This is a genomic window from Achromobacter sp. 1014246743, assembly GCF_059760725.1.
Genome location: NZ_JCBANA010000017.1, coordinates 1 through 54,971, shown reverse-complemented (window position 1 = coordinate 54,971; position 54,971 = coordinate 1). Strand labels below are relative to the sequence as shown.

Sequence of the window (54,971 nt, the reverse complement as noted above, 5' to 3'; positions counted from 1 at the left end):
ACCGCGTTTTCGCTGCGCAGGAAGTGGCAGATGCTGGCCTGGGTGATGGGCACGCCCTTGGGCTTGCCGGTGGACCCCGAGGTGTAGATGACGTAGGCCGGATGCTCGGGCAGCAGCCCTTCGCGCCGGCGCAGCGGCACATCGACCGCTACCGACAACTGCCAGGGGGTCCAGGTGATCATGCCGTCCAGGCGCACGTCGCCGCCGGCGATCAGGCCGCGCGATCCTGCGTCCTGCAGGCAGACCAGCATGCGGTCGGCAGGGGTATCGGATTCGAACGGCAGCCAGGCAGCGCCCGCCTTGGCGATGGCCGCCTGCATCACCAGCAGCTCATCGCCGCGCGGCAGGCACAGGCCGACGATGTCGCCGGGCCGTACCCCCGCCTCGATCAGGTGGTGCGCGGCCAGGTCGGCGCGACGCCCCAGCGCCTCGTAAGTCAGTGATTGATCCAGCCATTGGATGGCGATGGCGGCGGGATGCCGCAGGATCGTGGCTTCCAGAATATCGGGCAACGTTTCCGCGGCAAGCAGATCCGGCCGATAAGGGCCTTGGAGAATCATAGGTACGGCAACAATCCGGTGAGTAGGATTTTTGCTTATTGACCCACAAGGCGCGGTTTCGTTCAAGCGGCGGCCAAAAAAAACCCCCTGGATTGTGCGAGAAGTGCACAAACCAGGGGGTGCCGGGCTGCCGGGCCCGGTAGTCCGCGCGTGGGCCTTGCCGGCAAGCCCGACCGCCGCCCGACCGATGGCGCGCGTCTCAGGCGGCGTTACGAAGCCGCGTGATCAAGCGGCACTGCGCAGCGTGCGCGCGGCTTGCACCATGCCGATCAGGGCGGCTTCAGTTTCCGGCCAGGCGCGCGTCTTCAGGCCGCAGTCCGGGTTGACCCACAGGCGTTCCCTGGGCAGGCGGGCTGCAGCCTTTTCCATCAGGCCGACCATCCAGTCCACCTCCGGCACGTTGGGCGAATGGATGTCGTAGACCCCGGGGCCGATATCGTTCGGATAGCGGAAGTCTTCGAACGCCTTGAGCAGTTCCATGTTGGAGCGCGACGTTTCGATCGTAATCACGTCGGCGTCCATGGCCGCGATGGACTCGATGATGTCGTTGAACTCCGAATAGCACATGTGGGTGTGGATCTGCGTTTCGTCGCGGACGCCGGCGGTCGACAGGCGGAAGCAATCCACCGCCCAGTCCAGGTACGCCTGCCAGTCGGCGCGGCGCAGCGGCAGGCCTTCGCGGATGGCCGGCTCGTCGATCTGGATGACGCTGATGCCGGCAGCTTCCAGGTCCACCACTTCGTCGCGCAGCGCCAGCGCCAGTTGGCGGCAGGTCTGTTCGCGCGGCTGGTCGTCACGCACGAACGACCACTGCAAGATGGTGACCGGCCCGGTCAGCATGCCCTTGACCGGCTTGTCGGTCAGCGACTGCGCATACGACGACCAGCCCACCGTCATCGGCGCGGGACGGGCGACGTCGCCGAAGATGATCGGCGGCTTGACGCAACGCGAACCGTAGCTCTGCACCCAGCCGTTCTTGGTGAAGGCAAAGCCGGCCAGCAGCTCGCCGAAGTACTCCACCATGTCGTTGCGCTCAGGTTCGCCGTGCACCAGCACATCCAGGCCGACCTTTTCCTGGAAGCGGATCACCTCTTCGATTTCCTTGCGGATGGCGGTCTCGTAGGCGGAATCCGTCAGCGCGCCCGACTTCCAGTCGCGGCGCAGCGCGCGGATTTCGGCGGTTTGCGGGAACGAACCGATGGTCGTGGTCGGGTAGGCGGGCAGGCCCAGTTCTTCCTGCTGGCGGGCAATGCGGCCGGCAAACGGGGCGCGGTCCCGCGACACGCTGGCCGAGGCGGCCATGCGCTGCGCCACCACCGGGTTGTGGATGCGGGCCGACGAACGGCGCGCGGCCAGGGCGGCGCGCTGCTTGGCCAGGCCGTCCTGCACCGACGGTTCCGTGGCGCTGTCCAGGGCGCGGCCCAACAGGCTCAGTTCTTCCAGCTTTTGCGCAGCGAACGACAGCCAGCTCTTGAGCTCGGCGTCCAGCTCGGTTTCGTTGGCCAGGTCCACCGGCACGTGCAGCAGCGAGCACGACGGCGCCAGCCACAGACGCTCGCCCAGCTGTTGCTTGACCGGCGCCAGCGTGGCGATGGCAGCGTCCAGGTCGGTGCGCCAGATGTTGCGGCCATTGATCACCCCGGCGGACAGCACCTTGTCGGCGCCCAGGCCGGCCACCACCTCGGCCAGTTGCTCCGGCGCGCGGACCAGGTCCACGCGCAGACCCGCGACCGGCAGGCCCAGCGTCGTTTCCAGATTGTCCTTCAGGCCGTCGAAGTACGTCGCGAGCAACAGTTTCACCGGGCTGGCCGACAGCGTGGCGTAGACCCGCGTGAAGGCATCGCGCCAGGCTTGCGGCAGATCCAGCGCCAGGATCGGTTCGTCGACCTGTACCCACTCCACGCCCAGCTTGGCAAAGCGGGCCAGCACTTCGACGTATACCGGCACCAGGTTGGTCAGCAGCTGCAACTTGGCGGGGTCGGCGGCCCCCGCGGCGAACGCGTCGCCCTTGCCCTGGAACAGCCAGGTCAGCGGGCCCGGGATCACCGGCTTGACCGCGTAGCCCTGCGCCTGGGCTTCCTGGACCTGCTCGAACAGCGATTCGCGAGCGATGCGGAAGGTCTGGCCGGGCACCAGTTCCGGCACGATGTAGTGGTAGTTGGTGTCGAACCACTTGGTCATTTCGCAGGCGGCGGCGGGCTTGCCCGACGGCGCGCGACCACGGCCCATGCGGAACAAGGTGTCCAGCGACACCGGCTCGTTGTCCTTCTGGCCGAACCGGGCGGGCACGGCGCCCAGCAACGTGGTCCATTCCAGGATCTGGTCGTACCAGGCGAAATCGCCCACGGGCACGAACTTCAGGCCGGCGGCGGCCTGCAGCTTCCAGTGCTGGGCGCGCAGGTCGCGGCCGGTTTGCGCCAGCGCTTCGCCGGTCTGCTTGCCAGCCCAATAGGCTTCGACAGCGTGCTTCAACTCGCGGTGGGCCCCAATGCGGGGGAATCCCAAATTATGAATCGTAGTCATGGATACCCCTATATTCGACAAAATTTGTTCATGTGAAGGCTATTCTGCCGCCAAATCAAAATGAATCAAAATCAATGTCTACATTCATAAGATGAGAGAATCTCATACAATATAAGCTCATGCCCGCCCTCTGGGGTTGGGTGCCCCGCCGCCTCGGCTCGCCCTGACCGTCACGCCGCCCGCATGCTGGAAATCCGCCACCTAGAAACGCTGACCGCCATCCGTGAAGGCGGCAGCCTGCAGGAAGCCGCAGAGCGCCTGCACCTGACCCAGTCCGCCCTGTCGCACCAATTGCGCGACCTGGAAACGCGGCTGGGCACGCCGCTGCTGAACCGCCGCACCCGCCCGGCCCGACTGACCACGGCAGGGCTGCGCGTGCTGGCCCTGGCCGACGAGGTGCTGCCGCGCATGCGCGCCACCGAACGCGAATTGCAGCGCCTGGCCGCCGGCCGCACCGGCCGACTGCACCTGGCCATCGACTGCCATTCCTGCTTTCAATGGCTGATGCCGGCGCTGGACGCCTTCCGTGTGCAATGGCCGGATGTGGCGCTGGACCTGTCTGCGGCGTTTTCCTTCGCCCCCCTGCCCGCGTTGGTGCGGGGCGACCTGGATCTGGTCATCACGTCCGACCCCCAGCCGCTGGACGCGGTGCAGTACCTGCCGCTGTTCAAGTACGAGCTGGTGCTGGCCGTGTCCGAATCCAATCCGCTGGCCGGCAGCAAGTTCGTCATGCCCGACCAACTGGCCGACCAGACGCTCATCACCTACCCGGTGGACAAGCAGCGCCTGGATATCTTCACGGCCTTCCTGGACCCGGCCGATGTCGAACCCGCCGCCATCCGCAAGGCCGAACTGACGCCGATCATCGCGCAACTGGTTGCCAGCAACCGAGGCGTGGCCGCCCTGCCCAACTGGGCGTTGACCGAATACATGAACCAGGGCTGGCTGCGCCAGTGCCGGCTGGGGCCGCAGGGCGTCTGGCGCACGCTGTACGCCACGGTGCGCAGCGAAGACACAGACGCGTCTTACATCGATGAATTCCTGACCCTGACTCGCGACGTCTGCTTCAAGACGCTCAGCGGGATCAAGTCGGCGAAGTAAACGGCCGCGGCGCAAAGCGGGCCGTCGCACGGCGAACCCGCGGCCCGCGCTGACGATGCGCCGGCCCGGCAGTCAGAAGATCGGCAATGACGCGATCCAGCGATACCCCGCGTTGCGCTGCCTACTCGTCGTCGCCTGCGCCCAGGATGCGCCGAATGACATCGTGCGCAAAACCACGGCTGGCCAGGAAGCGGGCCTGCCTGGCATACGCAGCGCGGTCTTCGGGCTTGGCGTCGAACTTTCTTTTCCAGACTTCCAGTGCTCGGTCGTATTCCGTGGCCCGCAGTTGCTCGCGCAGTTCGGCCACCTGGCTGTCGTCCACGCCGTGCTGCCGCAGTTCCTGGACGATGCGGGCCGCCCCCTGGCGCGAAGCGCGCCGGTGCACCAAGCTCTGTGCGAAGCGTTCGGTGGACAGCCAGCCTTCTTTTTCCAGCGCGTCGAGCACGGTGTCGACCTCGGCCGGATCGTCGGCGTGCGGGGCGAGCTTGCGAGCCAGTTCTTCGCGGGCATGTTCGCGCCGCGACAGATACCCCACGGCGCGCATCTTCAAGGACGGCCCCTTGGGCGGGGCCTTGGCCTCGCGGGCGCCGCCCGACGGATCGCCGCCCGACGGATCGCCGTCCGACGGATCGCCGTCCGAAACCTTTGCATCCCGGGCAGAACCTGCGCGCGAGCCGTATCGATTGGACGCGCCTTTGCGGCCGCTGGCTCGCATTTCGGAGCTGCGCTGCCATTGATCGGGCGGCGCGTCGTCGCCGCCCCGGCCATCCGCACCCGCCCCGCGCCGCGCGTCCGACGTGCGGCGCAGCCCATCGGGCTTGGCCACGGTTTCGAATTCGTCGTCCAGCTTGGCGCGTAGGCGGTCAGCGGACGCGGCGGAGGGTTTCCAGCTCATGCGCTTCCTGCTTGCTATGTGCCAGCGGCAGGTCTCTCATGCTGGCCCCGCAACGTGGGGGCCTGATGCATGGGAGCCTGCCGCTGGCAACCGGGCGGAAAGGCCCGGCGACGATGCCGGACCCCGGCATCGGGGCCTGGCGACGGATGCCGGACGATTTACTCGGCGTCGTCTTCCGCGGTGGGAACGAATTCAGCCGCGCGGCTGACGATGCCCTGGTTTTCGCGAACGCGGTTTTCGATTTCGATCGCGATTTCCTTGTGCTCTTTCAGGTATTCGCGGACGTTGTCCTTGCCCTGGCCGATGCGGTTGCCGTTGTAGCTGTACCACGCGCCAGACTTGTCCACCACGTTGGCGGCCACGCCCAGATCGATGATTTCGCCTTCGCGAGAGATGCCGGCGCCATACATGATGTCGAATTCGGCCTGCTTGAACGGCGGCGCCACCTTGTTCTTGACGACCTTGACGCGGGTTTCATTACCGACGACCTCGTCGCCCTTCTTGATGGAACCGATGCGGCGGATGTCCAGGCGGACCGAGGCGTAGAACTTGAGCGCGTTGCCGCCGGTGGTGGTTTCGGGGTTGCCGAACATGACGCCGATCTTCATGCGGATCTGGTTGATGAAGATGACCATGCAATTGGTGCGCTTGATGGTGGCGGTCAGCTTGCGCAGCGCCTGGCTCATCAGGCGGGCCTGCAGGCCCGGCAGCGAATCGCCCATTTCGCCTTCGATTTCGGCCTTGGGCACCAGGGCCGCGACCGAGTCGATGACGATCAGGTCGACAGACCCCGAACGCACCAGGGCGTCGGTGATTTCCAGGGCCTGCTCGCCCGTGTCCGGCTGCGAGATCAGCAGGTCGGTCAGGTTGACGCCCAGCTTGTTGGCGTACTGCACGTCCAGCGCGTGTTCGGCGTCGACGAAGGCGCAGGTGCCGCCGATTTTCTGCATTTCGGCAATGACCTGCAGGGTCAGCGTGGTTTTGCCCGAGGATTCCGGACCGTAGATTTCAACCACGCGGCCCCGCGGCAGGCCGCCGACGCCCAGTGCGATATCCAGCCCCAACGACCCCGTGGACACCACCTGGATGTCGTGCGAGACCTCGTTGTCGCCGTAGCGCATGATCGAGCCCTTGCCGAACTGCTTTTCGATCTGCGAAAGCGCGGCGGCAAGCGCCTTGGCTTTTTCCGAAGCGGCGGCCTTGGTGGTTTTGTCGTCCATGTAGAGTCCTGTCTGTAATGTATCGGGGCGCGGTACGGGGTTGTCGAGATACCGGGGTTGTCGAGATACCGGAGTTGTCGAGGGGGTATCGAGCTACCGGATTGTCCTGAGATTTCGGATAGCGCAGATTATGGCATCGGATTGTACTGTACAAAAAACCAGTGTGCCAGAGTTTTCCACGTATTCCCTGAGTGGGCAAGCGCCGTGGCCTATGCCAGAATCGCGGATACCCCCGGCGTTATGTCCCCATTGCCCGCCGGGCCGCCCGCCCTGGGTCACAAGCCCCGCGGCGGCCAGCGCGCGCCCGGTGCGCGTTGCCGGTTTCCCCTCTTTATTCAGCAGCCCATGCGCATCCTGATCGCCGAAGACGACAGCATCCTGGCCGACGGCCTGTCACGCTCGTTGCGCCATAACGGCTACGCGGTGGATGCCGTACGCGACGGGCTGGCCGCCGATTCCGCGCTGGCGGCCCAGGCCTTCGACCTGCTCATCCTCGACCTCGGCTTGCCGCAGTTGGCGGGGCTGGAGGTGCTGCGCCGGCTGCGCGCCCGCAATTCCGCCCTGCCCGTCCTCATCCTGACCGCCGCCGACAGCATCGAACAGCGCGTCAAAGGCCTGGACCTGGGCGCCGACGACTACATGGCCAAGCCTTTCGCGCTGTCCGAGCTCGAAGCGCGCGTGCGCGCCCTGACCCGTCGCGGCGCGGGCGGCGGCGCCACGCTGCTCAAGCACGGCCGGCTGGTGTTCGACCAGACCGGGCGTGTGGCCATGGTCGACGACCAGACGCTGGACCTGTCCGCCCGCGAAGTCAGCCTGCTGGAAATCCTGCTGACCCGCAGCGGCCGCATGGTCAGCAAGACCCAGTTGGTCGACCACCTGTGCGAATGGGGTGAAGAGGTCAGCACCAACGCCATCGAAGTCTATGTGCACCGCCTGCGCAAGAAGCTGGAACCCAGCGGGGTGAAGATCGTGACGGTGCGCGGCCTGGGCTACTGCCTTGAACGGGACCAGGGTGCGGCGTACCTCGCAAGCTGAGCCTGCCACGCCGGAGGCGCTCAACCAGGAAGCGCTGGATGTCATGCGGGCCGGCGCCCGCGGCCCCAGCTTCGCGCCGCCGCAGCGCTCGCTGCTGGGCGAGATCCTGGACTGGATGCTGGCGCCGCTGTTCCTGCTGTGGCCCATGAGCGTGGCCATCACCTATGTGGTGGCGCAGAACATCGCCAACGTGCCCTACGACCGCGCACTGGCCAACAACCTGCACGTACTGACCCGCCAGGTGCACGCCCAGGACGGCCGCGCGGTGCTGCGCATGACCGATCCGGCGCGCGAGGTGCTGCGCGCCGACGAGACCGACAGCGTCTTCTGGCTGGCCCTGGGCAGCCGCGGCGAGTACCTCGGCGGCGACCGCGCCCTGCCGCTGCCCGCCTCGGTGGGCCAGCCCCGCCCCGGCGAAGTGCAGTACGAAGACGACACCCTGCGCGGCTTCGGCATCCGCCTGGCCTACACCTGGGTCGACCTGAACCTGCCCAACACCCAGCCCGCGCTGCTGATCGTCGCCGAGACGGTCGAAAAACGCACCCAGCTTGCCAACGACATCATCAAGGGCGTGATCATTCCGCAATTCGTGGTGCTGCCGATCGCGGTGCTGCTGGTGTGGTTCGGGCTGTCGCGCGGCGTCGCGCCGCTGAACGCACTGCAGCAGCGCTTGCGGGCGCGCCGACCCGACGACCTGTCGCCCATCGATGAACGCGCCGCGCCGTCCGAGATCGCGCCGCTGGTGGCGGCCATGAACGATCTGCTGGATCGCCTGTCGGCCAACGTGCAGGCGCAGCGCCGCTTCGTCGCCGATGCCGCGCACCAGTTGAAGACGCCGCTGGCCGGCCTGCGCACACAGGCCGAATTGGCCCTGCGCGACGCCAGTCCCGAGGAAATGCAGTCCAGCCTGCGCCAGTTGGTGACCGGCTCAGAACGCGCGACCCGGCTGGTCAACCAGTTGCTGCTGCTGGCGCGCGCCGAGAACCCCAGCGCGATCGGCCTGGCTGCCACCGACCTGAACGCCATCGCCTACGAGCAGGCGATGCACTGGGTGCCGCAGGCGCTGTCGCTCAACACCGATCTGGGCTTCGAAGGCTCGGAAACGCCGGTCCTGATCAACGGCAACCCGCTGCTATTGGCCGAGCTGCTGAACAATCTGGTGGACAACGCGCTGCGCTACACGCCGCGCGGCGGCCACATCACGGTGCGGGTACAGGAGCAGGACGGCCAGGGCGTCCTGGAAGTCGAGGATTCCGGCCCCGGCATCGCCCCCGAGGAACGCGAACGCGTGTTCGACCGCTTCTACCGCGTGCTGGGCACGCTGTCCGACGGCAGCGGCCTGGGGCTGGCCATCGTCAGGGAAATCGCCCAGAAACATCAGGCCACCGTGCTGATCAGCGACCACCCCACCCCGCATTCGGATCTGCCCGGCACCCGTATCCGGGTCGTCTTCCCGCTCTATTCCGAACCCGCCGACGACCTCGACGCCTAGCGTCGCCCCGACTCAAGCGTCTAAGGACTATCCCTAGCCTCCCCAGGGATAGTTACTTTTAGTTTCAATTTTAAGATTCAGGTAAGGGTCCCGTCAGAACCTCGTCAGCCTCGCGTCCCAACCTTGCGCATAGCTCGATGTCGGTCTTGCCGGCGGAGGGTGACGCACGGCGGAAAACCGCCGGCCAGAAAAAATCGAGGAGACATCATGAGCACAACTACCATGGCAGGTCGCGGTCCATCCGCGGAACCGCGCCCGATGACCAAGGATGAACGCCGCGTCATCTTTGCCTCGTCGCTGGGCACGGTGTTCGAGTGGTACGACTTTTATCTTTACGGTTCGCTGGCCGCGATCATCGCCCAGCACTTTTTCTCGGGCGTGAACCCCACCGCAGGCTTCATCTTCGCGCTGCTGGCCTTTGCCGCCGGTTTCGCGGTGCGCCCCTTCGGCGCACTGGTGTTCGGCCGCCTGGGCGACCTGGTTGGCCGCAAATACACGTTCCTGGTCACCATCGTGCTGATGGGCCTGTCCACCTTCCTGGTGGGTGTGTTGCCCAGCTACGCCAGCATCGGCCTGGCTGCACCCGCCATCCTGATCGTCCTGCGCCTGTTGCAAGGCCTGGCGCTGGGCGGTGAATACGGCGGCGCCGCGACCTACGTCGCCGAGCACGCCCCGCACGGCCGCCGCGGCTTCTACACCTCGTGGATCCAGACCACTGCGACCCTGGGCCTGTTCCTGTCGCTGCTGGTGATCCTGGGCATCCGCACGTTCATGGGTGAAGACGACTTCAAGGCCTGGGGCTGGCGCATTCCGTTCCTGATCTCGGTCGTGCTGCTGGGCATTTCGGTGTGGATTCGCCTGCAGTTGAACGAATCGCCGACCTTCAAGCGCATGAAGGAAGAAGGCAAGGGTTCGAAGGCGCCGATCCAGGAATCGTTCGGCCAGTGGAAGAACCTGAAGGTCGTGATCCTGGCGCTGCTGGGCCTGACCGCCGGCCAGGCCGTGGTCTGGTACACCGGCCAGTTCTACGCGCTGTTCTTCCTGACGCAGACGCTGAAGGTCGACGCCAACACCGCCAACATCATGATCGCCCTGGCGCTCCTGATCGGCACCCCGTTCTTCGTGATCTTCGGTGCGCTCTCGGACAAGATCGGCCGCAAGCCCATCATCATGGCCGGCTGCCTGATCGCTGCGGCGACCTACTTCCCGATCTTCCAGGGCCTCACGCACTTCGCCAACCCGGCGCTCGAAAAGGCCCAGGCCACCGCGCCGGTCACGGTCATCGCCGACCCGAGCACCTGCTCGTTCCAGTTCAACCCCGTGGGCACCGCCTCGTTCACCAGCTCTTGCGACGTGGTCAAGTCGTTCATGGCCCGCAACTCGGTGAACTACAAGAACGAAGCTGCGCCCGCCGGCGCCATCGCCAAGGTCAAGATCGGCAGCGACGAGTTCGCCTCGTTCGACGGCAAGACCTTGGCGCCTGCCGACTTCAAGGCCAAGGCGGCCGAACTGGACAAGGCCCTGACCACCGCGATCCGCAGCCACGGCTACCCCGCCAAGGCCGACCCGGCGCAAAGCAACAACGTCATGGTCGTCGTGCTGCTGACCATCCTGGTGATCTACGTGACGATGGTGTACGGCCCCATCGCCGCCATGCTGGTGGAAATGTTCCCGACCCGCATCCGCTACACCTCGATGAGCTTGCCGTACCACATCGGCAACGGCTGGTTCGGCGGCTTCCTGCCCCCGGTCGCCTTCGCCGTCGTCGCCGCCACCGGCAATATCTACGACGGCCTGTGGTACCCGATCATCATCGCAGTCATGACCCTGGTCATCGGCACGCTGTTCGTGCGCGAATCCAAGGACAACGACATCAACACCTGAACGACCATCCCCCGCCGGGTGGGACTGCTGCGCCTGCCCGGCCTTTCAAAAGCTCCCCAGGGAGCTTTTTTTTTTCACGAAAAAAAAGCGAGAGAAGGACGCTGCCAACGCCACGCTAGGACAGCCACCCGGCCGCCCGGCCGCCCGAAGGCCGGGTCGCCCCCCCGGGGGGCAGCAAGCGCGAAGCGCGCGGCGTGGGGGCCCACTTCCCACCCGGCCGCCCGAAGGCCGGGCTGCCCCCCCGGGGGGCAGCAAGCGCGAAGCGCGCGGCGTGGGGGCCCACGTCCCACCCGGCCGCCCGAAGGCCGGACAGCCCCCCTGGGGGCAGCAAGCGCGAAGCGCGCAGCGTGGGGGCCAACCATTTTCAGGACGCTGTCAGACCCTCGCCGTTAGACTGGCGCCTCAGATTACGGCCTTGCGCCTGATCGCCTGGCGATTGATCCCCCTGTCAGGCGGTTGCAGGGCTAGTGTTCTGACACCGATACCGCGTTCCCCGCGAGCCTTTTATGACGCGGTATTGTGTGCTCCCGTACCGGCCCGGCCTCTATTGAGCCGGGCCGCTTTTTTTGTGCCCGCCATCGTGCAGACGCAAAAAAGCGGCCGACGAATCGGCCGCCCGGAATGACGCGGACAGGCGCGCCTTAACGGCGCATGCCGACGCCGATGACCAGTACGCCGGCCACGATGGCCGCGATGCCGGCCCACATGGGAATCGGCACGGACTTCTCGGTTTCGGCCGTGGCCTTGACCGACCCCACCTGCAACACGGTTTCTTCGGACTTGTAGCTGAAGCCCTTGTAGGCCAAAGCGGCAATGCCCAGCACGATCAGGATAGCGCCCACGATTTTCATGCTTTCTCTCCTCTTGCACACGGTTGCCGCGGACATTACCGCATGGCCGGGCATGTGTCAGTGACAGAACGTGTCGCCTCGCCCCATCGTATTGCACCGCTGCGGCAAAGCGGCCAGGGTCGTATAGAATCTACCCTTTTGGCCGACGCTCATGTGGTTCAAGAATCTCAAGATTTACCGCCTCTCCTCGCCGTGGACCCTGACCGGCGAGCAGCTTGAAGAAACGCTTGCGCGGCATGCCTACCAAGCCGGCAATAACCTCGAAATGCAAAGCCTGGGCTGGGTGCCTCCGCGCGAGAACGGGGGCCTGGCCCACGTCGTGGGCGGGCAGATCCTGCTCAACCTGCGCGCCGAAAAGAAACTGCTGCCCAGTACGGTCGTGAACCAGGTCGCCAAGGCCCGCGCCCAGGAAATCGAAGAGCAGCAAGGTTACAAGCCCGGCCGCAAGCAAATGAAGGAAATCAAGGAACGCGTCACCGACGAGCTCCTGCCGCGCGCCTTCAGCGTCTACCGCGACACCCGCGTCTGGATCGACCCGCAGAACCACTGGCTGGTCATCGACGCCGCCGCCTCGGCCAAGGCCGATGAAGTGATCGGCCTCTTGGCCAAGTGCGTGGACCCGTTCCCGCTCGAAAACCTGTACGTCGCGCAGTCGCCCGCCTCGGCCATGACGGGCTGGCTGGCCGAAGACGAAGCGCCGTCCAATTTCAGCATCGACCAGGACACCGAACTGCGTTCGTCCGGCGAAAGCGGCGCGGCCATCCGCTACGTCAAGCACTCGATCGACGCCGACGACGTGCGCCGCCACATCCAGTCGGGCAAGCAGTGCACGCGCCTGGCCATGACCTGGGCCGACCGCATCTCGTTCGTGCTGACCGAGGGCCTGGACGTCAAGCGCGTCGCCCCCCTGGACGTGCTCAAGGAAGGCAACGACAACATGGCCACCAACGACGACGAAAAGTTCGACTCCGACATGATGCTCATGACGGGCGAGCTGGCCAAGATGCTGGCCGAGCTGGTCGACGCCCTGGGAGGCGAAAAGAAGATCTGAAGCGCCTGGCCGACCCGGCCTTGCCCCATCAGGCCGCCCATTGCAGGGCGGCCTTTTTCATGGTGCGGCGGCATCCAGGTGCATCATGACGCCAACGCGCCAGGCCGCGCGTTGACACTACGCCGCCACGCTGCGGTCGCGGCCGCCCTGCTTGGCCTGGTACAGCGCCTTGTCGGCACGGTCGATCAGGTAAGCGTAGTCAGGGTGGCCATCAAACGTCGCCACGCCGATGCTGGTCGTGATGCGCAGGGTGCCCGCCTCGGGAATGCTGAACGCATGCCGGCGGATTTCCGCGCCCAGTTTCTCGGCTACGGCCAGCGCGGCATCACGTGCCGTATCCACCAGCACCACCAGGAATTCCTCGCCGCCGTAGCGGAAGACGAAATCACTGGACCGGCACGCCTGGTGCACCACCTCGGCGAACTGGCGCAACACCTGGTCGCCGCCGGAATGCCCGTACTGGTCGTTGATGGCCTTGAAGTGGTCGATATCCAGCAGCAGCACCGAAAACGCCGAGTGCTCGCGCGTGGCGATCAGGATCTCGCGCCCGATCACCGAAGGCAGAAAGCGCCGGTTCAGGACATTGGTCAGCGGATCGCTGCCGCTTTCGATCTCGGCCACCATGTCGAAAAGGCCATTGAGCAGGTGCTTGATGCGTGCCACCAGCTCTTGCAGCTCGCGCACCTGGTCGGGCAACGACGGCTGTCCCGCCTGCCCGCCCTGCAACAGGCGCGGCAGCACCACGTCGTCCAGCCGTGCCACGGCCTCGGTAATCTGTCCCAGCGCCGGCGCGCTCTCGAACAGCACGCCGCCCTTGTGCTGCAGCCACAAGCCGAATTCGGAGGCCGCCAATCGCGGCAAGACCTGTTCAGGCGCGCGGTAGTGCAGGCCGATCAGCACGGCCTGGCTCCATTCGAGCAGGGCCGCGCGCTGGCGTTCGCGTTCGGTCGAGATGTTCTGCCCCAGCGCGAACAGCCGGTAGGCCTCATCGTTGCGCGCGCCGCGATTGATGTCGCGCATGAAGGCGCGGCTCATCTGCTCGATTGCCAGGTCAAAGAGATTACAGACGTACTGGGTTGCGATCGATGCCGCGATGCCGTCCAGGTCGCTGGCACGCAGGCGTTGCGCGATCTCGTTCTTCAGGATGCGAGCGCCGGCCATCACCAGATGGATGGGAATGTGCACGCGCGCATGCACTTCGCCGACCTTTTTCTGGGTGGCCATCAGCGCGGCGATATCGCCTTGATCGCGCACGCACAGCAGGCCCTTGAGCCAGTGCTTCATGCCCTTGTGCAGGCGGCTGGAAACGATCTCGTGAGACAGGCGCGGGCCGGCTTCGGCGTCAGCCAGCAAGGTGGAATAGAACGCGTCGACCAGGGCGTCGGCGCTGTCGGACACCACCGCGGCGACCTGGCCGCGGGTATAGGCATCGACCGACGAATAGACCGCCTGCCAGGCCTGCGCATTGGACGCGCTGAGGTAACAGGCCTGACCGGCAGGGTCAGGAGACGACGGAACCGCGCGACTCATCGAAGACATAAAACCATCCGACCGAAGACTCCATGGCGTGTCTCGGAGCGACACGCGACAGGAAAAACCAGCGCGGATTATGCTTGAAATCGCAGACGCGCCGCCGCAGCGGCGCTGCCTTGAGCGGTTTATTCCAGGCCGTGGAACACCGAATCGTCAGGACCGACGTGCGACGGATGCTGCCACGTCACGTCGCGCAGCGAGTGCTGCACCAGCCCTTCCACGCCCAGCAGCACCGCGAAGATGGCCATGCGGATGGGAATGCCGTTGTCGGTCTGGCGGAAAATCGCCAGGCGCGGATCATGGTTCAGGTCCACGCTCAGGTCGTTGGCGCCCGGTCGGCTGTCGCGCGGCAGCGGGTGCATGACGATGGTTTCCGGGCTGCAGTACGCGTCGATGATGGCGCGGTTGATCTGGAAGTCTGGCGTGTAGCCTTCGTTTTCTTCGTTGGCAAAACGCTCTTTCTGCACGCGCGTCGCGTAGATGACGTCGGCGCCGGCCAGGCCTTCGGCCAGCGTGGTCTTCTGCTCGATGATGTTGCCGTTGCGGCTGGCCTGCTCGATGATGTAGGAGGGCATTTCCAGGCCCTTGGGCGACACCAGCGAGAATTTGACGTTCTTGTACAGGGCCATGAGCTTGATCAGCGAGTGCACGGTACGGCCGTACTTCAGGTCGCCGACCATGGCGATGTGCGCCCCGTCCAGCAGTTTGCCCAGGCGCGAGAACTCGGTCAGGATGGTGTACAGGTCCAGTAGCGCCTGGCTGGGGTGTTCGCCAGGGCCGTCGCCGCCGTTGACCACCGGGATGTTGGTGGCGCGCGCGAATTCCGCGACCGAGCCCTGCTCGGGATGACGGATCACCATGGCGTCCACGTAGCCGCTCATGACGCGGCTGGTGTCGTAGATGGATTCGCCCTTGGCCATGGACGAAAAGGTGAAACCCGTGGTATCGCAGACCGAACCGCCGAGGCGGCAGAAGGCCGAGCCGAAGCTGACGCGGGTACGGGTGCTGGCTTCGAAGAACAGGTTGCCCAGCACGGCGCCTTCCAGCACGCGCGACACTTTCTGGCGACGCGCGATGGGCTGCATCATGTCGGCCACGCGGAACAGGTCTTCGACCGATTCCCGCGTGAACTGATCCACCGACAGCAGTTGGTGCTTGCCTTCCACAGCAATGCGATCGCGCAACGGGCCATCTTGTACGCTTTGCGTATACTTTTCGAGCAGCACCCCGTTTTGCACGATTTCGCTGACGAAACGCTGCACCACTTCCGGCATGGCGCGGAATTCCTGCGAGCCCTCAGGCAACAGCCAGGTGTCCAGCGCGCGGCGCTTGACGCCGATCCGGGTCGCGAACACGTCGCGCGTCAGGTTCAGGCGGCGCATCGCGTCGCGCAGGAAAGCTTGCTGGGAAATGGTCATGACAGGTCCCGGATAAAGGGTTTATATACGCACTGCGCATATTATTCCCAACGCAAGTGCAAGTCCAACACTTTTGCGCACACGGGTTTACCCGTTGTTTTTATCGGCGAGCGTAGGTGGTCATGTGGGGCGAGGCATCTGCGGCGGCCTGCCCGGCCGCCAGCCAGCAGCCCGCGCAGAACGCCAGGGCGCTGGCCACATAGCACAGCAGGGCCAGTGTCTGCGCCGGCAGGTGACCGCGCGTGACCCGGCCGTTGTAGCCCTGGCGCAACAGGCTGACCTGCGCCAGATAGCCGAACATCGCCCCCAGGCAGGCGGTCAACAGGCCGGCCAGCAGCAGGAACAGCGGCAATTGCAGATCGGGGGCGGCGATATCGCCGCCCACCATGCCCAGCGAAAACGCCGCCAGGCCCAGCGCCGCGGCGCCGTTCAACCAGCCCAGGAAGCGAAAAGCGCCCGCCAGCAGCGCGAACGGCATGCCGGCGGCACGAATCTGCTGGGCGCGGGGGTCCATGGATCAGTCCTTGCGGCAGACCGGCGTGGCGCTCTGGATCGAGGCGCGGGCGGCGGCAATTTCCGCGGTGTCCCAGCGGCCTTGGCCCAGCACCGTGACGGTGACCTTGGACTTGGCCGGGCCGTCGGATTCGGCGGACACCAGTTCCAGCACCGTGGCGGGCTCGCCCACCTTGTAGACCTGGACCTCGTCAGGGGCGCCCTTTTCGCCGATGGTGTGGCGCCATGCATAGGCCACGTTATAGGGGTGCTGCACGTTGACGTGGCAGGTGCGCACATATTCGCCGGCACGTCGGAAGGCGGCCTGGTAATTGGTGTCCACGCTGAACGTTTCCTTCAGCACGGTATCGGACTCGTAAACGCCCTTGCTGGCACATCCGGCCAGCAATGCCATCAACGTGACGCCCACCCATACAGACTTGCGCATGATTCTTCCTGCCTTCAGATTCGGATTCCCGCGATTATGCCAGCGGCCGTAAAAAGGCCACGCCCGAAATGCCGGAACATTTCTGCGTGGCCGGTGCGGCGCCCACGGCGCGCGGACTGCCAGACACCGCTATTTGGTGGCGGCGCCCTCGATTTTCTCGCCGCCGCGCTGGATGTCCTTGCCGGCGCCTGCAACGGTATTGCACCCCGCCGTCAGGGCTGCAATCGAAAGCATCATGACAAGAATGACTTTGTTCTTCATGGGCATCTCCTATCGAGGCGTGGAAACCGAAGCCAGCATACCGCAAAGACCGCCGTTTGCGCAGGGTGGGCAGCCCGCCCCCGGGGCCGCGACCGGCATGCGACCGGCCGGTCACAGGGCCGGGCGTCCAGCGCCTGTCGCCTATTTGCCGGCAATGGATTAGGATTCGCAAATGACCAAGAAACACCTATCGGAAAACCACGACGGCGGCTCGCCGCAAGCGTGGGGCTGGGAACAGCCGCAGTGCCGCGGACAAGCCGCATTGGCGCTCTTCATCGACGATTTGCATCGCATCCTGCAGAACCATGCCGCGGGCCAGTTGGCCGCCAGCAGCACGCTGGCCGACGCCCAGGAACAGGTGGACGATCTGCTGGCTCGCTACAACGGCATTGCCGCCGCGCCCGAAATCTTCCTGGGCCAATCGGTCCAGCTCAAGGAAGGCGTCGACCGCAATGGCGTCTCGCATACGGTACCCATTTTTTCACCGCGCCTGAAACAATCGCTGGTCGCGATGCTTGGACAAGGACCCGGCTGACCACACTCCCGGCGCGTGCCGCCGGCGGTCAGCCAGAACAGCTCTAACGAGGGAGACCGCACAATGAATACAGACAATGTCGTAGAGTTCCTCCGCCTGCTGTCGCTCGACGTCTCGCTGGGCGCTGCCGCCCAGCACGCTGCGGGTCAGGCGGATGCACCGCTGGCATTGGCCAGGCTGGCCACCGCGCATGGCTTGCCCTGCAGCGCTTCGGACTGGTCTGTATTTGCCCGCAGCTGCCTGGATGCGTCGCAAGAAGCCGTCGACACCGACATGCCCTCGGGCGAAGCCAAGATCTGGCAACTGGTGCAAGACCCCGGCCAGGATGCCAGCATGCCCGCCAGCGCGATCACCCGCGTCATCGGCATCGTCAACCAGCCCGACGGCACCACCGTGGTGGGGCATGTCGTCAACGATCTGACACCCAACCCCGGCCGCGGGCTGCACCCCTACCCCAACAGCTCTTGAGCCCGCACGCCCGAGACCGCTGACGACAGCAGCGAATCGTCAGGCGCTGGCCTCTGCCAGAAAAGCGGCCACGCCCTGCGCCGCCACGCAGCCGCTGGCCATGCATGCGGTCAGCAGGTAACCGCCTGTGGGCGCCTCCCAATCCAGCATTTCTCCCGCGCAGAACACACCGGCCGCTGTTCGCAGCATCAGGCCGGGCGTCAGCGACTGGAAGCTGACGCCGCCTGCCGTGCTGATGGCTTCGTCCATCGGCCGCGCCCGTACCAGGGTCACAGGCAGCGCCTTGATCAGCACGCCCAGGCGCGCCGCATCCCGGAAATCGTCAGCCCCCGCGCACTCGCGCAGCAGCCCCGCCTTCACACCGGTCAGCCCCAGCCGGCTCTGCAGATGGCTGGACATGGATCGTGCGCCGCGCGGATGAGTCGCCGCGGCCATCACTTTATCGGCCGTCCAGTCCGGCGCCAGATCCAGCAGCGCGATGGCATGCCCCGCGGCGTCGATCTGATCGCGCAGCAAGGCCGAGAGGGCATAGACCAGGCTGCCTTCGATCCCGCTTTCGGTAACCACGAATTCGCCCTGGCGAGCCTGGCCGGGGGCCGTGACGCCGGCCGGGCGCATTGCCACGGACTTGACCGGCTGGCCCGCGTAGCGCGCGCAGAAGTGCGCCGACCAGGCCACATCGAAACCGCAATTGGCCGGTCGCAACGGCGCCACGGCGACGCCGTGCGCCGCCAACCCCGGCAGCCAGGTGCCATCGGAACCCAGCTTGGCCCAGCTGCCGCCGCCCAGCGCCAGCACCACGGCATCGGCGGCCTCGCTGCGCTCGCCATCGGGCGTCTCAAAACGCAGGTCCGCCGCGCTCGGCGTGGCCGACACCGGCCAGCCCAGCCAGCGATGGCGCATATGGAAACGCACGCCGCTGCCGCGCAGTCTGGCCAGCCAGGCGCGCAGCAGCGGCGCCGCCTTCATTTCGGCGGGAAACACGCGGCCGGATGAACCCACAAAGGTCTCGATTCCCAGTTGCCGGGCCCACTCGCGCAAGCCGCCGCCATCCAGCACGCGCAACCAGGGTTCCACCTGCGCGGCACGGTCGCCGTAGCGGGCCAGGAACGGCGCAGCGGCCTCGCTGTGGGTCAGGTTCAGGCCCCCACGGCCGGCCATCAGGAACTTGCGGCCGACGGATGGCATGGCGTCGTACACGTCGACTGCCAGGCCCTGCGCGGCCAGACCCTCGGCCGCCATCAAACCGGCCGGGCCACCACCGATGACGGCGACGCGCTTGCGGGAGGTATTCATGGCGTCGGCGCCTGGGCGCTGCCGGAAGACGGATGCGGGTACGGATGCATGGAAAAAGCCGTGACGGAAATGCCAGGGCGGCAGGCGCCGCCAGGGGAGCGATTGTCGCATGCGAGGCGCAGACCACCGCGCCGGCATCCGTGCAGGACAAAAAAATGCCCCGCATGGGGCATTTTTTCATCGCTGGCGGCAAGCCATTGATATTACAAAGATATTGGGACATGCACAGTGCCTATCCCAAGGCTTGTCCACAATCGCTGTGGGTAACTTGCGTCCGCTAGGCGTTGCCCGCGGCCTGCATCGGGCCCGACCAGGGCTCGGCGTCCAGCTGAAAGCGCAGCTCCTGGTATTCGCCGTCGACCGACACGGATCGCAGCAGCCCGGCGCCCAACGCCTGCCCCAGCGCACGGCGGCACAGCGTTTCGGGATCGTCGGGTAGCGACTGGAACACGCCATCGGGAATGCGCAGCCGCAGCAGCGCCTGGGGATCGCCCCGTTCAGCCGGTCGGCCGATATGGATATGGGCCGGATAGCCATGCGGGCACCAGATGCCCACGTGATACTTGCCTTCGGTGCCGGTATCGGCCACGTAGCCGGGATGATCGTATTTTGCTGTGCCCATGGACCCTCCTCGTGTGCGGCGAACTTGCGCGCGTAGCCCATGGTAGCGCAGCGTCCGGCGGCTGTGCGGCCACAAGACCCAGGGAAACTCCGGGCTGGAACGATGGCTTGATGCAGGGCAAGGAAGGAGCAAAAAAGGGACGAAAAAAAACCGCGACCTGTGTCGCGGTTTTTTCGGGGCGCCTGAGACGCGCTTGAAACTGGTTGCGGGGGCAGGATTTGAACCTACGACCTTCGGGTTATGAGCCCGACGAGCTGCCAGACTGCTCCACCCCGCGTCTGATGTGTGAATCATACATCATTTTGAAATCTTGTGCAGCGCACCCAGGCCATTTTGCCGATTATTTTTGCGGATCACGCCAAAAATGCTTCGCACGACGGCCCAGAAGCGCTGCCACGGGCCGGGCACGTCCAGGCAGATCGCCTGCGCGCGGCCAAGCGCCGTCAACACCAGCGGACCGCCTTGCGGCAGGGGATAGCTTTCGCCCGCGTTCAAGCGGACGGGCGGCGGCAAATGCCGGCCTGGCGGCACTTCCGCGCGGTACGGGGCCTCGACGATCAGCAGGCTGCCGCTGACACAGACCACCGTTGCACCGCTGCGCAGGTGCACTTGCCGGGTGGCGCCGGACAGGATGTCGAAACGTTGGGCAGGTAATTCGGGGGCGGGAAAAAGGGCCATGGTCATCTCCAATCTGACCCCTGTAGGCTACGAGCCTGCTGCTTTGCGCAACAGCCACACAATATGGCTTTCTGTACCGATGCAGCCTCTCGATTTCGGGGCTGTTCTGGTGTACTTTGCGGGAATCTGTGCCTACCCTCACACCAACCCCGGGGAGCATGATCGGCGCATGGAACCGCAACCGCTTTATCTACGCCTGGCCAACCACTATCGGCGCGCCATCCAGACGGGGGTCCTGGCCCCGGCCCAGCGCATGCCGTCCGTGCGGACCCTGGTACGGACCCATCACGTCAGCCTGTCCACCGCGTTGCAGGCCTGCCGCCTGCTCGAAGACGACGGCCTGATCGAGGCCCGCCCCCGTTCCGGCTATTTCGTCCTGAAGCCGCGCCGCAGCAGCATCCCGCCTGTGGACGAGCCGGACATCCGCCAGGCCCTGGGCGCCGCGCAATACGTCGGCATCCATGACCGCGTTTCCGACTTCGTGGCCAAGTGCGAGGCCCACCCCGTGAGCGCCAACTTCGCGCTGGCCGCCGCGACGCCCGATGCCTACCCGATGGAAGACCTGAAACAGGCCATGATCAGGACCTTGCGGCATTCGCCCCAGGTGTTGGTCAGCCCGGTGCCGCCGCAAGGCCACCCGGACCTGCGCACCGTGTTGGCCCGACGCGCGCTGGCCAACGGCATCAACGCCACGCCCGACGACGTCATCGTGACGCACGGCTGCATCGAGGCCCTGAACCTGGCGCTGCGCGCCGTGGCCCGCCCGGGCGACACGATCGCGGTCGAGTCGCCCACCTACTTCGGCCTGCTGCAGATTCTGGAAAGCCTGGGCATGCGCGCGCTGGAGATCCCGACCAGCCCCCAGCACGGCCTGTCCATCGAAGCGCTGGACCTGGCCTTCCAGACACACGGCAACATCCGCGCGGTGGTGGTGGTGCCCAACTTCCAGAATCCGCTGGGCTGCGTCATGCCCGACGCCGAGAAGGCCCGGCTGGTGGCGTTGTGCGAGCGCCAGCAGGTGCCGCTGATCGAAGACGACACCTACGGCGCGCTGACCGACGACGATACGCCCCTGGCCGCCGCCAAGTCCTGGGACCCGACGGGCAACGTCATCTATTGCTCGTCACTGCACAAGACGCTGGCGCCGGGCATGCGGCTGGGCTGGCTGCTGGGCGGCCGCTGGAAGGCCCGCATCGCGATGCTGAAATTCGCGCAAAGCCGGCCAAATGAACCGCTGGCGCAGATCGCGGTGGCCGACTACCTGGGCTCGCGCGCCTACGATCGGCACCTGGCGCGGCTGCGCCGGCAACTGAAGACCCAGCGCGACCAGACCGCCGAAATCATCGCGGCGCACTTTCCGCGCGGCACGCGCCTGAGCATGCCCAAGGGCGGCATGCTGCTGTGGGTGGAAATGCCCGAAGGACGCTCGGGGCTGGATGTATTCGAAGCCGCGCTGCGGCAAGGCATACGCGTGGCGCCGGGCGCGATGTTTTCCAACGGCACCCGCTACAACCACTTCCTGCGCATCAGTTGCGGCCAGCGCCACACGCCAGACATCGCGCAGGCGCTGGGCACCTTGGCGCGCATCGTCGGCGAGCGTCCCGCATGAATCCGCACCTGCACCAGTTCATCGTCGACTACGGCCTGTGGGCAGTGTTTGGCGGCACGCTGCTGGAAGGGGAAAGCGTGGTGGTGCTGGCCGGCTTCCTGTCGCACCAGCGGCTGCTGCACCTGCCGTACGTCATGCTGTGCGCGTTCGCCGGTTCGTTCCTGGCGGACCAGGTGCTGTTCTACGTGGGCCGCCGCTACCGGGACCACCGCTACGTGGCGCGGGTGCGCGCCCAGCCGGCATTCGGCAAGGCGCTGGCAGCCATTGACCGATATCCCCACGGATTCATCCTGGCCTTGCGATTTCTGTATGGCCTGCGCACCGTGGGTCCGGTGGCGCTGGGTGTATCGCGGGTCTCGCCGCTGCGATTTCTGGTGCTCAATGCGATGGCGGCTGCGATCTGGGCGGTGTGCTTCAGCCTGTTGGGCTATCTGTTCGGACAGACCATCGAGTCGATGCTGGGACGCTTGCACGGCGTGGAAACCAAGCTGGCGGTTGCGGCCGCGATCGGCGTGGCGGTGTGGCTGGCGTACTGGCTCTACGCAAGACGGCGGCGCAAGGGCTCACAGCAATGACCGACCGCACCTGGCCGGCCGCGCCTTGCCGGCCGCGCCTGACCGCCGCTCTCAGAACACCAGCTTGCCGCTAGCGCGCATGACATGGCGGCGGCGGGCCTTGCGATACATCGGACCGATGAACGGCAACACGGCCAATCGCCGCAGGATGGGGTGGCGCTGGTCAAAGTCGTGCCAGGCCTTGAAGCCATGGCCCAGGCGCTCCCAGCTTTCGCGCGCCTCGGGCGAGAGTTTGCCGGGGTCGAACGCCGCCAGTTTTGCCGCTTCCGAAACGCGCGCCGCGAGGGGCTTGTTCCGGTATTCCAATGGATACTGATTCCGCATGGGGCCGCATATTACCCGGCTTGGCGGGTGTCTGCCGGCCCCGCGAGGGTGCCGGTTACCGCGTTGTCTGGCGCGCACTTTGACCGCCGGTTGCAAACCCTTGTAATCAAAGGAAAAAGACTGTCTATGCCAGCACTATCCCAAGGCTTGTCCACAGAAGTTGTGGGTAACTTTGCCGGATGCGCCGGCCGGCGGCCTGGCGCCGTGGCTTACTTCAGTGCGGCGATGACCTGGTCGCGCACGCTCTCGAAGCCCGCCACGTACTGGGGGTTTTCCGATCGGGCCAGCAGGCTGGAGTAGTTCTGTTCCAGTTGCGCCTCGATGGCTTCGCGCAGGCCGGGTGAGCCCTTGGCCAGATGCAGCATCGTCAGCAACGCCGAATTGAGCGCATCGATGCGGCCGCCCTGGTGCGAAATGGTGTGCACGATGACTGCGATTTGTTCCTGGGTGTCCATGGGTATGCCTCCTGGTAAAGATATCGGCGCAAATCCTAGCATGGGCGCGCGCGGCCGCTGGGCAAGGCCGGCTGCCCGCGCTAGCATGAAGCGTCGCGCCCCGCCGTCGGCGCGGCGCCACCGGAGCCGTGCCCATGAAGACGATCCAGAACTACCTGCCCCCGGATGCCGCGTCCCTGCAGCGCCTGCAGGACCGACTGGGCTACAGCGACGCGCAAATGACCGAACTGGCGGGGCTGGACGACGCCGCGCCCTGGTCCAGCTATGTCGGTGGCCCCCAGCCGCGCACGCTGGGCCGGCAGCGGTTGATCGCCATGGCCGCCCGGCTGGCGCTGGACGATGCGGCCTGGCAGCGCGTGTTGGCCGCCATGCGCGATGCCGGTGCACGATTCGACTACGGCGCGCCCGCCGCCGCCCCGGCGCCCCCAGCCCCCACGCCCGGCCCCGCAGAAGAAAGCAAGTTCGGCATGCGCCTGGTGAGCGACCATGGCGCCTTTCACGAAATGGAGCAGTTGCGCGAGTTCGCGCACTTTGTCCACGAGTTCGGCGTCAGCGAACTGGTGCGTGCTGCCCGCTACGACAGTGGCGCCGACCTGTGCCGCTTCACGCTCGATAACGCGCAGGCACAGGACCCGGCACGGCGGGACCGCGTCTTCGATGCCGCCTTCAAGACCATCACCCGCTTCGAGTTCGACGGCCGCATCTACCAGGGCGGCATCCCGCCCGAATCCGACGGTTGAATCCGGACCTGCCCCGCCGCCGCAGGCAGCCCGCGCGGATGCATTGACTTGCGCCGCATCGCCCTTGTATGGTCGGGCGCATGAACGAACGCCTAGACGCCATCGACCGCCAGTTGCTCAGCCTGTTGCAGGCCAACGCCCGCGAACCTGCCGCCATCCTGGCGCGCAAGCTGGGGCTGGCCCGCACCACGGTCGTGGCGCGCATTGCCCGCCTGGAACGCGAGAGCATCGTGGCCGGCTACGGCGTGCGGCTGGGGCGCCTGCTGGAAGAGGCCGCGGTGCGCGCCTACTGCTTCATCAGCGTGCTGCCCAAGACGCCCGCCGCCGTGATCCGCGAGCTGGAGAAAATGCCCGAGGTCGAAGAGGTGTCGTCGGTCAGCGGACCCTACGACTACCTGATCTTCCTGCGCTGCGAAACGCACGAACAGCTGGACGCGCTGCTGGACCGCATCGGCCTGATCGATGGCGTCAAGCAGACCCAGACGTCCATCGTGCTCAGCCGCAAGGTCGACCGGCGCAGCGCGGTCGGCGCGCCCTGAGCCGCGCGACTGGCGCGACGCAACGCCGTCCACGCCCTACCCGGGGGACAGCGGGGGCGGCATAATGTTGTAATGTGGTTTATCACCAATTTCGGATCCCCCATGCGTGCACGCCTAGCCTTCTCTTCCGCCCTGCTCGTCCTGCTGGCCGCCTGCTCCAGCATGAGCGAAGTGACGTCCACCGGCAAGAACAGCTACAGCGTCACGTACAGTTCCGGCACGCAGCTGCTGACCTGGGTCGAGATCAAGAACCAGGCGCTGCAACGCGCCGACCAATACTGCCAGTCCATCGGCCGCAAGCTGCAGAAGCCCGCCGTCACGTCCAACCACGCGACGGGCCTGGGTTCCAAGCGCGCCACGGTCAACTTCGAATGCGGCGCCATCGATCCGCCCAAGACCGACAAGCAATAAGCCAGGAACCACCGTGAAGACTCCGCCGCCCGTGGGTATCACCATGGGGGATGCCGCCGGCATCGGCCCCGAAATCGTCGTCAAGGCGTGCGCCCAGGGCCTGAATGCGCCCTGTGTGGTGTACGGCGATGCGGGCGCCCTGCGGCGCGCCGCCGCGTTGCTGGGCGCACGGCTGGACATCGTCGAGATCGCCCATGCCGGCCTGGCCACGGGCGACGCCGGCCAGATCGAAGTCATTGCCTGCGGCCCCGCCCTGCCGCCCGACCTGCCTTACGGCCAGGTCAACGCGGCGGCCGGCCGCGCCGCCTACGATTACGTTTGCGCCGCCATCGATGACGCCCAGGCCGGCCGCATCCGCGCCATCGTGACCGCGCCGCTGAACAAGAAGTCCATGCACGAAGGCGGCGTCGACTACCCCGGGCACACCGAGATCCTGGCCGAGCGCTCGGCCACGCAGGATTTCGCGATGATGCTCGCCAACGATGAACTGCGCGTGCTGCTGGTGACCATCCATGTCGCGCTGGCCGATGTCATCGCCCGCATCACGCCGCAGGCGGAACTGACCGCCATGCGCCTGGCCGACCGCGCCTGCCGCCAGATGGGCATCGCGCAGCCGCGCGTGGCAGTGGCTGGCCTGAATCCGCACGCCGGCGAAGGCGGCAAGTTCGGCCGCGAAGACCTGGACATCATCGAACCGGCCATCCGCCAGGCCCGCGACGAAGGCATCGACGCCAGCGGCCCCTGGCCCGGCGACACGGTCTTCATGCGCGCGCGCCGCGGCGAATTCGACATCGTGGTGGCCCAGTACCACGACCAGGGCCTGATCCCGGTGAAATACCTGGGGCTGGACCACGGCGTCAACGTCACGGTGGGGCTGCCGTTCGTGCGCACCAGCGTCGACCACGGCACGGCTTTTGACATCGCCGGCAAGGGCGTCGCGGACCAGGCATCACTGGTAGCGGCCTTTGACCTGGCCTTGGCCATGACGCCCTGAGCCTGCCCGCGCGACCCGGGTCTACAATACGCCCCGATTCCGGCGCCTGCCGCGCGCCGCCGCTTTCCGTTCTATCCCTGCCTCCCATGTCACGCCTTGCTCGTCTCCTGCCCGACCGCTTCACCCTCTACCTGATCTGCACCGTCATCATCGCCAGCATCGTGCCCGCCCACGGCCAGGGCGTGGTGGTGTTCGGCTGGATCACCAACATCGCGGTCGGCCTGCTGTTCTTCCTGCACGGCGCGCGCCTGTCGCGCGAAGCCATCATCGCGGGCCTGACGCACTGGAAGCTGCACCTCACCATCTTCTCGGCCACCTTTTTGATGTTCCCGCTGCTGGGCCTGGCGCTCAAGCCGGTGCTCGAGCCGCTGGTGACGCCCGAACTCTACCTGGGCATCCTGTTCCTGTGCTGCCTGCCCGCCACGGTGCAGTCGGCCATCGCCTTCACCTCGATGGCGCGCGGCAACGTGCCCGCGGCCGTCTGCAGCGCCTCGGCCTCCAGCCTGCTGGGCATTTTCCTGACGCCGCTGCTGGTGGGCACGGTGGTGGCGAACGCCGGCAGCGCGCCGATCTCGTTCGACGCGGTCGGCAAGATCATGCTGCAGTTGCTGCTGCCCTTCGTGCTGGGCCAGTTCGCCCGCCGCTGGATCGGCGCCTGGGTGCACAAGCGCAAGGCGATGCTGAAGTTCGTGGACCAGGGGTCGATCCTGCTGGTGGTCTACACCGCGTTCTCGGAAGCCATCAACGAGGGCCTGTGGAGTTCGACGCCGATCCCCGCCCTCCTGGGCCTGGTGGTCTGCTGCGCCGTGATCCTGGCGCTGGCGCTGGGCCTGTCGGCGCTGGCGGGCAAGGTCCTGGGCTTCAATGTGGCCGACCGCATCACCCTGCTCTTTTGCGGTTCCAAGAAAAGCCTGGCCAGCGGCATCCCCATGGCGCAGGTGCTGTTTGCCGGCCATGCCGTGGGCGCCATCGTGCTGCCCCTGATGCTGTTCCACCAGATCCAGCTGATGGTCTGCGGCGTGCTGGCCGCGCGCTACGGCAAGCGGCCCGAATCGGAAGCGTGAATTTCCGGCTGCCCAATGAAAAACCGCGCCCAGGCGCGGTTTTTTTTATTGGCCGAAACGACGGCGATCAGTACATGTCCTTGGGCTGCGCGCCCGAGAAGTTCAGGAAGCGCGTGCTGGAGCCCTGGAAGGTCAGGCGCACCGTGCCGATCGGGCCGTTACGCTGCTTGCCGATGATGATCTCGGCCGTGCCCTTGTCCGGCGAATCGGGGTTGTAGACCTCGTCGCGGTAGATGAACAGGATCACGTCGGCGTCCTGTTCGATAGCGCCGGATTCGCGCAGGTCGCTCATCACGGGACGCTTGTTGGGACGCTGTTCCAGGCTTCGGTTCAGCTGCGACAGCGCGATCAGCGGGCAGTTCAGCTCTTTGGCCAGGCCCTTGAGCGAGCGGCTGATTTCCGACACTTCGGTAGCGCGGTTTTCGCCCGAACCGTTGCCCGACATCAGCTGCAGGTAGTCGATGATGATCAGGCCAAGCTGGCCGCACTGACGTGCCAGGCGGCGGGTGCGCGCGCGCACTTCCATCGGGCTGAGCGCGGGGGTCTCGTCGATATAGACTTGTGCATCCTGCATCAGTTGCACGGCGTGGGTCACGCGCGGCCAGTCTTCGGCGATCAGCTTGCCGGTCCGCATGCGGTGCTGGTCGAGCAGGCCGACCGAACCCAGCATACGCATGGCCAGCTGCACGGCGCCCATTTCCATGGAGAACACCGCCACCGGCAGCCCCTGCTCGATGGCCACGTGTTCGCCGATGTTCATCGAGAACGAGGTCTTGCCCATGGACGGGCGGCCGGCCACGATGATGAGGTCGCCGCCCTGCATGCCCGAGGTCATCTTGTCCAGGTCCGTGAAGCCCGTGGGCACGCCGGTGACGTCGGAGCTGCCCTCGCGATGGTAGAGCTCGTCGATGCGCTCGACCACCTGCGTGAGCAGCGGCTGGATTTCCTGGAAGCCAGCGGCGCCGCGCGCACCTTCCTGGGCGATCTGGAACACCTTGGACTCGGCCTCGTCCAGCAGCTGGCGCGCTTCCTTGCCCTGCGGGTTGAGCGCGGCCGAGGAGATTTCGTCGGCGATGGACACCAGCTTGCGCAGCATGGCGCGCTCGCGCACGATCTCGCCGTAGCGGCGGATGTTGGCGGCCGAGGGCGTGTTGTGGGCCAGCGCGTTCAGGTAGGCCAGCCCGCCGGCGTCTTCGGCCTTGCCAGCGCTGATCAGCGATTCGTTGACCGTGATGACGTCGGCCGGGCGCGCCAGCCCGATCAGGCGGGCGATGTGGTGCCAGATCAGCCGGTGGTCGTGACGGTAGAAGTCTTCTTCGACCAGCACGTCGGCGATGCGGTCCCAGGCCGAATTGTCGAGCAGCAGGCCGCCCAGGACCGACTGTTCCGCCTCGATGGAATGAGGGGGAACGCGCAGGTATTCGAGCTGGGGATCGGCGGGTGTATTCATGGCTTCAATAGTAACGGCTGCAGGATATCCGCGACGCGGAAAAATCCCTGTACATCGCGCGACGGCAGGCGGCCCAGCAGGGGGCGCAGGGGCGTGGCGATGAAAGTAAGCACCCGGGTCAGGCGGCGCAGACGGGCCTTGACCTCGGGGTCGGGGTTGCACTCGAAATAGACGTCGAGCGCCAGTTTACCCAGCGTGCGACCGACATCGTCGGGCAATTTACGCAAAGACACCAGCGAGGCCAGCATCTGGAACAGGTCATAGGCCTGGGCCAGCGGGCGCGACAGCGTCGAGCCGATGTTTTCCTCGAAATCGATGCGCCACAGTTCGCCGTCACGCAGGGTGATGTTGCGGATCTGGGCGCCGCCATGCCACAGCCCGCGGGCATGGAAGGCGGCCAGGTCGGCCGCGGCCGCGCGGGCCAGCCACAGCTGCGAGGTGGAGTCTTCGTTGCGGATGAGGTCGGCCAGGTCTTCACCCACGAATTCCAGGACGAGCAGGCCTTGTTCCTGCCACCACACTTCGGGCACGCGGCAGCCGGCCTGCAACAGTTGCTGCAGGCGCCGCGCCTCGTGCTCCAGGCCATTGCGCAGCAGCACGCCGGGACGGGGGAATTCACCCAGGAACAGCTTGCAGCCCACGCCCAGGAACAGCGCCCGCACATAGCGCAACGCATAGCTGACACCGCGCGCAAAACTGGGACGGCGGCGTTTGACGATGCAGCGCACGCCATCGATGGTTGCATCCCGCACCGACGGCTCGGTCTCGGCGTTCAGGCTGTCGAGCCAGGCGCGCAATCCGGGAGGCGCATTGTGGTGGACGGGCGGCTGGGTCAAAAGGTCCTCTGTACAAAACAGCTTGCGGCAGGCGTGCAGCCCGAAAGACTACACGCAAATGCCGGCGATCAAAGCCGGAAGAAGCACGGCAAAAAGAAAAAAAGCCGGCGCGCGGGCCGGCTTTTTTTACCGCGAAGTCCGGATTAGGACAGTTCGCCTTCGATCAGCACGGTGATGTCGACAACGACGTCGGCGTGCAGGGCGACCTGGATCGGGAATTCGCCAACGGCCTTGAGCTGGCCATTGGGCAGACGCACTTGCGCCTTCTCGATGCCTTCGAAACCGGCCTTCTTCAGACCTTCGGCGATGTCGGCGTTGGTGACCGAGCCGAACAGGCGACCGTCGACGCCGGCCTTCTGGGCGATCTTCAGCTGGAAGCCGTTGACGCGCTCGCCCAGGGCTTGGGCAGCGGCCAGCTTCTCGGCCTGGACCTTTTCCAGTTCAGCGCGGCGGGCTTCGAATTCCTTCAGGGCGGCGTCGGTTGCGCGACGGGCCTTCTTCTGGGGAATCAGGAAGTTGCGGGCGTAGCCATCACGCACGCGAACGACTTCGCCGAGGTTGCCCAGGTTGACGACTTTTTCGAGCAGAATAACTTGCATTTCAGTGCCCCGGATTAGTTGTGGTTGTCGGTGTAAGGCAACAGGGCCAGGAAGCGCGCGCGCTTGATGGCGGTGTCCAGCTGACGCTGGTAGATTGCCTTGGTGCCGGTCAGGCGAGCCGGGATGATCTTGCCGTTTTCTTGCACGAAGTCGCGCAGGGTGTCCAGATCCTTGTAGTCGATCTCTTCGACGCCGGCTGCGGTGAAGCGGCAGAACTTACGACGCTTGAAGAGCGGGTTCTGCTGCGTGAATTTGCGTTTTTCTTTGCGTTTTCCGAAGAAAGCCATGATATGTGCCTCTATGTTTGAGGGGACCGGATCAACCCTTTTCGGGCCCGATTCCCCATAACCTATCCGTATTCAGAAGGCGCCTTCGCGCCCGTTGCCCTTACCCGTCAAGCCACCAGCGGATCGCGTCCTGCGCTGCCGCTGATCTTGCGTGCCTGCTGCAGATGCAGCTTGAACTTCACGGAGTCTTTGCGGACGGGGGCCAGAAACCCCTGCACCTGCAATTCGGACCCCAGCGCCGTTCCTTTCAACAGCAACGCCAGATCGCCCAGTGCCACGGCCGAGATCGTCAGTTCCACACGGCGCGGATGGCCGGCTTCGATGACCTCGGATTCGTGCGCCAGCACCATTTCCAGTGCGGGCAGGCCGGCGGGAGTGTGGCGCAAAGGCTCGCATTCGAGAACGCGGGCGCTGAGTTCCAGCTTGTTCATCCTGCCAGGCACCAAGGGGACTTCATGGGTGGGCTCTGCGTGAGCCCTGCTTACTCGGCCTGAGCCGCGACAGCTTCCGCCGAAGCCTTGCGGGCTTCTTCACGCTCGACCGACTTCATCATGATCGAGGGAGTGGTCTGGGCCTTCTTGGTCTTGATGACCAGGTGGCGCAGGACGGCGTCGTTGTAGCGGAACGAGTGTTCCAGCTCATCCAGCGTGGCTTGGCCGCACTCGATGTTCAGGCAGACGTAGTGAGCCTTGACGAGCTTCTGGATCGGGTAGGCCAGTTGACGGCGACCCCAGTCTTCCAGGCGGTGAACCGAGCCGCCTTGGCCCGTGACCAGCGCTTGGTAACGCTCGACCATGGCGGGCACTTGCTCGCTTTGGTCGGGGTGAACGATAAACACTACTTCGTAGTGACGCATGAGTAAAACTCCTTGAGGATGTCTCGCAGGCCGTTTTCCAGTGCTTTCTCTATCACTGGTCTTTTGCTTCAGACTTGGCTTGCAAGGGGCAGCCCGCTACCCAAAAAGCATGGGTGGTCGAGCAAGAAAGCTCTCGATTATCACCGATCGGGCCTGTCGACGCAAGCCGCGGACGGATCAAGAAATGGGGGACGTGTTATTCGGCGCCCCCTGCCCGGCCGCTTGCGGCGCATCCGCAACGCCAATCGGCTGGGGACGGCTGACGAGGCTGACCATCACGTAGCTGATGATCATGAGCAGGAACCAAGAGCCCAGCTTGGCGATGGACACCATCTGCCAGACGTGGGCCTGGTTGGGATAGCGCCAGGCGTTGGCAAAGGTGCCGATGTTCTCGGCAAACCAGATGAACAGCGCCACCAGCACGAAGCCCAGCAACAGCGGCATGCGCCGGTAATCGCGCCAGATGCGGAAATACACCCAGGTGCGCGCGAACAGCACCGCCGTCAGCCCGAACAAGGCCAGGCGAAAATCGGGGATGAAATGGTGCGAGAAGAAATTCACGTAGATCAGCACCGACAGCACGACCGTCGCGGTCAACGGCGGATGCGCCCGGAAGCGGAAGTCGAACAGGCGCCAGACGCGCGCCAGGTAACTGCCGACCGCCGCGTACATGAATCCGGTGAACAGCGGCACCCCGCCGATGCGCAGCACGCTGGCCTCGGGGTAGATCCAGGACCCCGCCGCTGTCTTGAACAGCTCCATGCCGGTGCCGACCACATGGAACATGAGGATGACCTTGGCCTCGCTCCAGGTTTCCATGCGCAGCGCCAGCAGCGCGGCCTGGATGCCCAGCGCGGCAAGCGTCAGGAAATCGTAGCGGGCAAGCCAGGCGTCCTGCGGATACCACCAGTGCGTGGCCAGCAGCAAGGCGCACATCAGCCCGCCGAACAGACAGGCCCAGGCCTGCTTCACGCCGAAGCGGAAGAACTCATAAAGCGCCAGCCCGAAACGGCCGCGGCCGGCCAGGTGTCCGGCCAGCCGCGCTTCCCGATCCGCCAGTCTCGCGATGAGCGGCCAGTCGGTGGCCGCCGGATGACTCACGGAAGGCTCAGCCTTCCACCACGGCGTAAGCCGAGTGGTTGTGGATCGATTCGAAGTTCTCGGCTTCGACGCGGTAGCGCGCGATGCCGGGGTGGGCGTTCAGGCGAGCCGCCACGTCGCGCACCAGGTCTTCGACGAACTTGGGGTTGTCGTAGGCGCGTTCGGTGACGTATTTCTCGTCGGGGCGCTTGAGCAGGCCCCAGAGTTCACACGAGCCTTCGTCTTCGATCAGGCGGATGACGCCGTCCATGCTGATGTCGGATTCCAGGATGGCCGAAACCGTGACGTGCGAACGCTGGTTGTGCGCGCCGTACTCGGAAATGGCCTTGGAACACGGGCACAGGCTGGTCACGGGCACCTGCACCACCAGCTCGAACTCGACCTGGTCGCCCTGGGCGCGGGCGATCCACTGGACTTCGTAGTCCAGCAGGCTTTGCACGCCGGAGATCGGGGCGGACTTGTTGATGAAGTACGGGAAAGCGGCCGTGATGTCGCCGCGTTCGGCGTGCAGCAGCGGCAGCATGTCGGCGGCCATGGCGCGGAACAGCGTCGGCGTCATGGGGGTGCTGCGGTACTTTTCGAGCAGGGCCACGAAGCGGGACATATGCGTCCCTTTTTCTTCGGGGGGCAGCGCCACCGTCAGGGTCCAGTTGGCCACGGTGCCCTGGGGCGACCCGTCGGCGTTCTCGATGAGCATGGGGTGGCGCACGCCACGGATGCCCACGCGCTGGATCGGGATGTGCCGCGTATCCGCCGAGCTCTGGACGTCGGGCATCACGATGGCGGGGTCGATCGGAGAATTCATGTCGGCTTACCTGTCTGGGCGACGAGCGTGGCGTAAGCACGCAGACCCAGGAATCTTTAAGAGGGGGCCATTATCGCCCAAAGTCCAACGAGCGCCAGGGAAAACCCTTTCATTCGTAGGCCGACGGGGCCGGAACACACTGTTTCGCCAGGCGGGCCAAATACGACGCTGGCCCGCCCGCCAGCGGTCAGCCCAACAGCGCGGCGTAGCGGGTGCGGACCGATTGCTCGATGCCGGCGGCATCCAGGCCGATACCGGCCAGGAGCGCCAGCTGGTCGCCGTGGTCGATGAATTCGTCCGGAAAGCCCAGTTGCAGGACGGGAATCAGCACGCCTTCGGCGCTGAGCACTTCCAGCACGGCGCTGCCGGCCCCGCCCATGACGGAGGCGTCTTCGATCGTGACCAGCGCGTCGTGGCGGCTGGCCAGATCCAGGATCAGGGCGCGGTCGATGGGTTTGACAAAGCGCATGTCGGCCACGGTGGCGTCCAGTTTTTCGGCTGCGGCCAGCGCGGGTTGCACCAGGGTGCCGAAGCCCAGGATGGCGATCTTGCGGCCTTCGCGTCGCACCACGCCGCGGCCGATCTCGACCGTATCCAGGCCGGGCGCTTCGACGGCACCACACCCCGCGCCGCGCGGATAACGCACCGACGCCGGGCCCGGATACTGATAACAGGTGGACAGCAGCAGGCGGGTCTCGGCCTCGTCGGACGGGGTCGCGACCACCATGTTGGGCACGCAGCGCAGGAAGGCCGTGTCGTAGTTGCCCGCATGGGTGGCGCCGTCGGCGCCGACGATGCCGGCGCGATCAAGCGCGAAGGTGACGTCCAGGTTCTGCAAGGCCACGTCGTGGATGAACTGATCGTAGCCGCGCTGCATGAACGTGGAATAGATGGCCACCACCGGCTTTTGCGCTTCGCAGGCGATGCCGGCGGCGAAGGTCACGGCGTGCTGCTCGGCGATGCCGACATCGAAGTAGCGCAAGGGAAAGCGCTTTTCGAATTCGACCAGGCCGCTGCCCTCGCGCATGGCGGGGGTGACGGCGACCAGGCGGGAATCCTGCTCGGCCATGTCGCACAGCCAGGTGCCGAACACCTGGGTGAAAGTGCGCTTGCCCGGCGCCTTCGATTGCTGGATGCCCACGGCGGGGTCGAACTTGCCCGGGCCGTGATACAGCACCGGATCGGCTTCGGCCAGCTTGTAGCCCTGCCCTTTCTTGGTGACCACGTGCAGGAACTGCAGGCCTTGCAGCGCCTTCAGGTTCTGCAACGTGGGGACCAGCGCATCCAGGTCGTGGCCGTCGATGGGCCCGACGTAGTTGAAGCCGAATTCCTCGAACAGCGTGGCCGGCGTGACCATGCCCTTGGCGTGCTCTTCGAAGCGTCGCGCCAGCTCCAGCACCGGCGGCACGTGCTGCAGCACGGCGCGGCCGACGTTCTTGGCGGCGGCGTAGAAACGGCCGGACATCAGGCGGGCCAGGTAGCGGTTCAGCGCCCCCACCGGCGGCGAGATCGACATGTCGTTGTCGTTCAGGATCACCAGCAGGTTGATGTTGGGCGTGACGCCGGCGTTGTTCATGGCCTCGAAGGCCATGCCCGCCGACATCGCGCCATCGCCGATGACGGCGATGTGCTGGCGTTGCACGCCCGCGTTGCGCGAGGCCACCGCCATGCCCAGCGCGGCCGAGATCGAGGTGGACGAGTGCGCGGTGCCGAAGGCGTCGTACTCGGATTCGCTGCGCTTGGGAAAGCCCGAAATGCCGCCCTGCTGGCGCAGCTTGGCCATGCCGGCGCGGCGGCCGGTCAGGATCTTGTGCGGGTAGGACTGGTGGCCCACGTCCCAGACGATGCGATCATGCGGCGTATCGAAGACCTGGTGCAGCGCCAGCGTGAGTTCCACGGTGCCCAGGTTCGACGACAGATGGCCGCCGGTCTTGGAGACCGACTCCAGCACGAAGCCGCGCAACTCGTCGGCCAGCCGCTTGAGCTCGCGACGATCCAGGCGCTTGAGGTCTGCCGGGGATTGAATGCGGTCCAGTAAATCTGTCGTCATGCTTGTATGGGGTTCGTTTGCCCGGCCTGCAGTCAGCCCGGACGGGTCACGGTTCAGCGATCTCGAAGGACGATGAAATCTGCCAGCTGGGCCAGGCGCATGCCGGCGTCACCCAGCGGTTCAAGCGCGGCCAACGCGGTTTCGCGCAGTTCGCCGGCGAAAACACGGGCCTCGTCCAGGCCCAGCAGCGACACGTAGGTGGGCTTGTTTTCGGCGGCGTCCTTGCCCGGGGTCTTGCCCAGGCTGGCGGAATCGGCAGTGACGTCGAGAATGTCGTCCACCACCTGGAAGGCCAGGCCCATCGCTTGCGCGTAGACATCCAGCGCCTGACGCGAAGCCGAGCTGGCGCCCGCCACGATGCCGCCCAGCGCCACGCTGCACGCCAGCAAGGCGCCGGTCTTCATGCCGTGCATCATTTGCAGTTCGTCGCGCGACAGCGCCCGGCCGACACTGAACAGGTCGATGGCTTGCCCGCCGGCCATGCCCTGGCTGCCTGCCGCGCGCGCCAGCGACTGGGTCGCCTGCACGATCAGGGCAGGCGCGATCGGCATGGACGCCAGCAGGTCGAAGGCGAGCGGCTGCAGCGCATCGCCGGCCAGCATGGCGGTGGCTTCGTCGAATTGCACATGGGTGGTGGGGCGGCCGCGGCGCAGGACGTCGTCATCCATGCAGGGCAGGTCGTCGTGCACCAGGGAATAGGCGTGGATCAGTTCGACCGCGGCTGCGGCGCGATCCAGCGAGGCCTCGACGGCCAGCACGCTGCCGCTGACCGGGCAGGCCTGGCCTGCGGCGTAGACCAGCGCAGCACGCACCCGCTTGCCGCCACCGAGGACGGCGTAGCGCATGGCTTCATGCAGGCGGGCAGGCGTGGCGTCGACGGGCGGCAGCAGATCGTCGAGCACATCTTCGATGTGCCGCACACGGCCTTGCAACCACTCGGGGAAAGCGAGTTGAGTTTGCTTCATCCGATTCTTATTCGTCATCCAGCGCCGCCGGGTCCAGGGGGCGCAGCAAATCGCCTTCCAGGACCTTTACCTGCTGTTCGGCCTGGGCCAAGCGGTCCTGGCAGACCCGCGTCAGCTCAACGCCGCGCCGATAGGCGGCCAGCGATTGCTCAAGCGGCAACGAGCCGTCTTCCATGGCCGCGACCAGCGATTCCAGTTCGGCCAGCGCCGTTTCGAAATCCTGGGGCAAGGGACGGTCGCCGGTCTGCGGATCAGCTTGTGTGGGTTTGGCCAAACGGGTCTCCGAGGGCGCTAGGGGTGGATCAATCCGTGAATTGTACGAGATACCAGGACCACGCCCCGATGCGCCACTTTGCTCAGTCGGACGAGCCCGCGAGCCCCGCGATGGCGGCCCGCAGTGCCGGCGCCACCTGCGTGCGCAGGCCGGCTTCGGGCAACAGGCCCGCGGGGCCGCCACAGCTCATGACGAATACCCCTTCGCCCGTGACGGACGTGAACGGGACCGCCACCGCATTGATGCCGGACTGCCATTCGCCGATGGCGAAGCAGCAGCCGGTGTCGGCCAGCTCGGCGCGTGCGCGTTCGATCGCCGCCGCCGCGGGCGCAGCCGCGCCCAGACGGTCCAGCACCTCGGCGCAGGCGGCGGGTGGCAGGCTGGCCAGGTAGGCCCGGCCCATGGCGCTGTCCAGGCTGGCGCGGTAGCCCACCGGCAGGCGCAGGTACAGCGCGGACGAGCCGTGGATGGCCTCGACGTAGGTCATGGCGTCGCCGTCGAACGCGCCCAGCGCCACCGCGCCGCCGGTTTCCCGCGCCAGGTCGGTCATCGACGCCTTGGCCAGCTCGCGCACTTCCAGCCCGGCCAAGAGGCCAAAGCCCAGCGCCAGCACGCCATAGCCCGGCGAATACTTGCCGGTGTCCGGGTGGTAGCGCAGGTAGCCCAGCTCGGTGAGGGTGTAGGTGATGCGGCTGATGGTGGGCTTGGGCAGGCCGGTCAGGCGGGCCAGGTCCAGATTGCCCAGCGCGGCCACGCCGGGCCGAAAGCAACGCAGGACTTCCAGCCCGCGCGCCAGCGCGGTGATGAAGTCGGGCGACACCGGCCCCTCGCCCACGGCGCCGGCCCGCTTGCGGCGGGCGGGGGCGCTCAGCTCCAGCTTCTGGTCTGGCTTGGCGGCGGGATGGGGGATGCGCTTGGGGTCAGAAAAAGATTGCATTTCTATTCGCTTCGTTTTTATAGTTTATTTCGAATGCCAAAACTAAATTCCAATATACGGAATATTAAACGTGATTTCAAGGGGAAAACATGATTCGCAAACGCTACAAATTCCTGGCCGCCCTGCTGCTCGGCGTGGCCGCCCTGGGCGGCGCCCAGGCCGACACCTATCCGTCGCGCCCCATCAAGGTGGTGTCGCCCTTCCCGGCCGGCGGCGCCACGGACGTGCTGACCCGCGTGCTGGCCGAACGCATGGCCAAGACGCTGGGCCAGCCGATGATCGTCGAGAACAAGGCCGGTGCGGGCACCTCGATCGGCGCGGCCTTCGTCTCGCGTGAAGCGCCGGATGGCTACACCATCCTGATGGCCACCAATTCCACCCTGGTGACCAACCGCTATCTGTATAAGGAACTGCCCTACGATCCCGACGGCTTTGCGCCGATCGGCATGGTGGGCATCGGCCCGCTGGTGCTGCTGTCCAGCCCCAAGCGGCCGTTCAACAGCACCCAGGACATCGTGGCCTACGCCAGGCAGAACCCGGGCAAGCTGACCTTCGCCACGTTCGGTGCCGGCACCTCGTCGCACCTGGCCGGCGAACTGTTCAAGCAACGCGCGGGTATCGACATCCTGCACGTGCCGTTCAAGGGCGCGACCCAGGCGCTGCCCGCCCTGATCAGCGGCGACGTGGACCTGTTCTTCGACATGGTCGCCACCGGCATGCCGCAGGCCGAGGCCGGCAAGGTCAAGGTGTTCGGCATCACCAGCCCCACCCGCCTGGCCACCGAACCCAATCTGGCAACGCTGGCCGAACAGGGCTACCCCGCGTTCGACATGACCGCCTGGTTCAGTTTCGTGGCGCCCAAGGGCACGCCCGCGCCGGTGCTGGACAAGTTGCAGACGGCGCTGACCGAGACGCTGAAGGACGAGGCGGTGCGCAAGCGCCTGCTGGACATGGGCATCGACCCGCGCTCCGGCACCGCAGCCGAGCTGGACAAGCAGGTCAAGACCGAACAGCCCATCGTGTCGCAATTGATCAAGCACGCCAACATCGTGCTGCAGTAAGTCTAGCGGCACTCCGTCACGCGGCAACAAGACTGCCCGCGCGGTTTCCTGAAAAAACAGGCCCTAACGCCTGGATACAGAACCCGCGCCGCCCCGGCTGCTAAGGTGAAAAACGAAGGCGGGCGCCCCGCCCGCCCCCGTTACACCGACGCCCGGGAGCCCGATGCCACAGACCGATGCCCGCTACGCCCGACTGGATGCCGCCCGTTGGCTGGCCGCCGCCGCGGTGGTGCTGCTGCACAGCGCCGCCCTGATCGTCAGCGACCCCTCGGCCTACGGCCACGGCGCCTGGCTGGCCGCCAATCTGTATGACTCGGCGGCCCGCTGGTGCGTGCCGGTGTTCGTGATGGTCAGCGGCGCGCTGCTGCTGGACCCGTCCAAGCCGCAGGATGCGCGCCGGTTCTACACCCGGCGCATGGCGCGGATCTGCGCGCCGCTGGTGTTCTGGACCCTCTTCTACCTGCTGTGGCGCACGGGCCTGGACTGGTGGGACGACGGCCGCGTGGACGTTTCGTTCTGGCCCCGCAAGGTCGCCCAGGGCGAGCCCTACTACCACCTCTGGTACCTCTACATGATCGTGGGCCTGTACCTGTTCGCGCCCCTGGTGCGCGCGCTGTACGTGCGCAGCACGCCGCAATCGCGGTCGTTGTGGGTGGTGGGCATCCTGGGGCTGGCCATCCTGGAAGCGTTGTACCGCCGCGCATTGGGCGCCCAGCCGGGCTTTTTCCTGACCTGGTTCCTGCCCTACCTGGGCTACTTCGTGGCGGGGCGCCAGATCTTCGATGGCGAAATGCGCATCCCGCGCCCCGCATGGGTGCTGGCCGCCAGCGTGGCCGCCACCGCCCTGGGCGTGCACGTGATGTCCAACGGCCATACGCTGGACACCTACTTCTACGACTACTTCAGCCTGACCGTGCCGTTCATGTCGCTGGCCGCGTTTCAATGGATCGTGTCGTCGCCCCGGCTGCCGCGGCTGGCCGCGCTGGCGCCGCTGACCTTCGGCGTGTATCTCATCCACCCGGTGTTCCTGGACCTGGCGCATCGCGCCGGTGCCTTCGGCGGCGGACGCAACGACGCCTGGGCCGTTCCCCTGCTGACCCTGGCCGTCTTCGGATTGTCGGCGGCCAGCAGCTGGCTGATGAGACGCCATCCGGCCACGCGCAGGCTGGTCTGAAAAACCTACGCGGCGAAGGGTTAATCGGCGGGCTGAACGGCGGGTTGATCGGCTTTTGCGCCAAGTCAAATCGGGGTGCCCCGATCTTCACCAAGCTTCACCGATCTTCACGGGCGTGGGGAAAAGGGTTGGGGTACAATTTGCGGCCCCAAGCTCAAGCCGTACTGGCTTTTCATCGCCGGGCCGCCCCGAGAACGACGCCCCCGGTGAGGGGCACTCAGCCCACAGACCTGCGGCGCTTTGGGGGAAATATTCATCCGAGCGGAGGGAATCATGACCGACATCGGTCGGATGGCACATGTTGTGCCAGCTCGCACCCAGCTACCCGTCAGTGCTTATTTTGACGAAGCCCTCTTTGCCCGCGAGCAAGAACTCATTTTCAAGCAATCCTCGCAGTACGTCGGCCACCAGAAGCTGGTGCCGGACGTCGGGGATTGGCGTACGTTGGCGCAGGAAAGCGGAGGGCGCGTGCTGGTTCGCAACCAGCAAGGCGTTGAACTCATCTCAAATGTCTGCCGCCACCGCCAGGCATTGATGCTGGGCGGCCAGGCCGGCGACGTGACGGGCACCTGCAATTCGCACGGCAACCTGAAGGCCACGGGCGGCAACATCGTCTGCCCGCTGCACCGCTGGACGTACAACAACCAGGGTGAGTTGCTGGGCGCGCCGCAGTTCGACACGACGCCCTGCATGAACCTGCAGAAGTTCCGCCTGCGCGATTGCCACGGCCTGCTGTTCGAAGGCCCGCGCGATCCGGCCGCCGACATGGCGCCGCTGTTCTCGCGGCCCGAGTTCGATTTCGGCGACTACGTGCTGGACCACGTCGAAGTGCACCAGTGCAACTACAACTGGAAGACCTTCATCGAGGTCTACCTCGAGGACTACCACGTCGGCCCGTTCCATCCGGGCCTGGGCCGCTTCGTCACGTGCGACGACCTGACCTGGGAGTTCAACGACTGGTACAGCCTGCAGAAGGTCGGCGTGCACAACGCGCTGGCCCAGCCGGGTTCCGATGTGTACAAGCAATGGCACGACCGCCTGCTGTCGTTCCGCGAGGGTGACGCCCCGGATTTCGGCGCGGTCTGGGTCACGTATTTCCCGACCCACATGATCGAGCTCTATCCGCACGTGCTGGTGCTGTCGACGCTCTACCCCAAGAGCCCGCAGGAAACCGTGAACGTGGTCGAGTTCTACTACCCCGAGGAAATCGCCGCCTTCGAGCGCGAATTCGTCGAGGCGCAGCGCGCGGCCTACATGGAAACGGCCATCGAAGACGACGAGATCGCCGAACGCATGGACGCCGGCCGCAAGGCCCTGATGCTGCGCGGCGTGAACGAGACCGGTCCCTACCAGTCGCCGATGGAAGACGGCATGCAGCACTTTCACGAGTGGTATCGCCGCATCATGCAGGAACGGCTGTAAAGCCCCCTTCATGACAAAAGGCCTTGCGATCGCAAGGCCTTTTTCTTTTGCTGCGGGCGCCCGCACACGATCAGCCGGCCGCCGCGTCAGCGCCCCAGCACGCCCGCCACGGTACGCTCGCCGATGGCCAGGCCCACCGTCATGCCCACGCCCGAATGCATCACCGCCACCGTCGTGGCCGTATCCACCGGCAGCACCGAGAACGGCGCCGGGCCGTGCGTGCCGTACACGCCCTGCCAACGCTCCAGCACCCGCAGCCGCGCGCCCAGCGCCTGCGACGCCAGGTCCAGCATGGCGTCGTCGATGGCCTCGTCGTTGAACGGCAACGCGTCCTGGCCGTAGCGATGCGAGTCGCCGATGATCAGTTCGCCATGCGGCGTGGGGCTGATCAGCAGATGGATGCCGTTTTCCAGCAGCATGGGGCTGCGCGCCTGGATCACGTCGCGCAGCGCCAGCGCCGACGGCAGGTCGGAAAACGCACCATAGTGCACGCAGGACAGGCCCGTCAGCAGAGGCCGGTCCAACGCCATGGGACGCGTCTCGAACGCGGCGCGCAGCATCTGCAGGCGCGTCACTTCCAGGTTCAGCGGCGCAAAGTGCTCGGGCAACAGCGTCAGGTAGTCGTGCCCCGGGCAGACGAATACGTGCGAGCCCGCGAAGTCGCCCGCGGTGGTCGCAACCTGCCCTTGTTCGACGGCGCGCGCCAGCGTGCCAGTGATGAATTGCACGCCCAGCGATTCGGCCAGGTAGCGGGTGATGGCGGGCAGCGCTTCGCGCGAATAGATCTGCAGGTCGTCCTGGCCATACAGCGCGGCGCAGTGATGCGCCAACTGGCCGTCGTACAGCTTGGCCACTTCGCGGGCCGACAACAGTTCGGCGCGATAGCCTTCCTGGCGCAGCCGGGTCTGGGCGAATTCGTCCAGCACCTCGGCTTCGTCGGCGTTGCGGGCCAACACCAGCGCGCCGTTGGCGCGAACGTGGAACTGCGCCTTGTCGGCCAGTTCCAGCCACAGCTCGCGCGCCTGCTGGGCGTGCGACAACATCATGCCCGGCGCCTGGCCGGTCACGATGACCTGGCCGAAGTTGCGGATGGTAGCGCCGTGCGCCTGGCGGCTGCGCTCGATCACGGCCACGGACAGGCCGCGCTTGGCGGCCGCCCAGGCATGCGCGATGCCGAGCATGCCCGCGCCGACCACGATTACGTCGAATTTTTTCATCTGAATGGCAATGCGAGAAGACTGGCGGGGGAAGCGCCCGCGGGCGCTTCCCGGCTTGCGGCCCGAAGGCTTACTTCTTCTTGGGCTCGGACTTGCCGTCGTAGCGGCGGGTCCACTCGGCGATGATGCGTTCGCGATTGGTGGCGGCCCAGACGAAGTCGTTCTTGATCATGCGCTTGGTCAGGTCGGCCGGCAGGTTGGGATTGGACGTGGCGATCGAGGGAATCGCGAGCACGGCGAAGTTGGCCTTGTACAGCTCGTTGGCTTCGCGGCTGGCCGAGAAGTCAGCCAGCTTGCGCGCGGCTTCCAGGTTCTTGGTGCCCTTGACGATGGCGGTCGCTTCGACTTCCCAGCCCAGGCCTTCGGACGGGAACACGGCTTCGACCGGCGCGCCATCGGCCTTCAGCTTGGCGGCGCGGTAGTCAAACGACACGCCGATCGGGAATTCGCCGGCGGCTGCCATGTTGCAAGGCTTCGAACCCGAGTGCGTGTACGAACCGATGTTCTTGTGCAGGGCGTCCATGTAGGCCCAGCCCTTCTCTTCACCGAAGATCTGCAGCCACGCGCTGACGTCCAGGAAACCCGTGCCCGACGAGGCCGGGTTCGGCATGACGATCTTGCCGGCGTAGACCGGCTTGGTCAGGTCTTGCCACGAGGTGGGCTTGGGCAGCTTCTGCTTTTCGGCTTCGACGGTGTTAAAGCAGATGGCGGCGGCAAAGCCGTCCATGCCGACCCAGGTGGGCTCGGCCTTGGCATCGCGCATGTTGGCGGCGATCTGGTCCAGGCCCTTGGGGGCGTAGGGCTGCAGCATGCCTTCCTTGTCCATCAGGCCCAGCGAGGTGCCGGCCAGGCCCCAGATGACGTCGGCCTTGGGGTTGTTCTTCTCGGCCAGCAGCTTGGCGGTGATGATGCCGGTGGAATCACGGACCCACTGGATCTTGATGTCGGGATTGGCCTTTTCGAAGGCAGCCTGGTAGACCTTGATCTGGTCCGCTTCCAGCGCCGTATAGACGGTCAGCGAGGTTTCGGCGGACGCGGCGCCCATCGTGCCCATCAGGGCGGCGGACAGTGCAAGCAGCTTGAAGCGATTCATGAGGAAACTCCGTGGGTGAGCGGAAAAAAGCGTGAGTCGGGGCGCCACGGCGGGCGCATGCCTGCCGCGGTGCAGTGCGAAAAAGGGTTCAACGGTCGTTCGGTGGCGGCCTCAGGGACGCTGCCCCGCCGCCAGGCGGGTCTCGATATCGGCGATGACGCCGGGCAGGTCTGCCACGGTGTCGATCAGGTAATGCGGCGCGGCAGGGGCCAGTTCCTGGCTGGCGCGATCGCGCGCCTGCTGGCGGCCGGCGTCATCCAGGCTCAGGTATTCGTCCAGCGTCAGGCCGGCGGCGTTGCCGGACAGCAGCAGGCCGACCGTCCACATGCCGGCGCGGCGGCCTTCTTCGATGCCGGGGGCGGTGTCGTCGACCTTGATGCAGCCGGCGACGTCGGACAGGCCCAGTTCCACCACGTTCTTGAGCGCCATGGCGGGCGCCGGACGGGCGCGCGGCACGTCGTCGCTGGCGACGATGCAATCGGGTTCCAGGCCTTCGCTGGCGGCGCGTTCCACCACACGGCGCATCACGCTGCCGGGGTAGCCCGAGCACGAGCCGATTCTCAGGCCGCGCTGGCGCAGCGCGCGCAGCAGCTCGGCGGCGCCGGGGATGGCAGCCGAGTATTGCGCCACCTTGTCCAGTTGCATCGGCAGGAAGCGTTCGTAGATGGCGGTCACGTCGTCATCGGTGGGCAGGCGGCCGAACTGGGCCTGGTACTGCCGGGCGATGGCGGGCTCGTCGCACAGGGCGCGGATGTGGTCCCACTTGCCCACGCCCATCGGGCCGCGGGCCTGTTCCAGCGTCACGTCCATGCTGAACTGCGCGAAGGCATCCACGAACACCTTGGTGGGCGCGAAGGAACCGAAGTCCACCAGCGTGCCGGCCCAGTCGAAAATCACCGCTTCCAGGCGGACGGGCAAGGGCGAAACAGTCATGAGGGTCTTCCTTCAGAAGTATTCAATCAAAGGGCGGCGGGACGGCGCCAGGCCTGGCTGCGCGCCACCAGGGCGCGGCTGGCCAGGTGCAGCGCCAGCGCCGCGACCGCCGAGCTGGCCATGATCACCGTGCACATGGCGGCGGCCGGACCGATGAAGCCGGCGTCATCCATGTTCAGCACCGCAACGGCGGCCAGCACCGTGTTCGGGCTGTACAGGAACACCACGGCCGACACGGTGGTCATGGCCGAGACGAACAGGTAGCGCGCCACATCCAGCGCGGCCGGCAGGCACATCGGCAGCGTCACGCGCACGAAGGTGGTCAGACGCGGCACTTTCAGCGAGGCGGACGCGGCTTCGAATTCCGGGTCCAGCGCGTTCAAGGCGGTCGCGGCCGTGAGGTGGGCGCTGGTGTAGAAGTGCACCACTGTGCACAGCACCAGCAGCGGCATGGTGCCGTACAGCAGGTTCAGCGGATTGGCGGGGCTGTTGAAGAAGAAGATGTAGCCCAGGCCCAGCACCAGGCCCGGCACGGCCATCGGCATCAGCGCCAGCATGCCGACCGTGCCGCGCAGCCCGCGCGCCACCGTGCCGCGGGCCGGCACCTTTTCCATCATCCAGGCGCCCAGGAACACCACCACAGTACCCAGCACGGCCGTGCAGAACGCCAGTTCCAGGCTGTTGCGCCAGGCCAGCCAGCCCCCGCCGTCCATATTGTCGAAATCGTACGAACGCAGCGACATCGACAGGTTGTACGGCCACATCTTCACGAACGAGGCCCACACGGCCACGCCGATGATCAACAGCAGGAAACCCGCCATCACGCCGGCCAGCAGCAGGAAGGCCGCGTCACGACGGCGGTTGACGCCCGCCGCGTAGGGCTGGGCGCGGCCGCTCATCTGGGCGCCCTGGCGGGCACGCAGGCGGCGGTCCAGCACGAAGGTCAGCACGGCGGGCAAGAGCAGCAGGATGCCGATGGCGGCGCCCTTGGGGAAGTTCAACTGGCCGACCACGGCCTTGTAGGCTTCCATCGCCAGCACGTTGTAGTCGCCGCCCACCACCTTGGGCACGCCGAAATCGGTGACGGTCAGCGTGAACACGACGCAGCAGGCCGAGAACACGGCATAGCGGGTGCCAGGCAGCGTCACCGTCATGAAGGTGCGCAGCGAGCCCGCGCCCATGGCGCGCGCCGCGTCGTACAGACGGCCGTCGGCCAGCGCCAGGCCGGTCAACAGGATCATCAGGGCATGCGGAAAGGTGTAGAAGACCTCGCCGGCCACGATGCCCCAGAAGCCATAGATGGTGGCGCCACCGAACAGGCCCTTGAGCAGGCCCTGGTTGCCCAGCAGGTACACCAGCGCAATGCCGGGCAGCAGCGACGGCGCCAGCAGCGGCAACAGCGCAATGGTGCGCAGGAGGCCCTTGCCGGGAATGCGGCTGCGGGTCAGCGCGTAGGCGAAGGCGTAGGCGCACGGCACCACCAGCATCATGGTGACCGCGCCTACGGTCAGGCTGCGCCCGACCATGGCGAGAAAGCCATCGGCGCCGATGATGCCCAGCACCACCGACATGCCGGCCCAGTCGCCATTGCCGTCGGTCACGGACTTGACCAGGATGGCCGCCAGCGGCAGGGCCAGGAACAGCAGCAGGAACAGCGCCAGGGCGGCCTGCCCCAGCGTCAGGCCCAAGCGGCCGATCCAGCCCGGCAGGGGCCGGCGGCCCAGTGGCGCAGCGACGGGCACGGCGGGGGCGGCGGCGGGCGCGGGCACGGCGGGCGCGCTGGCCGGCACCGCGGAATCAAGCGTAGGCGCGAATCGCATGGCGCGGCAGCTCCACCCAGCAACGGCTGGCAGCGTGAGGGCCCAGCAAGGCGTCTCCGGTTTCGGGGGATACGATCGAATGCACCGTGGCGCCGGGCACGCCTTCCAGGCGCAGCGCCAGGCGGTAGCCGCGGCCCAGGAACACGCCGTCCAGCACGTCGGCCAGCATGGTATTGGGTTCTTCGGGACGCGCCACGCTCACGCGCACGGCTTCGGGGCGCACGAACAGCTTGCCCACGTTGCGCTCCAGCGCCTCGTCCACCGCCAGTTCCTGGCGGCCAACCCGGGCGCGGTGCGCATCGATGCGTTCGAACGGCAACCAGTTGGCTTCGCCGACGAAATCGGCGATGAAGGCCGACCCCGGCTGGCGATACAGTTCGCGCGGCGTGCCGAACTGCTCGATGACGCCGCCATTCATGACCGCGATGCGGTCGGCCATCACCATGGCCTCTTCCTGGTCGTGCGTCACCATCAGGGTGGTGATCGACAGGCGCTTTTGCAGCGCGCGCAATTCAATGCGCAGGTGCTCGCGCACCCGGGCATCCAGCGCCGACATCGGCTCGTCCAGCAACAACAGGGACGGCGACGGCGCCAGCGCGCGGGCCAGGGCCACGCGCTGCTGCTGGCCGCCGGAAATCTGCCCCGGATATTTATGCGAGGCGCCGGCCAGCCCGACCAGCGTCAGCATTTCCTCGACCCGGTCGGCCACGTGCTTGCGATGGGCGCGCTTGCCGCTCAGGCCATAAGCCACGTTCTGGGCGACGGTCAGGTTGGGAAACAGCGCGTACGACTGGAACAGGATGCCGTAGTCGCGCTCCTGCGGCTCGGCGTGGGAAATATCACGGCCGGACAGCAGGATCTTGCCGCTGTCCTGGCGTTCCAGCCCGGCAATGGCGCGCAGCAAAGTGGTCTTGCCGCAGCCGGAGGGCCCCAGCAGGCACACCAGCTCGCCCGCCCGAATATCCAGGGACACATCGGACAGCGCCGTGTGGGCGCCAAACCGCTTGACCAGGTTGCTGACCGACAGGAAGCCCCCGCGCTGCGCTCCGCTCTGGGGCGAAGCGCCCGTCGGAATCGTGTCTGTATCGCGTTGGGGCTGTAGGGGCATGGTGCCTCCGGTCTGGGAACGAAGGCAGTATGGAAGCCGCGTATTGAGTGTTTATGACACTTCGCGCAAATGCAGTAATAAAAACATCAAATTATTTTGGTGTACTGGCGGTCTTGCGCATTGCGTCCATTACCAGGCCCCACAACACCGTGCTCGTCGCCGAACTGAAATCCTTCTATGCCGTGGCTCGCTGCGGCACCGTCACCAAGGCCGCCGCCCAGCTGGGCGTGAGCCAGCCCACGGTGACGGGGCAACTGCGCCAGTTGGAATCGCGCTATGGCGTCGAACTGTTCCACCGCCAGGGCCGCGGCATGCGCCTGTCGGACGCCGGGCACAGCCTGATGCCCATGGTGGAAAAGCTGGTACAGCAGGAAACCGAGATCGATTTCCGGCTGCGCGACGCCAGCGACCTGCGCGAAGGCAACCTGCGAGTCGGCGCCACCGGCCCCTTCTACATCATGGATACGGTGCGGCGCTACAACCAGCGCTACCCGGGCATCGACCTGACGGTGACCATCGGCAATTCGCAAAGCATGCTGCAGGCGCTGCACGACTATCGCATCGAGATTGCCACGTCGTCATTTCTGATGGATGACAAGCATCTGTACCGCCGCCTGATCGCGGCGGACCCGATCCGCGTGGTCACCCACCGTGACCACCCGCTGGCCCGGCGCGGCCAGGTGGCGCTGGCGGACCTGGCCGACCACGCGCTGCTGCTGCGCGAGCCTGGCTCGATGACCCGCCAATTGACGGAAGACGCCCTGCAGGCCGCCGGCGTCAGCGTCAAGCGCACGCTGGAAATCGGCAGCCGCGAATCGATCCGCCAGGCGATCCTGTGCGAACTGGGCATCAGCCTGATCCCGTCGCGTGAAATTCCCTCGCATCCCGATCTGGTCGCGCTGGACATCCAGGGCGCGGACATCGTGATGCATGAATACCTGTACTGCCTGCGCGAGCGCCAACCGGTGCAGCTTATCGCGCGCTTTCTGGAGATGGCGCCGGCAGCCGGCTGATCCACGGATCACTGCCCGCCTCTTCCCCTTGCGGCCACTCAGGAGACAAACATGGCCTTGACCTTGCAGGACATCGAGCAGCTTTTCCTGGAACGCGGGCACCGTTCCTATCATGGCGAATCCGTCAGTCATCTGCGGCATGCGCTGCAGACCGCGGCGCTGGCCGAACGCAACGGCGCCAACGCGCCGTTGATCACGGCCTGTCTGTTGCACGACCTGGGCCACCTGATCGCCGACCACCCCGACACTCCCACCCTGCGCGGCATCGACGACAAGCACCAGTATTTCGTGCTGCCATTCCTGCGCGGGCTGTTCAGTTCGGCGGTGCTCGACCCGATCCGGCTGCACGTGGAGGCCAAACGCTACCTCTGCTACGTGGAGCCGCAGTATGAAGCGTCGCTGTCGCAGGATTCGAAGCGCAGCCTGGCGCTACAAGGGGGCAGCTTCGATGCGGGCCAGGCGGTGGATTTCGCCAGCATGCCGGGCGCGCCGGATGCGATTCGGCTGAGGCGCTGGGACGACATGGCCAAGGTGCCCGGCCTGGCCACGCCGCCGCTGGACCACTTCCTGGAGATCGCCGAAAGCGTCTCGGGCCGGGTCAAGCTGGCGGCGGTCTGGTAAGACGAAAGGCGCTTATTCGCCCTTGGCCACCGGCCGGGACGGATCGCTGCACCATTCGCTCCAGGACCCCGGGTACAGGCGCGAACCGGACAGGCCGGCGATTTCCATCGACAGCAGGTTGTGGCAGGCGGTGATGCCCGAGCCGCACTGGTGCACGATGGCCTTGGGATCGCGGCCGTCCAGCAAGGCCGTGAATTCCTCGCGCAGCACGGCCGCGTCCTTGAAGCGGCCGTCGGCCTGCAGGTTCTGGCCGTTCGGGCGGTTCAAGGCGCCCGGAATGTGGCCGGCCACCGGGTCCATGGGCTCGACCTCGCCGCGGTAGCGGTTGGCCGCACGCGCATCGATCACGGTAAAGGCGGGCTGGGCGATGTTGTCCAGCACGGCTTTCGCGTCGACGCTGCCCACGAGCGGGGCACCCGGCGCCACCGGCGCGCCCGCCTGCACGGCCGGCGCGGGCTCGGTCGCGGTGGACAGGCCGGCGGCCACCCAGGCCTGCCAGCCGCCGTCCAGCACCGCGACCTGGTCGTGGCCCAGCCAGCGCAGCATCCACCACAGGTGCGCGGCGTACATGCCGCCGCTGGCGTCGTAGGCCACCACCAGGGTCTGCGGCGTCACGCCGTGCGCGGCCATCAGTGCGCCGAATTGGGCGCGGTCGGGCAGCGGATGACGGCCGTTCTTGCCGGTACGCGCCGCGGCCAGTTCGGTTTCGTGGTCCAGGTAGCGGGCGCCGGGAACGTGGCCGGCGGCATAGGCCTCGCGGCCGGCGGCGTGGTTGATCAGGTCGTGGCGCACGTCGAACACGCGCACGTCCGCGGCGCCAAGGCGCGCGGCCAGGTCGGCTGCGGAAATCAGGGTCGTCGTCATCAGGCAGGCTCCTTTCGCTTCATCGGGTTCGCGGCGTCAGGCCGGCTTGGGGTCGCGCATGGTGCGCCAGACCGACAGCAGGCCCGCCGAAATGATCAGGCCCATGCCGGCCCAGGCCAGGCCATCCAGGGTGTCACCCCAGAAGCCCATGCCGATCAAGGCCGCGAAGATAATCGTGCTGTATTGCAGGGCGGCGGTCAGCAGCGCCGACCCCATGCCGAACGCGCGGGTCATGGCGAGTTGGCCGAACAGCCCTGCCACCCCCACGCCCAGCAACGATGCGTAGCCGGTCCAGTCGGCGTGGCCCCAGCCCTCGAAGCCCAGGCCGGCGAAGCTGGACGCGCAGACCGCCACCGAGAAGAACAGGACCGTGCGCCATTCGGGTTCGCCGATGCGTCCCAGTTGGCGGATCTGCATCATGGCGATGGCGGACATGGCGCCTGCGCCCAGGCCCAGCAAGGCGGCCAGCCACTGGTCTTCGTTGATGCTGGGACGCAGCACGGCTATCACGCCCAGGAAGCCCAGCGCCACGGCGGCGATGCGCACCGGGTCGCGCTGCGCCCCACCCCACCCCAGCATCCAGCAGGCAATGAACAGCGGTGCCGTGTAGTTCAGGCTGGTGGCGGTGGCCAGCGGCAGGTGGGCAATGGCGAAAAAGCCCAGCCACATCGAGGTGACGCCGGACAGGTTGCGCCAGATGTGCAGCTTCCAGCTGGTGGGAACGATGGATTGGCGGCCGGCGCGGGCCCAGAGCAGCAGCAGGATCACCGACGGCAGGCCCCGGAACAGCACCACCTGCGGCAGCGACGCGCCATGCTCGGTGCCCAGTTTCACGAACGAGCCCATGACGGCGAACATGGCGGACGCCAGCAACATCCAAAGTGCCTGCATGGGGGGATTGCGCTCAGGTGAAAGTGAGGGGGAATAAGGGAAAGCGATACTATACTCTCCGTCACCGGACGCGGCGCCGCCAGTCGGGGAACTGGCGCGGCGCCGCACAGTCAAAGCCGGGGTATTTCCCGCTCGCAGAGGAACAAAAAAACATGAAACGCATTGTCCTGTTCGTCATCACCAACCTGGCCGTCATGCTCGTGCTGTCGGCCACGCTACGCATCCTGGGTGTAGACCGCTACATCACGGCCAACGGCCTGAACCTGAACGCCCTGTTGATCTTCTCGGTGGTCGTCGGCTTCACCGGCGCGATCATCTCGCTCCTGATCAGCAAGCCCATGGCCAAATGGAGCACCGGCGCCCAGGTGCTGGATCCGAACGCCCCGCGCAACCAGCGCGAAGCCTGGCTGCTCGATACCGTCCACCAACTGGCCGACCGCGCCGGCATCGGCCGTCCCGAAGTCGCCATCTACGACGGCGCGCCCAACGCCTTCGCCACTGGCGCCTTCAAGAACGACTCGCTGGTCGCCGTGTCCACCGGCCTGCTCGAAAGCATGAGCGAAGAAGAAGTCGCCGCCGTGCTGGCCCACGAAGTGGCTCACATCGCCAACGGCGACATGGTCACCCTGACCCTGATCCAGGGCGTGGTCAACACCTTCGTCGTGTTCCTGGCCCGGGTCGTCGGCTACTTCATCGACCGCGTCGTGTTCAAGAACGAACGCGGCATCGGCCCCGGCTACTACGTCACGGTGCTGGTCTGTGAGATCATTTTCGGCATCCTGGCCTCGATCATCGTGGCCTGGTTCTCGCGCCAGCGCGAATACCGTGCCGACGCCGGCTCGGCCCACCTGATGGGCGCCCGCGAACCCATGATCCGCGCCCTGGCCCGCCTGGGCGGCCTGGAACCGGGCGAGCTGCCCAAGTCGTTCGAAGCCTCCGGCATCACCGGCAAGGGCGGCCTGGCGGCCATGTTCGCCTCGCACCCGCCGATCCCGGCCCGCATCGCCGCCCTGCAGAACGCCCGCGTGATCTGATCGCTGCCCCCCCGGGGCCGTGGCAGCCGCCACGACCCCGGGCATGAAAAATGGCCCCTTGAGCGATCAAGGGGCCATTTTGTCTGGCGTGCGTGGCATCAGCACTCGACGATGTTCACCGCCAGGCCGCCGCGCGCCGTTTCCTTGTACTTGGTCTTCATGTCGGCGCCGGTTTCGCGCATGGTCTTGATGACCGAATCCAGCGACACATAGTGCTGGCCGTCGCCGCGCAGCGCCATGCGGGCCGCGTTGACCGCCTTGATGGACGCCATGGCATTGCGCTCGATACAGGGAATCTGCACCAGGCCGCCCACCGGGTCGCAGGTCAGGCCCAGGTTGTGCTCCATGCCGATCTCGGCGGCGTTCTCGACCTGCTCGACCGAGCCGCCCAGCGCAGCCGCCAGGCCTCCCGCCGCCATCGAACACGCCACGCCGACTTCGCCCTGGCAGCCGACCTCGGCGCCCGACAGCGACGCGTTGTACTTGTACAGCAGGCCCACGGCCGCCGCGGTCAGCAGGAAATCGCGCACGCCTTCGCGGTTGGAGCCGGGGACAAAGCGGTCGTAGTAGTGCAGCACCGCCGGGATGATGCCCGCCGCGCCGTTGGTGGGCGCCGTGACCACCCGGCCGCCTGCGGCGTTTTCCTCGTTGACCGCCATGGCGTACAGATTGACCCAGTCCATCACCGACAGCGGGTCGGACAGCGTGCGCTCGGCGCGCTGGGTCAGGTTGCGGTACAGCTCGGGGGCGCGGCGGCGCACCCGCAGCGGACCGGGCAATTCGCCGTCCGCCTCGGGGTAATTGATGCCACAGCCGCGCGAGACACAGTCCTGCATGACCTGCCAGATGCGGTCCAGGCCGCCTGAAATCTCGCCGGCGTCGCGCCAGGTGAGTTCGTTCTGCATCATCAGCTGCGCCACCGACAGGCCGCTTTCGCGGCACATGCCCAGCAGCTCGCGGCCGGTGCGAAACGGATACGGCAACTGGTCGTGCGCCGCGATGACCTGGCTGTTGGACGCGCCCGCCGTCACCACGAAGCCCCCGCCCACCGACAGGTAGCGGGCCTCGCGCAGCGATTCGCCGTTGGCGTCGAAGGCGTGGAATTTCATGCCGTTGGGGTGCTCGGCCATGGCTTCGCGGCGGTAGAACATCATGTGTTCCTTTTCCACGAACGGCACCGGGTAATGGCCCAGCAGCGGCAACTGGCGGCTGGCGCGCACCGACGCGATCATGCCGGCGATGGCCGCCGGGTCGACCGTGTCGGGGGCCTCGCCCATCAGGCCGAGCAGCACCCCCTTGTCGGTGCCGTGGCCCTTGCCCGTGGCGCCCAGCGAGCCGTAAAGCTCGGCGCGCACATTGGCCACCTGCGGCAACAGGCCGTCGCGTTCCAGGCCCTGCGCGAACAGCAAGGCGGCCCGCATGGGGCCGACCGTATGGGAACTGGACGGGCCTATGCCTATTTTGAACAGATCGAATACGGAAACGGCCACCAGAACTCCCATGCATCCACGAATGATCCGGCAATGATACGCGTAAGCCCCGGCCGCGCGCAGCAAAGCCCTGCGGGGCGTATGCTGTATTGCAGGGACGGGTTTCCCCACCCGCCCCGGCATGCGATCATTACAGAATTATTTCTTGTCATAAAAAGAATGGAACGACTCCAGGATGTCCGGACTTATCACCCTGCTTGACTTCGCCGGCTACGTCGCCCTGCTGCTTTGGGGCGTGCACATGGTCCAGACAGGCGTGCAGCGCGCCTTCGGCGCCGCCCTGGGCGCCGCATTGGGCCGGGCCCTGGGCACCCGCCTGCGGGCCTTTGCCGCCGGCCTGGGCATCACCGCCGCCCTCCAGAGCAGCACCGCCACCGGCTTGATGATCACCGGCTTCGCCGCCGGCGGCGTCGTCGGCCTGGTCCCCGCCCTGGCCGCCATGCTGGGTGCCAACGTCGGCACCACGCTCATCGTCCAGCTGCTGTCGTTCGACCTGACCTCGCTGGCCCCCATTTTGATCCTGGCCGGCGTATGGATGTTCCGCCGCTACCCGCCGGGACGCACCCGCGACCTGGGCCGCGTCTTCATCGGCCTGGGCCTGCTGCTGCTGTCCCTGCACCAGCTGGTCGAACTGTTCGAACCCTTCCAGACCGCCCCCATGCTGGGCATGGTCCTGGACGCCCTCGCCACCCAGCCCGTCGCCGCCGTGCTGCTGTCGGCCGCCTTCACCTGGGCCGCCCACTCCAGCGTGGCCGTCGTGGTGCTGGTCATGTCGCTGGCCAGCCACCACATGGTCGCCCCCCACGTCGCCTTCGCCCTGGTGCTGGGCGCCAACCTGGGCACCGCCATCAACCCCATGATCGAAGGCGTCACCGGCGACGACCCCGCCGCCCGCCGCCTGCCCCTGGGCAACCTGCTGACCCGCGTGCTGGGCGTCCTGGCCGGCCTGGTGCTGCTGCCCTGGCTGCAACCGCTGATGAGCGACCTGTCCAGCGACCCGGCCCGTGCCGTCGCCAACTTCCACACGCTCTTCAACGCCGTCATCGCCGTGGCGTTCCTGCCGCTTCTGGCTCCCTACGCCGCGCTGCTCACCCGCTGGCTGCCCAAACGCGCCGACCCCAACGACCCGGCCCGCCCCCAATACCTGGACGAATGGGCCCACGACGTCCCCGCCGTCGCCCTCGGCAACGCCGCCCGCGAAGCCCTGCGCATGGCCGACATGCTGCAGACCCTGCTGCTGTACGCCCGCGCCGGCTTCAAACGCGACAACCGCCACCGCATGGTCCAGGCCCGCCAGCTCGACGGCGCCCTCGACAAGCTCGAAAACGCCATCACCACCTACCTGGCCACCCTGGACCAGGAAAACATGACGCGCGACGACCTGCAGCGCATGGATGACATCCTGGCCTTCATCAGCAACATCGGCCACGCGGGCGACATCGCCCACCACGGCCTGCTCAGCCACATCGCCAAGCTGCGCAAGCAGGGCTGGTCCTTCTCGCCCGAACAACGCGCCAGCCTGGACGACACGCTGGGCGAACTGATCTCCAACCAACGCCAGGCCGCCGCCCTCTTCGTCAACGACGACCTGCGCCAGGCCCGCGCCCTGGCGGGCGAAAAAGCCCGTTTCCGCACCATCGAAACCCAGGCCGCCGACACCCACCTGCAAAAAATCAAGTCCGGCCAGGTAGACGCCGCCGAAGTCGGCGCGCTCTACCTCGACATCCTGCGCGACATGAAGGGCATCAACTCCCACCTGGTAGGCGCCGCCGCCTACCCCCTGCTCGCCCGCCACGGCGAACTCCTCCCCAGCCGCCTGCGCGAATCGGAGAGTTGACAGCCCCCACGCCGCGCGCTTCGCGCTTGCTGCCCCCCGAGCAACTGTGTTTCCAGTCAAGCAGCCTGAAGGTGCAATTGGCTGTTCCATGGTTGCTGGGAGCGGGCCATGGCGTTCAGGATTCGTAGCAGCTTGTGCGAGCAAGCGACCAGAGCGACC

56 protein-coding genes and 1 tRNA gene (1 of these 57 running past the window's edge) are annotated in these 54,971 nt (G+C 66.5%); 21 read left to right on the top strand and 36 right to left on the bottom strand.

Annotated elements, in window-relative coordinates; translation table 11 throughout:
* Together AC6LJ2_RS09600 and metE are read right to left on the bottom strand one after the other, a co-directional pair.
* Window positions 1-560: the beginning of a Pls/PosA family non-ribosomal peptide synthetase gene (locus tag AC6LJ2_RS09600; protein WP_498151245.1), read on the bottom strand. The gene continues 3,424 nt to the left of window position 1, outside the view; 560 of the gene's 3,984 nt are visible here — the first part of the coding sequence; it begins with the start codon at window positions 558-560; the stop codon falls past the left edge of the window.
* A gap of 225 nt (window positions 561-785) precedes the next feature.
* Window positions 786-3,083: a 5-methyltetrahydropteroyltriglutamate--homocysteine S-methyltransferase gene (metE, locus tag AC6LJ2_RS09595; protein ID WP_498151244.1), complete on the bottom strand. Its 2,298-nt coding sequence runs from the start codon at window positions 3,081-3,083 to the stop codon at window positions 786-788.
* 183 nt (window positions 3,084-3,266) lie between these two features.
* Between metE and AC6LJ2_RS09590 the strand changes: the two genes are divergently transcribed.
* Window positions 3,267-4,184, top strand: coding sequence for a LysR family transcriptional regulator (locus AC6LJ2_RS09590; protein WP_263915028.1), 918 nt, complete (start codon window positions 3,267-3,269; stop codon window positions 4,182-4,184).
* A 121-nt stretch (window positions 4,185-4,305) separates the two neighbouring features.
* On the opposite strand, the gene recX is transcribed toward AC6LJ2_RS09590, so the two are convergent.
* Window positions 4,306-5,079, bottom strand: a complete 774-nt coding sequence (recX, locus tag AC6LJ2_RS09585; protein WP_498151243.1) for a recombination regulator RecX — start codon at window positions 5,077-5,079, stop codon at window positions 4,306-4,308.
* Between the two features lie 158 nt (window positions 5,080-5,237).
* Window positions 5,238-6,299 carry a recombinase RecA gene (gene recA / locus AC6LJ2_RS09580; protein WP_025140288.1) on the bottom strand — a complete coding sequence of 354 codons (1,062 nt, stop codon included), beginning with the start codon at window positions 6,297-6,299 and terminating at the stop codon, window positions 5,238-5,240.
* 345 nt (window positions 6,300-6,644) lie between these two features.
* Here recA and AC6LJ2_RS09575 point away from each other — a divergent pair, with 345 nt between their 5' ends.
* The 3 genes from AC6LJ2_RS09575 (at window position 6,645) to AC6LJ2_RS09565 (ending at window position 10,710) form a co-directional block, all read left to right on the top strand.
* Complete coding sequence (locus tag AC6LJ2_RS09575; protein ID WP_006393745.1) at window positions 6,645-7,334, top strand: response regulator transcription factor; 690 nt, start codon at window positions 6,645-6,647, stop codon at window positions 7,332-7,334.
* Window positions 7,335-7,449: 115 nt separating this feature from the next.
* Window positions 7,450-8,826 (top strand): sensor histidine kinase, encoded by a 1,377-nt coding sequence (locus tag AC6LJ2_RS09570; protein ID WP_445659139.1) that lies wholly within the window; start codon window positions 7,450-7,452, stop codon window positions 8,824-8,826.
* Window positions 8,827-9,048: 222 nt separating this feature from the next.
* The gene (locus AC6LJ2_RS09565) at window positions 9,049-10,710 is read left to right on the top strand and encodes an MFS transporter (protein WP_445659138.1); all 1,662 of its coding nucleotides are present in this window, start codon (window positions 9,049-9,051) and stop codon (window positions 10,708-10,710) included.
* Between the two features lie 641 nt (window positions 10,711-11,351).
* On the opposite strand, the gene AC6LJ2_RS09560 is transcribed toward AC6LJ2_RS09565, so the two are convergent.
* On the bottom strand, window positions 11,352-11,561 hold the full coding sequence (locus AC6LJ2_RS09560; protein ID WP_006388393.1) for a hypothetical protein: 210 nt from the start codon (window positions 11,559-11,561) through the stop codon (window positions 11,352-11,354).
* A gap of 151 nt (window positions 11,562-11,712) precedes the next feature.
* On the opposite strand from AC6LJ2_RS09560, the gene AC6LJ2_RS09555 reads away from it, so the two are divergent.
* Window positions 11,713-12,612, top strand: coding sequence for a recombination-associated protein RdgC (locus AC6LJ2_RS09555; RefSeq protein WP_183004000.1), 900 nt, complete (start codon window positions 11,713-11,715; stop codon window positions 12,610-12,612).
* A 117-nt stretch (window positions 12,613-12,729) separates the two neighbouring features.
* Here the strand turns inward: AC6LJ2_RS09555 and AC6LJ2_RS09550 are convergent, their stop codons facing one another.
* From AC6LJ2_RS09550 to AC6LJ2_RS09530, 5 genes are all read right to left on the bottom strand, one after another.
* Window positions 12,730-14,151 carry a diguanylate cyclase gene (locus AC6LJ2_RS09550; RefSeq protein WP_263915024.1) on the bottom strand — a complete coding sequence of 474 codons (1,422 nt, stop codon included), beginning with the start codon at window positions 14,149-14,151 and terminating at the stop codon, window positions 12,730-12,732.
* A 119-nt stretch (window positions 14,152-14,270) separates the two neighbouring features.
* Entirely contained in the window at window positions 14,271-15,563 is a 1,293-nt protein-coding gene (locus AC6LJ2_RS09545; protein WP_445658505.1) for an aspartate carbamoyltransferase, read from the bottom strand.
* 100 nt (window positions 15,564-15,663) lie between these two features.
* The gene (locus tag AC6LJ2_RS09540) at window positions 15,664-16,077 is read right to left on the bottom strand and encodes a hypothetical protein (protein ID WP_025140281.1); all 414 of its coding nucleotides are present in this window, start codon (window positions 16,075-16,077) and stop codon (window positions 15,664-15,666) included.
* 3 nt (window positions 16,078-16,080) lie between these two features.
* Entirely contained in the window at window positions 16,081-16,503 is a 423-nt protein-coding gene (locus AC6LJ2_RS09535; RefSeq protein ID WP_498151242.1) for a BPTD_2524 family lipoprotein, read from the bottom strand.
* Window positions 16,504-16,632: 129 nt separating this feature from the next.
* A complete protein-coding gene (locus AC6LJ2_RS09530) occupies window positions 16,633-16,764 on the bottom strand; it encodes an entericidin A/B family lipoprotein (RefSeq protein ID WP_263915020.1) in 132 nt (43 codons plus the stop codon).
* Between the two features lie 172 nt (window positions 16,765-16,936).
* Here AC6LJ2_RS09530 and AC6LJ2_RS09525 point away from each other — a divergent pair, with 172 nt between their 5' ends.
* Window positions 16,937-17,299 carry a hypothetical protein gene (locus AC6LJ2_RS09525; protein WP_263915019.1) on the top strand — a complete coding sequence of 121 codons (363 nt, stop codon included), beginning with the start codon at window positions 16,937-16,939 and terminating at the stop codon, window positions 17,297-17,299.
* A 63-nt stretch (window positions 17,300-17,362) separates the two neighbouring features.
* The gene (locus AC6LJ2_RS09520) at window positions 17,363-17,767 is read left to right on the top strand and encodes a hypothetical protein (RefSeq protein ID WP_498151241.1); all 405 of its coding nucleotides are present in this window, start codon (window positions 17,363-17,365) and stop codon (window positions 17,765-17,767) included.
* Between the two features lie 39 nt (window positions 17,768-17,806).
* Here AC6LJ2_RS09520 and AC6LJ2_RS09515 read toward each other — a convergent pair whose 3' ends face one another.
* The 4 genes from AC6LJ2_RS09515 to AC6LJ2_RS09500 form a co-directional block, all read right to left on the bottom strand.
* On the bottom strand, window positions 17,807-19,063 hold the full coding sequence (locus AC6LJ2_RS09515) for a TIGR03862 family flavoprotein (protein ID WP_498151240.1): 1,257 nt from the start codon (window positions 19,061-19,063) through the stop codon (window positions 17,807-17,809).
* Window positions 19,064-19,340: 277 nt separating this feature from the next.
* Window positions 19,341-19,685 (bottom strand): hypothetical protein, encoded by a 345-nt coding sequence (locus tag AC6LJ2_RS09510; protein ID WP_025140275.1) that lies wholly within the window; start codon window positions 19,683-19,685, stop codon window positions 19,341-19,343.
* A 200-nt stretch (window positions 19,686-19,885) separates the two neighbouring features.
* A tRNA-Met gene (locus AC6LJ2_RS09505) sits at window positions 19,886-19,962 on the bottom strand.
* Between the two features lie 20 nt (window positions 19,963-19,982).
* On the bottom strand, window positions 19,983-20,363 hold the full coding sequence (locus AC6LJ2_RS09500; RefSeq protein WP_263915016.1) for a hypothetical protein: 381 nt from the start codon (window positions 20,361-20,363) through the stop codon (window positions 19,983-19,985).
* Window positions 20,364-20,532: 169 nt separating this feature from the next.
* Between AC6LJ2_RS09500 and AC6LJ2_RS09495 the strand changes: the two genes are divergently transcribed.
* The gene (locus AC6LJ2_RS09495; protein WP_263915015.1) at window positions 20,533-21,972 is read left to right on the top strand and encodes an aminotransferase-like domain-containing protein; all 1,440 of its coding nucleotides are present in this window, start codon (window positions 20,533-20,535) and stop codon (window positions 21,970-21,972) included.
* Window positions 21,969-22,547, top strand: a complete 579-nt coding sequence (locus AC6LJ2_RS09490; protein ID WP_498151239.1) for a DedA family protein — start codon at window positions 21,969-21,971, stop codon at window positions 22,545-22,547. The genes AC6LJ2_RS09495 and AC6LJ2_RS09490 overlap by 4 nt, the downstream gene beginning before the upstream one ends.
* Before the next feature lie 51 nt (window positions 22,548-22,598).
* On the opposite strand, the gene AC6LJ2_RS09485 is transcribed toward AC6LJ2_RS09490, so the two are convergent.
* Both AC6LJ2_RS09485 and AC6LJ2_RS09480 read right to left on the bottom strand, forming a co-directional pair.
* Window positions 22,599-22,853 (bottom strand): hypothetical protein, encoded by a 255-nt coding sequence (locus AC6LJ2_RS09485; RefSeq protein WP_263915013.1) that lies wholly within the window; start codon window positions 22,851-22,853, stop codon window positions 22,599-22,601.
* Between the two features lie 227 nt (window positions 22,854-23,080).
* Window positions 23,081-23,326 carry a hypothetical protein gene (locus AC6LJ2_RS09480; RefSeq protein ID WP_025140270.1) on the bottom strand — a complete coding sequence of 82 codons (246 nt, stop codon included), beginning with the start codon at window positions 23,324-23,326 and terminating at the stop codon, window positions 23,081-23,083.
* A 134-nt stretch (window positions 23,327-23,460) separates the two neighbouring features.
* Between AC6LJ2_RS09480 and AC6LJ2_RS09475 the strand changes: the two genes are divergently transcribed.
* The 5 genes from AC6LJ2_RS09475 to AC6LJ2_RS09455 all read left to right on the top strand — a co-directional run bounded on the left by AC6LJ2_RS09475 (window position 23,461) and on the right by AC6LJ2_RS09455 (window position 27,074).
* The gene (locus tag AC6LJ2_RS09475; protein ID WP_263915012.1) at window positions 23,461-24,066 is read left to right on the top strand and encodes a hypothetical protein; all 606 of its coding nucleotides are present in this window, start codon (window positions 23,461-23,463) and stop codon (window positions 24,064-24,066) included.
* An 80-nt stretch (window positions 24,067-24,146) separates the two neighbouring features.
* Window positions 24,147-24,605, top strand: a complete 459-nt coding sequence (locus AC6LJ2_RS09470; protein WP_025140268.1) for an Lrp/AsnC family transcriptional regulator — start codon at window positions 24,147-24,149, stop codon at window positions 24,603-24,605.
* 102 nt (window positions 24,606-24,707) lie between these two features.
* Window positions 24,708-25,016 carry a hypothetical protein gene (locus tag AC6LJ2_RS09465; protein ID WP_263915011.1) on the top strand — a complete coding sequence of 103 codons (309 nt, stop codon included), beginning with the start codon at window positions 24,708-24,710 and terminating at the stop codon, window positions 25,014-25,016.
* Between the two features lie 13 nt (window positions 25,017-25,029).
* Window positions 25,030-26,010, top strand: a complete 981-nt coding sequence (gene pdxA, locus AC6LJ2_RS09460; protein ID WP_263915010.1) for a 4-hydroxythreonine-4-phosphate dehydrogenase PdxA — start codon at window positions 25,030-25,032, stop codon at window positions 26,008-26,010.
* Between the two features lie 86 nt (window positions 26,011-26,096).
* On the top strand, window positions 26,097-27,074 hold the full coding sequence (locus AC6LJ2_RS09455) for a bile acid:sodium symporter family protein (RefSeq protein WP_263915009.1): 978 nt from the start codon (window positions 26,097-26,099) through the stop codon (window positions 27,072-27,074).
* Between the two features lie 67 nt (window positions 27,075-27,141).
* Here the strand turns inward: AC6LJ2_RS09455 and AC6LJ2_RS09450 are convergent, their stop codons facing one another.
* The 12 genes from AC6LJ2_RS09450 to AC6LJ2_RS09395 form a co-directional block, all read right to left on the bottom strand.
* Complete coding sequence (locus AC6LJ2_RS09450) at window positions 27,142-28,524, bottom strand: replicative DNA helicase (protein WP_175193926.1); 1,383 nt, start codon at window positions 28,522-28,524, stop codon at window positions 27,142-27,144.
* Window positions 28,521-29,360, bottom strand: coding sequence for an RIO1 family regulatory kinase/ATPase domain-containing protein (locus AC6LJ2_RS09445; protein ID WP_263915008.1), 840 nt, complete (start codon window positions 29,358-29,360; stop codon window positions 28,521-28,523). Before AC6LJ2_RS09445 ends, AC6LJ2_RS09450 begins: the two co-directional genes overlap by 4 nt.
* Window positions 29,361-29,503: 143 nt before the next feature.
* Window positions 29,504-29,959 carry a 50S ribosomal protein L9 gene (gene rplI, locus AC6LJ2_RS09440; protein ID WP_175193925.1) on the bottom strand — a complete coding sequence of 152 codons (456 nt, stop codon included), beginning with the start codon at window positions 29,957-29,959 and terminating at the stop codon, window positions 29,504-29,506.
* 14 nt (window positions 29,960-29,973) lie between these two features.
* Window positions 29,974-30,246: a 30S ribosomal protein S18 gene (gene rpsR, locus AC6LJ2_RS09435; RefSeq protein WP_006218308.1), complete on the bottom strand. Its 273-nt coding sequence runs from the start codon at window positions 30,244-30,246 to the stop codon at window positions 29,974-29,976.
* Window positions 30,247-30,353: 107 nt separating this feature from the next.
* Window positions 30,354-30,677: a primosomal replication protein N gene (gene priB, locus AC6LJ2_RS09430; RefSeq protein WP_025140261.1), complete on the bottom strand. Its 324-nt coding sequence runs from the start codon at window positions 30,675-30,677 to the stop codon at window positions 30,354-30,356.
* 50 nt (window positions 30,678-30,727) lie between these two features.
* Window positions 30,728-31,102: a 30S ribosomal protein S6 gene (gene rpsF / locus AC6LJ2_RS09425; protein WP_006393715.1), complete on the bottom strand. Its 375-nt coding sequence runs from the start codon at window positions 31,100-31,102 to the stop codon at window positions 30,728-30,730.
* A gap of 177 nt (window positions 31,103-31,279) precedes the next feature.
* Window positions 31,280-32,203, bottom strand: a complete 924-nt coding sequence (locus tag AC6LJ2_RS09420; protein WP_498151238.1) for a DUF817 domain-containing protein — start codon at window positions 32,201-32,203, stop codon at window positions 31,280-31,282.
* 7 nt (window positions 32,204-32,210) lie between these two features.
* Window positions 32,211-33,008, bottom strand: coding sequence for a GTP cyclohydrolase FolE2 (gene folE2 / locus AC6LJ2_RS09415; protein WP_006393713.1), 798 nt, complete (start codon window positions 33,006-33,008; stop codon window positions 32,211-32,213).
* Between the two features lie 187 nt (window positions 33,009-33,195).
* Window positions 33,196-35,058 carry a 1-deoxy-D-xylulose-5-phosphate synthase gene (gene dxs, locus AC6LJ2_RS09410; RefSeq protein ID WP_263915006.1) on the bottom strand — a complete coding sequence of 621 codons (1,863 nt, stop codon included), beginning with the start codon at window positions 35,056-35,058 and terminating at the stop codon, window positions 33,196-33,198.
* Window positions 35,059-35,111: 53 nt separating this feature from the next.
* Window positions 35,112-36,023 carry a polyprenyl synthetase family protein gene (locus tag AC6LJ2_RS09405; RefSeq protein WP_445658501.1) on the bottom strand — a complete coding sequence of 304 codons (912 nt, stop codon included), beginning with the start codon at window positions 36,021-36,023 and terminating at the stop codon, window positions 35,112-35,114.
* A 7-nt stretch (window positions 36,024-36,030) separates the two neighbouring features.
* Complete coding sequence (locus AC6LJ2_RS09400) at window positions 36,031-36,297, bottom strand: exodeoxyribonuclease VII small subunit (protein ID WP_183003973.1); 267 nt, start codon at window positions 36,295-36,297, stop codon at window positions 36,031-36,033.
* An 82-nt stretch (window positions 36,298-36,379) separates the two neighbouring features.
* Window positions 36,380-37,234 (bottom strand): IclR family transcriptional regulator, encoded by an 855-nt coding sequence (locus AC6LJ2_RS09395; RefSeq protein ID WP_263915004.1) that lies wholly within the window; start codon window positions 37,232-37,234, stop codon window positions 36,380-36,382.
* A gap of 89 nt (window positions 37,235-37,323) precedes the next feature.
* Here AC6LJ2_RS09395 and AC6LJ2_RS09390 point away from each other — a divergent pair, with 89 nt between their 5' ends.
* From AC6LJ2_RS09390 to AC6LJ2_RS09380, 3 genes are all read left to right on the top strand, one after another.
* A complete protein-coding gene (locus tag AC6LJ2_RS09390; protein WP_263915003.1) occupies window positions 37,324-38,295 on the top strand; it encodes a Bug family tripartite tricarboxylate transporter substrate binding protein in 972 nt (323 codons plus the stop codon).
* 163 nt (window positions 38,296-38,458) lie between these two features.
* Window positions 38,459-39,469, top strand: a complete 1,011-nt coding sequence (locus AC6LJ2_RS09385) for an acyltransferase family protein (protein ID WP_263915002.1) — start codon at window positions 38,459-38,461, stop codon at window positions 39,467-39,469.
* Window positions 39,470-39,742: 273 nt separating this feature from the next.
* Window positions 39,743-40,891: an aromatic ring-hydroxylating oxygenase subunit alpha gene (locus AC6LJ2_RS09380; RefSeq protein WP_263915001.1), complete on the top strand. Its 1,149-nt coding sequence runs from the start codon at window positions 39,743-39,745 to the stop codon at window positions 40,889-40,891.
* An 86-nt stretch (window positions 40,892-40,977) separates the two neighbouring features.
* On the opposite strand, the gene AC6LJ2_RS09375 is transcribed toward AC6LJ2_RS09380, so the two are convergent.
* From AC6LJ2_RS09375 to AC6LJ2_RS09355, 5 genes are all read right to left on the bottom strand, one after another.
* Window positions 40,978-42,108 (bottom strand): TIGR03364 family FAD-dependent oxidoreductase, encoded by a 1,131-nt coding sequence (locus AC6LJ2_RS09375; protein ID WP_445658498.1) that lies wholly within the window; start codon window positions 42,106-42,108, stop codon window positions 40,978-40,980.
* 70 nt (window positions 42,109-42,178) lie between these two features.
* On the bottom strand, window positions 42,179-43,201 hold the full coding sequence (locus AC6LJ2_RS09370; RefSeq protein WP_445658497.1) for a putative 2-aminoethylphosphonate ABC transporter substrate-binding protein: 1,023 nt from the start codon (window positions 43,199-43,201) through the stop codon (window positions 42,179-42,181).
* A gap of 111 nt (window positions 43,202-43,312) precedes the next feature.
* Complete coding sequence (gene phnX / locus AC6LJ2_RS09365) at window positions 43,313-44,134, bottom strand: phosphonoacetaldehyde hydrolase (protein WP_263914998.1); 822 nt, start codon at window positions 44,132-44,134, stop codon at window positions 43,313-43,315.
* Window positions 44,135-44,160: 26 nt separating this feature from the next.
* Window positions 44,161-45,954, bottom strand: coding sequence for a putative 2-aminoethylphosphonate ABC transporter permease subunit (locus AC6LJ2_RS09360; RefSeq protein ID WP_263914997.1), 1,794 nt, complete (start codon window positions 45,952-45,954; stop codon window positions 44,161-44,163).
* Window positions 45,932-47,062, bottom strand: a complete 1,131-nt coding sequence (locus tag AC6LJ2_RS09355; RefSeq protein ID WP_263914996.1) for a putative 2-aminoethylphosphonate ABC transporter ATP-binding protein — start codon at window positions 47,060-47,062, stop codon at window positions 45,932-45,934. Before AC6LJ2_RS09355 ends, AC6LJ2_RS09360 begins: the two co-directional genes overlap by 23 nt.
* 149 nt (window positions 47,063-47,211) lie before the next feature.
* Between AC6LJ2_RS09355 and AC6LJ2_RS09350 the strand changes: the two genes are divergently transcribed.
* A complete protein-coding gene (locus tag AC6LJ2_RS09350; RefSeq protein WP_025140246.1) occupies window positions 47,212-48,075 on the top strand; it encodes a LysR family transcriptional regulator in 864 nt (287 codons plus the stop codon).
* A 51-nt stretch (window positions 48,076-48,126) separates the two neighbouring features.
* A complete protein-coding gene (locus tag AC6LJ2_RS09345; protein ID WP_199168544.1) occupies window positions 48,127-48,696 on the top strand; it encodes a phosphonate degradation HD-domain oxygenase in 570 nt (189 codons plus the stop codon).
* A 12-nt stretch (window positions 48,697-48,708) separates the two neighbouring features.
* On the opposite strand, the gene AC6LJ2_RS09340 is transcribed toward AC6LJ2_RS09345, so the two are convergent.
* The gene (locus AC6LJ2_RS09340; RefSeq protein ID WP_498151237.1) at window positions 48,709-49,560 is read right to left on the bottom strand and encodes a sulfurtransferase; all 852 of its coding nucleotides are present in this window, start codon (window positions 49,558-49,560) and stop codon (window positions 48,709-48,711) included.
* 36 nt (window positions 49,561-49,596) lie between these two features.
* Window positions 49,597-50,451: a DMT family transporter gene (locus AC6LJ2_RS09335; RefSeq protein WP_263914994.1), complete on the bottom strand. Its 855-nt coding sequence runs from the start codon at window positions 50,449-50,451 to the stop codon at window positions 49,597-49,599.
* Between the two features lie 152 nt (window positions 50,452-50,603).
* Between AC6LJ2_RS09335 and htpX the strand changes: the two genes are divergently transcribed.
* Window positions 50,604-51,485, top strand: a complete 882-nt coding sequence (gene htpX, locus AC6LJ2_RS09330; protein WP_263914993.1) for a protease HtpX — start codon at window positions 50,604-50,606, stop codon at window positions 51,483-51,485.
* Between the two features lie 98 nt (window positions 51,486-51,583).
* Here the strand turns inward: htpX and AC6LJ2_RS09325 are convergent, their stop codons facing one another.
* On the bottom strand, window positions 51,584-52,975 hold the full coding sequence (locus AC6LJ2_RS09325) for an L-serine ammonia-lyase (protein WP_263914992.1): 1,392 nt from the start codon (window positions 52,973-52,975) through the stop codon (window positions 51,584-51,586).
* 175 nt (window positions 52,976-53,150) lie between these two features.
* On the opposite strand from AC6LJ2_RS09325, the gene AC6LJ2_RS09320 reads away from it, so the two are divergent.
* The gene (locus AC6LJ2_RS09320) at window positions 53,151-54,812 is read left to right on the top strand and encodes a Na/Pi cotransporter family protein (RefSeq protein ID WP_498151236.1); all 1,662 of its coding nucleotides are present in this window, start codon (window positions 53,151-53,153) and stop codon (window positions 54,810-54,812) included.
* Window positions 54,813-54,971 lie beyond the last annotated feature (159 nt).

Bases quoted from the DNA above. Each gene is read 5' to 3' on its own strand.
- metE (WP_498151244.1), bottom strand. From the start codon at position 3,083: ATGACTACGATTCATAATTTGGGATTCCCCCGCATTGGGGCCCACCGC.
- AC6LJ2_RS09590 (WP_263915028.1), top strand. From the start codon at position 3,267: ATGCTGGAAATCCGCCACCTAGAAACGCTGACCGCCATCCGTGAAGGC.
- recX (WP_498151243.1), bottom strand. From the start codon at position 5,079: ATGAGCTGGAAACCCTCCGCCGCGTCCGCTGACCGCCTACGCGCCAAG.
- recA (WP_025140288.1), bottom strand. From the start codon at position 6,299: ATGGACGACAAAACCACCAAGGCCGCCGCTTCGGAAAAAGCCAAGGCG.
- AC6LJ2_RS09575 (WP_006393745.1), top strand. From the start codon at position 6,645: ATGCGCATCCTGATCGCCGAAGACGACAGCATCCTGGCCGACGGCCTG.
- AC6LJ2_RS09570 (WP_445659139.1), top strand. From the start codon at position 7,450: ATGCTGGCGCCGCTGTTCCTGCTGTGGCCCATGAGCGTGGCCATCACC.
- AC6LJ2_RS09565 (WP_445659138.1), top strand. From the start codon at position 9,049: ATGGCAGGTCGCGGTCCATCCGCGGAACCGCGCCCGATGACCAAGGAT.
- AC6LJ2_RS09560 (WP_006388393.1), bottom strand. From the start codon at position 11,561: ATGAAAATCGTGGGCGCTATCCTGATCGTGCTGGGCATTGCCGCTTTG.
- AC6LJ2_RS09555 (WP_183004000.1), top strand. From the start codon at position 11,713: ATGTGGTTCAAGAATCTCAAGATTTACCGCCTCTCCTCGCCGTGGACC.
- AC6LJ2_RS09550 (WP_263915024.1), bottom strand. From the start codon at position 14,151: ATGTCTTCGATGAGTCGCGCGGTTCCGTCGTCTCCTGACCCTGCCGGT.
- AC6LJ2_RS09545 (WP_445658505.1), bottom strand. From the start codon at position 15,563: ATGACCATTTCCCAGCAAGCTTTCCTGCGCGACGCGATGCGCCGCCTG.
- AC6LJ2_RS09540 (WP_025140281.1), bottom strand. From the start codon at position 16,077: ATGGACCCCCGCGCCCAGCAGATTCGTGCCGCCGGCATGCCGTTCGCG.
- AC6LJ2_RS09535 (WP_498151242.1), bottom strand. From the start codon at position 16,503: ATGCGCAAGTCTGTATGGGTGGGCGTCACGTTGATGGCATTGCTGGCC.
- AC6LJ2_RS09530 (WP_263915020.1), bottom strand. From the start codon at position 16,764: ATGAAGAACAAAGTCATTCTTGTCATGATGCTTTCGATTGCAGCCCTG.
- AC6LJ2_RS09525 (WP_263915019.1), top strand. From the start codon at position 16,937: ATGACCAAGAAACACCTATCGGAAAACCACGACGGCGGCTCGCCGCAA.
- AC6LJ2_RS09520 (WP_498151241.1), top strand. From the start codon at position 17,363: ATGAATACAGACAATGTCGTAGAGTTCCTCCGCCTGCTGTCGCTCGAC.
- AC6LJ2_RS09515 (WP_498151240.1), bottom strand. From the start codon at position 19,063: ATGAATACCTCCCGCAAGCGCGTCGCCGTCATCGGTGGTGGCCCGGCC.
- AC6LJ2_RS09510 (WP_025140275.1), bottom strand. From the start codon at position 19,685: ATGGGCACAGCAAAATACGATCATCCCGGCTACGTGGCCGATACCGGC.
- AC6LJ2_RS09500 (WP_263915016.1), bottom strand. From the start codon at position 20,363: ATGGCCCTTTTTCCCGCCCCCGAATTACCTGCCCAACGTTTCGACATC.
- AC6LJ2_RS09495 (WP_263915015.1), top strand. From the start codon at position 20,533: ATGGAACCGCAACCGCTTTATCTACGCCTGGCCAACCACTATCGGCGC.
- AC6LJ2_RS09490 (WP_498151239.1), top strand. From the start codon at position 21,969: ATGAATCCGCACCTGCACCAGTTCATCGTCGACTACGGCCTGTGGGCA.
- AC6LJ2_RS09480 (WP_025140270.1), bottom strand. From the start codon at position 23,326: ATGGACACCCAGGAACAAATCGCAGTCATCGTGCACACCATTTCGCAC.
- AC6LJ2_RS09475 (WP_263915012.1), top strand. From the start codon at position 23,461: ATGAAGACGATCCAGAACTACCTGCCCCCGGATGCCGCGTCCCTGCAG.
- AC6LJ2_RS09470 (WP_025140268.1), top strand. From the start codon at position 24,147: ATGAACGAACGCCTAGACGCCATCGACCGCCAGTTGCTCAGCCTGTTG.
- AC6LJ2_RS09465 (WP_263915011.1), top strand. From the start codon at position 24,708: ATGCGTGCACGCCTAGCCTTCTCTTCCGCCCTGCTCGTCCTGCTGGCC.
- AC6LJ2_RS09455 (WP_263915009.1), top strand. From the start codon at position 26,097: ATGTCACGCCTTGCTCGTCTCCTGCCCGACCGCTTCACCCTCTACCTG.
- AC6LJ2_RS09450 (WP_175193926.1), bottom strand. From the start codon at position 28,524: ATGAATACACCCGCCGATCCCCAGCTCGAATACCTGCGCGTTCCCCCT.
- rplI (WP_175193925.1), bottom strand. From the start codon at position 29,959: ATGCAAGTTATTCTGCTCGAAAAAGTCGTCAACCTGGGCAACCTCGGC.
- rpsR (WP_006218308.1), bottom strand. From the start codon at position 30,246: ATGGCTTTCTTCGGAAAACGCAAAGAAAAACGCAAATTCACGCAGCAG.
- priB (WP_025140261.1), bottom strand. From the start codon at position 30,677: ATGAACAAGCTGGAACTCAGCGCCCGCGTTCTCGAATGCGAGCCTTTG.
- rpsF (WP_006393715.1), bottom strand. From the start codon at position 31,102: ATGCGTCACTACGAAGTAGTGTTTATCGTTCACCCCGACCAAAGCGAG.
- folE2 (WP_006393713.1), bottom strand. From the start codon at position 33,008: ATGAATTCTCCGATCGACCCCGCCATCGTGATGCCCGACGTCCAGAGC.
- dxs (WP_263915006.1), bottom strand. From the start codon at position 35,058: ATGACGACAGATTTACTGGACCGCATTCAATCCCCGGCAGACCTCAAG.
- AC6LJ2_RS09405 (WP_445658501.1), bottom strand. From the start codon at position 36,023: ATGAAGCAAACTCAACTCGCTTTCCCCGAGTGGTTGCAAGGCCGTGTG.
- AC6LJ2_RS09395 (WP_263915004.1), bottom strand. From the start codon at position 37,234: ATGCAATCTTTTTCTGACCCCAAGCGCATCCCCCATCCCGCCGCCAAG.
- AC6LJ2_RS09390 (WP_263915003.1), top strand. From the start codon at position 37,324: ATGATTCGCAAACGCTACAAATTCCTGGCCGCCCTGCTGCTCGGCGTG.
- AC6LJ2_RS09385 (WP_263915002.1), top strand. From the start codon at position 38,459: ATGCCACAGACCGATGCCCGCTACGCCCGACTGGATGCCGCCCGTTGG.
- AC6LJ2_RS09380 (WP_263915001.1), top strand. From the start codon at position 39,743: ATGACCGACATCGGTCGGATGGCACATGTTGTGCCAGCTCGCACCCAG.
- AC6LJ2_RS09375 (WP_445658498.1), bottom strand. From the start codon at position 42,108: ATGAAAAAATTCGACGTAATCGTGGTCGGCGCGGGCATGCTCGGCATC.
- AC6LJ2_RS09370 (WP_445658497.1), bottom strand. From the start codon at position 43,201: ATGAATCGCTTCAAGCTGCTTGCACTGTCCGCCGCCCTGATGGGCACG.
- phnX (WP_263914998.1), bottom strand. From the start codon at position 44,134: ATGACTGTTTCGCCCTTGCCCGTCCGCCTGGAAGCGGTGATTTTCGAC.
- AC6LJ2_RS09360 (WP_263914997.1), bottom strand. From the start codon at position 45,954: ATGCGATTCGCGCCTACGCTTGATTCCGCGGTGCCGGCCAGCGCGCCC.
- AC6LJ2_RS09355 (WP_263914996.1), bottom strand. From the start codon at position 47,062: ATGCCCCTACAGCCCCAACGCGATACAGACACGATTCCGACGGGCGCT.
- AC6LJ2_RS09345 (WP_199168544.1), top strand. From the start codon at position 48,127: ATGGCCTTGACCTTGCAGGACATCGAGCAGCTTTTCCTGGAACGCGGG.
- AC6LJ2_RS09340 (WP_498151237.1), bottom strand. From the start codon at position 49,560: ATGACGACGACCCTGATTTCCGCAGCCGACCTGGCCGCGCGCCTTGGC.
- AC6LJ2_RS09335 (WP_263914994.1), bottom strand. From the start codon at position 50,451: ATGCAGGCACTTTGGATGTTGCTGGCGTCCGCCATGTTCGCCGTCATG.
- htpX (WP_263914993.1), top strand. From the start codon at position 50,604: ATGAAACGCATTGTCCTGTTCGTCATCACCAACCTGGCCGTCATGCTC.
- AC6LJ2_RS09320 (WP_498151236.1), top strand. From the start codon at position 53,151: ATGTCCGGACTTATCACCCTGCTTGACTTCGCCGGCTACGTCGCCCTG.